This window comes from Pseudomonas sp. 51_B, from assembly GCF_017491595.1.
In the GTDB taxonomy this organism is placed as follows: Bacteria; Pseudomonadota; Gammaproteobacteria; order Pseudomonadales; family Pseudomonadaceae; genus Aquipseudomonas; species Aquipseudomonas promysalinigenes.
On the sequence record NZ_JAFGYW010000006.1, the window covers coordinates 1 to 57,154 of the forward strand.

At 61.9% G+C, this 57,154-nt stretch carries 50 protein-coding genes and 1 pseudogene; 23 read left to right on the forward strand and 28 right to left on the reverse strand.

The features are described from left to right. The first annotated feature begins 168 nt into the window (after positions 1-168). Positions 169-834, forward strand: a complete 666-nt coding sequence (gene elbB / locus J5M56_RS09380; protein WP_060477193.1) for an isoprenoid biosynthesis glyoxalase ElbB — start codon at positions 169-171, stop codon at positions 832-834. Here the strand turns inward: elbB and J5M56_RS09385 are convergent, their stop codons facing one another. Beyond that, positions 835-1,287 (reverse strand): YaiI/YqxD family protein, encoded by a 453-nt coding sequence (locus J5M56_RS09385; protein ID WP_060477194.1) that lies wholly within the window; start codon positions 1,285-1,287, stop codon positions 835-837. Between the two features lie 131 nt (positions 1,288-1,418). After that, positions 1,419-3,359, reverse strand: a complete 1,941-nt coding sequence (locus J5M56_RS09390; RefSeq protein ID WP_207936588.1) for a cytochrome c/FTR1 family iron permease — start codon at positions 3,357-3,359, stop codon at positions 1,419-1,421. Positions 3,360-3,574: 215 nt separating this feature from the next. On the opposite strand from J5M56_RS09390, the gene J5M56_RS09395 reads away from it, so the two are divergent. Continuing rightward, positions 3,575-4,486: a LysR substrate-binding domain-containing protein gene (locus tag J5M56_RS09395; RefSeq protein WP_060477196.1), complete on the forward strand. Its 912-nt coding sequence runs from the start codon at positions 3,575-3,577 to the stop codon at positions 4,484-4,486. 52 nt (positions 4,487-4,538) lie between these two features. Here the strand turns inward: J5M56_RS09395 and J5M56_RS09400 are convergent, their stop codons facing one another. The 4 genes from J5M56_RS09400 to ycaC form a co-directional block, all read right to left on the reverse strand. Beyond that, entirely contained in the window at positions 4,539-6,380 is a 1,842-nt protein-coding gene (locus J5M56_RS09400) for an amidohydrolase (RefSeq protein ID WP_186476191.1), read from the reverse strand. Between the two features lie 103 nt (positions 6,381-6,483). Next, positions 6,484-7,302 carry an alpha/beta hydrolase gene (locus J5M56_RS09405; protein ID WP_186476190.1) on the reverse strand — a complete coding sequence of 273 codons (819 nt, stop codon included), beginning with the start codon at positions 7,300-7,302 and terminating at the stop codon, positions 6,484-6,486. Between the two features lie 37 nt (positions 7,303-7,339). Next, a complete protein-coding gene (locus J5M56_RS09410; protein WP_060477199.1) occupies positions 7,340-7,906 on the reverse strand; it encodes an antibiotic biosynthesis monooxygenase in 567 nt (188 codons plus the stop codon). Positions 7,907-8,022: 116 nt separating this feature from the next. Beyond that, entirely contained in the window at positions 8,023-8,652 is a 630-nt protein-coding gene (gene ycaC / locus J5M56_RS09415) for an isochorismate family cysteine hydrolase YcaC (protein WP_060477200.1), read from the reverse strand. A 218-nt stretch (positions 8,653-8,870) separates the two neighbouring features. Between ycaC and J5M56_RS09420 the strand changes: the two genes are divergently transcribed. Further along, the gene (locus J5M56_RS09420; RefSeq protein WP_207936590.1) at positions 8,871-10,298 is read left to right on the forward strand and encodes a mechanosensitive ion channel family protein; all 1,428 of its coding nucleotides are present in this window, start codon (positions 8,871-8,873) and stop codon (positions 10,296-10,298) included. A 47-nt stretch (positions 10,299-10,345) separates the two neighbouring features. On the opposite strand, the gene J5M56_RS09425 is transcribed toward J5M56_RS09420, so the two are convergent. Together J5M56_RS09425 and J5M56_RS09430 are read right to left on the reverse strand one after the other, a co-directional pair. Beyond that, positions 10,346-11,632 (reverse strand): FAD-binding oxidoreductase, encoded by a 1,287-nt coding sequence (locus J5M56_RS09425; protein ID WP_186476186.1) that lies wholly within the window; start codon positions 11,630-11,632, stop codon positions 10,346-10,348. 151 nt (positions 11,633-11,783) lie between these two features. Further along, positions 11,784-13,274 carry an aldehyde dehydrogenase family protein gene (locus J5M56_RS09430; protein ID WP_207936592.1) on the reverse strand — a complete coding sequence of 497 codons (1,491 nt, stop codon included), beginning with the start codon at positions 13,272-13,274 and terminating at the stop codon, positions 11,784-11,786. 136 nt (positions 13,275-13,410) lie between these two features. On the opposite strand from J5M56_RS09430, the gene J5M56_RS09435 reads away from it, so the two are divergent. Beyond that, the gene (locus J5M56_RS09435) at positions 13,411-14,301 is read left to right on the forward strand and encodes a LysR family transcriptional regulator (protein ID WP_207936594.1); all 891 of its coding nucleotides are present in this window, start codon (positions 13,411-13,413) and stop codon (positions 14,299-14,301) included. A 103-nt stretch (positions 14,302-14,404) separates the two neighbouring features. Beyond that, positions 14,405-15,790, forward strand: a complete 1,386-nt coding sequence (locus J5M56_RS09440) for a VOC family protein (protein ID WP_207936596.1) — start codon at positions 14,405-14,407, stop codon at positions 15,788-15,790. A gap of 10 nt (positions 15,791-15,800) precedes the next feature. Here the strand turns inward: J5M56_RS09440 and J5M56_RS09445 are convergent, their stop codons facing one another. Then, on the reverse strand, positions 15,801-17,699 hold the full coding sequence (locus J5M56_RS09445) for a methyl-accepting chemotaxis protein (protein WP_186476183.1): 1,899 nt from the start codon (positions 17,697-17,699) through the stop codon (positions 15,801-15,803). Positions 17,700-17,910: 211 nt separating this feature from the next. Further along, positions 17,911-18,837: a LysR substrate-binding domain-containing protein gene (locus tag J5M56_RS09450; RefSeq protein WP_060477207.1), complete on the reverse strand. Its 927-nt coding sequence runs from the start codon at positions 18,835-18,837 to the stop codon at positions 17,911-17,913. Between the two features lie 157 nt (positions 18,838-18,994). Between J5M56_RS09450 and J5M56_RS09455 the strand changes: the two genes are divergently transcribed. Continuing rightward, entirely contained in the window at positions 18,995-20,377 is a 1,383-nt protein-coding gene (locus tag J5M56_RS09455) for a NorM family multidrug efflux MATE transporter (protein ID WP_207936598.1), read from the forward strand. Positions 20,378-20,455: 78 nt separating this feature from the next. On the opposite strand, the gene J5M56_RS09460 is transcribed toward J5M56_RS09455, so the two are convergent. Further along, positions 20,456-22,123: a bifunctional diguanylate cyclase/phosphodiesterase gene (locus J5M56_RS09460; protein WP_207936600.1), complete on the reverse strand. Its 1,668-nt coding sequence runs from the start codon at positions 22,121-22,123 to the stop codon at positions 20,456-20,458. A 298-nt stretch (positions 22,124-22,421) separates the two neighbouring features. On the opposite strand from J5M56_RS09460, the gene rep reads away from it, so the two are divergent. Beyond that, a complete protein-coding gene (gene rep / locus J5M56_RS09465; RefSeq protein ID WP_060477210.1) occupies positions 22,422-24,431 on the forward strand; it encodes a DNA helicase Rep in 2,010 nt (669 codons plus the stop codon). A gap of 65 nt (positions 24,432-24,496) precedes the next feature. Further along, complete coding sequence (locus J5M56_RS09470; RefSeq protein ID WP_060477211.1) at positions 24,497-25,069, forward strand: xanthine phosphoribosyltransferase; 573 nt, start codon at positions 24,497-24,499, stop codon at positions 25,067-25,069. A 113-nt stretch (positions 25,070-25,182) separates the two neighbouring features. Here J5M56_RS09470 and J5M56_RS09475 read toward each other — a convergent pair whose 3' ends face one another. From J5M56_RS09475 to dadA, 5 genes are all read right to left on the reverse strand, one after another. Continuing rightward, the gene (locus J5M56_RS09475; protein ID WP_207936603.1) at positions 25,183-27,042 is read right to left on the reverse strand and encodes an acetyl-CoA hydrolase/transferase family protein; all 1,860 of its coding nucleotides are present in this window, start codon (positions 27,040-27,042) and stop codon (positions 25,183-25,185) included. A gap of 194 nt (positions 27,043-27,236) precedes the next feature. Then, the gene (locus tag J5M56_RS09480; RefSeq protein WP_225915505.1) at positions 27,237-27,659 is read right to left on the reverse strand and encodes a c-type cytochrome; all 423 of its coding nucleotides are present in this window, start codon (positions 27,657-27,659) and stop codon (positions 27,237-27,239) included. Positions 27,660-27,795: 136 nt separating this feature from the next. Continuing rightward, on the reverse strand, positions 27,796-28,344 hold the full coding sequence (locus J5M56_RS09485) for a cupin domain-containing protein (RefSeq protein WP_060477278.1): 549 nt from the start codon (positions 28,342-28,344) through the stop codon (positions 27,796-27,798). A 111-nt stretch (positions 28,345-28,455) separates the two neighbouring features. Beyond that, entirely contained in the window at positions 28,456-29,529 is a 1,074-nt protein-coding gene (alr, locus tag J5M56_RS09490; RefSeq protein WP_207936605.1) for an alanine racemase, read from the reverse strand. A gap of 125 nt (positions 29,530-29,654) precedes the next feature. Further along, positions 29,655-30,959 carry a D-amino acid dehydrogenase gene (gene dadA, locus J5M56_RS09495; protein ID WP_207936607.1) on the reverse strand — a complete coding sequence of 435 codons (1,305 nt, stop codon included), beginning with the start codon at positions 30,957-30,959 and terminating at the stop codon, positions 29,655-29,657. Positions 30,960-31,112: 153 nt separating this feature from the next. Here dadA and J5M56_RS09500 point away from each other — a divergent pair, with 153 nt between their 5' ends. Then, positions 31,113-31,601, forward strand: coding sequence for an Lrp/AsnC ligand binding domain-containing protein (locus tag J5M56_RS09500; protein ID WP_060477215.1), 489 nt, complete (start codon positions 31,113-31,115; stop codon positions 31,599-31,601). Positions 31,602-31,603: 2 nt separating this feature from the next. Here J5M56_RS09500 and J5M56_RS09505 read toward each other — a convergent pair whose 3' ends face one another. After that, positions 31,604-31,957, reverse strand: a complete 354-nt coding sequence (locus tag J5M56_RS09505) for a YkgJ family cysteine cluster protein (protein WP_186476178.1) — start codon at positions 31,955-31,957, stop codon at positions 31,604-31,606. 103 nt (positions 31,958-32,060) lie between these two features. On the opposite strand from J5M56_RS09505, the gene J5M56_RS09510 reads away from it, so the two are divergent. After that, complete coding sequence (locus tag J5M56_RS09510) at positions 32,061-33,353, forward strand: FAD-binding oxidoreductase (RefSeq protein ID WP_186476177.1); 1,293 nt, start codon at positions 32,061-32,063, stop codon at positions 33,351-33,353. Between the two features lie 87 nt (positions 33,354-33,440). Here J5M56_RS09510 and J5M56_RS09515 read toward each other — a convergent pair whose 3' ends face one another. Next, complete coding sequence (locus J5M56_RS09515) at positions 33,441-33,671, reverse strand: DUF1127 domain-containing protein (protein ID WP_060477218.1); 231 nt, start codon at positions 33,669-33,671, stop codon at positions 33,441-33,443. A gap of 179 nt (positions 33,672-33,850) precedes the next feature. Here J5M56_RS09515 and J5M56_RS09520 point away from each other — a divergent pair, with 179 nt between their 5' ends. Beyond that, positions 33,851-35,281 carry a PLP-dependent aminotransferase family protein gene (locus J5M56_RS09520; RefSeq protein WP_207936610.1) on the forward strand — a complete coding sequence of 477 codons (1,431 nt, stop codon included), beginning with the start codon at positions 33,851-33,853 and terminating at the stop codon, positions 35,279-35,281. A gap of 61 nt (positions 35,282-35,342) precedes the next feature. Beyond that, positions 35,343-36,899 (forward strand): phospholipase D family protein, encoded by a 1,557-nt coding sequence (locus J5M56_RS09525; protein ID WP_207936611.1) that lies wholly within the window; start codon positions 35,343-35,345, stop codon positions 36,897-36,899. Between the two features lie 2 nt (positions 36,900-36,901). Here the strand turns inward: J5M56_RS09525 and J5M56_RS09530 are convergent, their stop codons facing one another. Then, complete coding sequence (locus tag J5M56_RS09530) at positions 36,902-38,041, reverse strand: MFS transporter (RefSeq protein ID WP_186476174.1); 1,140 nt, start codon at positions 38,039-38,041, stop codon at positions 36,902-36,904. 138 nt (positions 38,042-38,179) lie between these two features. Continuing rightward, positions 38,180-39,673, reverse strand: coding sequence for an aldehyde dehydrogenase (locus J5M56_RS09535; protein WP_186476173.1), 1,494 nt, complete (start codon positions 39,671-39,673; stop codon positions 38,180-38,182). A 196-nt stretch (positions 39,674-39,869) separates the two neighbouring features. Between J5M56_RS09535 and J5M56_RS09540 the strand changes: the two genes are divergently transcribed. Beyond that, positions 39,870-40,229, forward strand: coding sequence for a cupin domain-containing protein (locus J5M56_RS09540; RefSeq protein ID WP_060477222.1), 360 nt, complete (start codon positions 39,870-39,872; stop codon positions 40,227-40,229). Positions 40,230-40,326: 97 nt separating this feature from the next. Beyond that, positions 40,327-40,527, forward strand: a complete 201-nt coding sequence (locus J5M56_RS09545) for a hypothetical protein (protein WP_060477223.1) — start codon at positions 40,327-40,329, stop codon at positions 40,525-40,527. 72 nt (positions 40,528-40,599) lie between these two features. Here J5M56_RS09545 and rpmG read toward each other — a convergent pair whose 3' ends face one another. After that, positions 40,600-40,755 (reverse strand): 50S ribosomal protein L33, encoded by a 156-nt coding sequence (gene rpmG / locus J5M56_RS09550; protein WP_003253507.1) that lies wholly within the window; start codon positions 40,753-40,755, stop codon positions 40,600-40,602. A 10-nt stretch (positions 40,756-40,765) separates the two neighbouring features. Then, complete coding sequence (rpmB, locus tag J5M56_RS09555) at positions 40,766-41,002, reverse strand: 50S ribosomal protein L28 (RefSeq protein ID WP_003258972.1); 237 nt, start codon at positions 41,000-41,002, stop codon at positions 40,766-40,768. Between the two features lie 361 nt (positions 41,003-41,363). Between rpmB and J5M56_RS09560 the strand changes: the two genes are divergently transcribed. Next, positions 41,364-42,953 carry an ABC transporter substrate-binding protein gene (locus J5M56_RS09560; RefSeq protein WP_207936612.1) on the forward strand — a complete coding sequence of 530 codons (1,590 nt, stop codon included), beginning with the start codon at positions 41,364-41,366 and terminating at the stop codon, positions 42,951-42,953. 91 nt (positions 42,954-43,044) lie between these two features. On the opposite strand, the gene radC is transcribed toward J5M56_RS09560, so the two are convergent. After that, a complete protein-coding gene (gene radC, locus J5M56_RS09565; protein WP_060477224.1) occupies positions 43,045-43,725 on the reverse strand; it encodes a DNA repair protein RadC in 681 nt (226 codons plus the stop codon). A 128-nt stretch (positions 43,726-43,853) separates the two neighbouring features. Here radC and coaBC point away from each other — a divergent pair, with 128 nt between their 5' ends. From coaBC to argB, 4 genes and pseudogenes are all read left to right on the forward strand, one after another. Further along, positions 43,854-45,065, forward strand: a complete 1,212-nt coding sequence (coaBC, locus tag J5M56_RS09570; RefSeq protein ID WP_207936759.1) for a bifunctional phosphopantothenoylcysteine decarboxylase/phosphopantothenate--cysteine ligase CoaBC — start codon at positions 43,854-43,856, stop codon at positions 45,063-45,065. A gap of 5 nt (positions 45,066-45,070) precedes the next feature. Continuing rightward, positions 45,071-45,526 carry a dUTP diphosphatase gene (dut, locus tag J5M56_RS09575; RefSeq protein ID WP_060477225.1) on the forward strand — a complete coding sequence of 152 codons (456 nt, stop codon included), beginning with the start codon at positions 45,071-45,073 and terminating at the stop codon, positions 45,524-45,526. Positions 45,527-45,669: 143 nt separating this feature from the next. Beyond that, positions 45,670-47,037 (forward strand): annotated as a pseudogene (locus J5M56_RS09580) (phosphomannomutase/phosphoglucomutase); the annotation flags it as partial. A gap of 30 nt (positions 47,038-47,067) precedes the next feature. Then, on the forward strand, positions 47,068-47,976 hold the full coding sequence (gene argB, locus J5M56_RS09585) for an acetylglutamate kinase (RefSeq protein ID WP_186476170.1): 909 nt from the start codon (positions 47,068-47,070) through the stop codon (positions 47,974-47,976). 162 nt (positions 47,977-48,138) lie between these two features. On the opposite strand, the gene pyrE is transcribed toward argB, so the two are convergent. After that, the gene (gene pyrE, locus J5M56_RS09590; RefSeq protein WP_060477228.1) at positions 48,139-48,780 is read right to left on the reverse strand and encodes an orotate phosphoribosyltransferase; all 642 of its coding nucleotides are present in this window, start codon (positions 48,778-48,780) and stop codon (positions 48,139-48,141) included. 80 nt (positions 48,781-48,860) lie between these two features. On the opposite strand from pyrE, the gene J5M56_RS09595 reads away from it, so the two are divergent. Beyond that, on the forward strand, positions 48,861-49,640 hold the full coding sequence (locus J5M56_RS09595; RefSeq protein WP_008091582.1) for an exodeoxyribonuclease III: 780 nt from the start codon (positions 48,861-48,863) through the stop codon (positions 49,638-49,640). Between the two features lie 60 nt (positions 49,641-49,700). On the opposite strand, the gene rph is transcribed toward J5M56_RS09595, so the two are convergent. Then, complete coding sequence (rph, locus tag J5M56_RS09600) at positions 49,701-50,423, reverse strand: ribonuclease PH (RefSeq protein ID WP_060477229.1); 723 nt, start codon at positions 50,421-50,423, stop codon at positions 49,701-49,703. Between the two features lie 205 nt (positions 50,424-50,628). On the opposite strand from rph, the gene J5M56_RS09605 reads away from it, so the two are divergent. Together J5M56_RS09605 and gmk are read left to right on the forward strand one after the other, a co-directional pair. Beyond that, positions 50,629-51,492: a YicC/YloC family endoribonuclease gene (locus J5M56_RS09605; protein WP_186476169.1), complete on the forward strand. Its 864-nt coding sequence runs from the start codon at positions 50,629-50,631 to the stop codon at positions 51,490-51,492. 13 nt (positions 51,493-51,505) lie between these two features. Further along, positions 51,506-52,162 (forward strand): guanylate kinase, encoded by a 657-nt coding sequence (gmk, locus tag J5M56_RS09610; protein ID WP_186476168.1) that lies wholly within the window; start codon positions 51,506-51,508, stop codon positions 52,160-52,162. A 31-nt stretch (positions 52,163-52,193) separates the two neighbouring features. On the opposite strand, the gene J5M56_RS09615 is transcribed toward gmk, so the two are convergent. The 3 genes from J5M56_RS09615 to J5M56_RS09625 all read right to left on the reverse strand — a co-directional run bounded on the left by J5M56_RS09615 (position 52,194) and on the right by J5M56_RS09625 (position 55,993). Then, a complete protein-coding gene (locus tag J5M56_RS09615; RefSeq protein WP_186476167.1) occupies positions 52,194-53,732 on the reverse strand; it encodes an APC family permease in 1,539 nt (512 codons plus the stop codon). Positions 53,733-53,850: 118 nt separating this feature from the next. Further along, entirely contained in the window at positions 53,851-54,606 is a 756-nt protein-coding gene (locus J5M56_RS09620) for a gamma-glutamyl-gamma-aminobutyrate hydrolase family protein (protein ID WP_207936613.1), read from the reverse strand. A 4-nt stretch (positions 54,607-54,610) separates the two neighbouring features. Continuing rightward, a complete protein-coding gene (locus J5M56_RS09625; RefSeq protein ID WP_060477234.1) occupies positions 54,611-55,993 on the reverse strand; it encodes a glutamine synthetase family protein in 1,383 nt (460 codons plus the stop codon). 206 nt (positions 55,994-56,199) lie between these two features. Between J5M56_RS09625 and J5M56_RS09630 the strand changes: the two genes are divergently transcribed. After that, positions 56,200-57,072 carry a LysR family transcriptional regulator gene (locus tag J5M56_RS09630; RefSeq protein ID WP_207936614.1) on the forward strand — a complete coding sequence of 291 codons (873 nt, stop codon included), beginning with the start codon at positions 56,200-56,202 and terminating at the stop codon, positions 57,070-57,072. Positions 57,073-57,154 lie beyond the last annotated feature (82 nt).

The window sequence follows — 57,154 nt, forward strand, 5'->3', positions numbered from 1 at the left end:
GCTCCAGCGCAATCAACACGAAGAAGAACGGCACGGCCAGCAGAATCAGATCCATGGGCAACGCTCTCTTAGTTCATTCACACAGAGTAGGACGCGCCCCCAGTAATCCCTATGGCCACATCTGCCAAACTAAGGGACATTTAGCACCTCGAAAATGGAGTAATGAGCATGACCAAGAAAGTAGCGGTGATTCTTTCCGGCTGTGGGGTTTACGACGGTGCCGAAATCCACGAAAGCGTGATCACCCTGCTGCGCTTAGACCAGCGCGGTGCGCAGGTGCAGTGCTTTGCGCCCAACGTTGCGCAGATGCACGTGATCGACCACCTGACCGGTCAGGAAATGCCCGAGTCACGCAATGTGCTGACTGAATCTGCGCGCATCGCCCGTGGGGAGGTCAAAGATATTCGCCAAGCCAGGGCCGAGGACTTCGACGCGCTGATTGTGCCGGGCGGCTTTGGGGCTGCGAAGAATCTGTCCGACTTTGCCGTACAAGGCGCGGAATGTACCGTGAATCCGGAGGTGCTGGCGCTGGCCGAAGCCTTTGCCGAAGCGTGCAAACCAGTCGGTTTGATCTGTATCTCGCCCGCATTGGCGGCGAAGATCTATGGCCCAGGTGTGGTCTGCACCATCGGCAATGACGAAGGCACCGCAGCGGCTGTGGAAAAAATGGGCGCCAAGCACGAACAGTGCGATGTACACGACATCGTCGAAGACACCCAGCGCAAGCTGGTGACCACCCCTGCCTACATGGTCGCCACGTCGATCAGCGAAGCAGCCAGTGGTATCTACAAGCTGGTTGACCGAGTGCTGGAACTGACCCACGAAGGGGAGTGATCAGCCCCTACTCAGGCGGGTAAGAATTCGGTCCAAGGCATTGGCGAACGCCTGCTTTTCGCGTTCGCCATAGGGCGCCTGCCCGCCCCCGACCTGGCCCTGCTCACGCAATTCGGTGAACAGGTTACGCACCGCCAGGCGCTCGCCCATGTTGCGTTCATCGAACTCGCGGCCACGCGGGTCCAGGGCGGCCACCCCCTTCTTGATCAGGCGGTCAGCCAGCGGCACGTCGCTGCAGATCACCAGTTCACCAGGCACGGCGTGCTCGACCAGATAATCGTCGGCGGCGTCCATGCCGCTAGGGACCACGATCAGGCGCACGATCGCGAAGGCCGGCTTGGCTACGGCCTGGCCGGCCACCATCACTACCTCCAGCTGGCGCTTGAGGGCGAATTTGACGATCAGGTCCTTGGCTGCCTTTGGGCAGGCGTCGGCGTCGATCCAGATGCGCATTGTTTTAGATACCTTCATGACTGCGCCAGCCCCTTCGCGGGTGACCCGCCCAGCAGGACTGCGCATGCTTTTAGACCAGCGCCAACCTACAGAAGCGGCGTTAACCGCGAAGATGCCAGCAGTCTCAACCTTCAAACCACAGCCCGGCGCTTTTCGGCCAGGCGACTGCGGCCATACAACACCACAATGGCCAGCAATGCCACTGCCTGAGCACTGAGTGAATACACGTCAGGGTGAATACCCAGCCAGTCGAACTCGAAGAACGCCATCGGCCGCGTGCCCAGCACTCCCGCCTCTTGCAGCGCTTTCACGCCATGCCCGGCGAAAACCACCGACAAGGCACACAGCAGCCCTGCGTTGATGCTGAAGAACAACGACAATGGCAGCTTCGCCGAGCCGCGCAAAATAACCCAGGCAAGGCCTACCAGCAGCACCATCGCCGTGGCGCCGCCCGCCAGCACCGCTTGATGCCCAGCAGGGCCAGCCTGCAGCCACAGGGTTTCGTAGAACAGAATTACCTCGAACAGCTCACGGTACACAGAGAAGAACGCCAGCACGGCGAAGCCAAAGCGCCCCCCTCCACTGACCAGGCTGCTCTTGATGTAATCCTGCCAGGCAGCGGCATGCCGACGGTCGTGCATCCACACGCCCAGCCACAGCACCATCACGCTGGCGAACAAAGCGGTGCTACCTTCCAGCAGTTCGCGCTGAGCGCCACCAACGTCGATCACATAGGCAGCCACAGCCCAGGTGGCGAAGCCTGCAACCAAAGCCAAGGCCCAGCCGATGTTAACGCTGCGCATGGCCGAGTGCTGGCCGGTATTGCGCAGGAAGGCCAGAATTGCAGCCAGCACCAAAATGGCCTCAAGGCCTTCACGCAGCAGGATCAGCAGGCCGGAGACGAAGCTCAGGGACCAGCTCAGGCCATCGCTACCCAGCAGCTTGGCGGCTTGGTCGAGCTTGGCCTTGGCTGCAGCCAGACGCTGCTCGGCCTGGGCCACGGGCAACCCATCCTGCAGCGACTGGCGGTAGGCCATCAGGGCTCTTTCGGTACTTTTACGCGCGTCGGTGTCGATGTTGTCCAACGAGCTCTCGACCAGTTCGAAGCCTTCAAGGTAAGCCGCTACCGAGAGGTCGTAAGCCTGGTCATGGTCGCCCGCACGGTACGCCGCCAGGCTCTTGTCCAGGGTACTGGCGGTATATTCAAGCAACTGCGCCGGGCCGCGTTTGACCTGGGGCGGCTGAGCCCGCTGGGCGCGGAACGCTTCCAGGGCAGCAGCGCCCTCAGCGGCGGCGATTTCGGCAGGGGTCTGGCGGGCCAGGTCGGCGATGTTCCAGGTCTTAGCGCCCTCGGCCGCTTCTGGCTTGGCGCTGAAGCTGGCGATGTAGGCCGCCACGTCCCACCGCTGGCGTTCGTCGAGCTGGTCAGCGAACGATGGCATTTCGGTACCGTCGATCCCCAACGCCAACGTGTTGTAAAGGTCGAACAGGCTCAGTTGATCCATGCGTTCAGTGTTACGCAGATTCGCTGGCGCGGGCTCCAGGCCTACCCCAGCAGGGCCATCACCGGCGCCGCTGGTGCCATGGCAGATGGCGCAGTTCTGCGCATACAGCGCAGCGCCTCGGGCAGCGTCCGGGGTGATGACTGGAGCCTGGCTGACCTCGTAAGCCACCGCCAAGCGCGCGCCCAACAGGCGTGCTTGCTTGGCCACCGCCGGGCCGTCCTGGCGCTGATCGATAGCTTGGCGCAACGCTTGCACGCCTTGCTGCAAACCGGCGTGCTCAGGGTTGTTCGGCAGGCCTTCGATCAAGTCCGCCAGCACACTGCTGAATTCCTGCTGCTCACGGTATTCGCCGTCATCGACCACCTTGCCGTTGGCAACGGTTGGGGGGTAGTCAGCACCGATGTAATCCAGCAGATGCAGGGCCTTGGCGGCTTCGGCGGGGGCTTGGGCCTGCGCCTGGGCGCTGCATAACGCCAGCACCGGGCCAAGCAATACGGCCGGCAGCCAGGCGAGCAGACGGGAACGGGTTTTCATGGCCAGTCTCGGAGGGAATGCGAAAGAGAACATTGTTCACTTCCACTTTGCTTCTCTCAAGGGCCGAGATCGTATTTCATGAAAAATCTTGCGACAAATCAGATGAACTGAAAGGCGACAAAAGCGTGAACGGGTTGAAGCTGGTCTGTCCTCGCCATCACGCGAATAAAGCAAGGCTACTTAAATCACCCCCTTGACGGCGTTAGACTGCCCAAATTGCCTACAACGTTCCAATTGGAGAACGCTCATTGGAAGACCTCAACTCGCTCTACTACTTCACCCAAGTCGTCGAGCACGGTGGTTTTGCACCCGCCGGGCGGGCGCTGGACATGCCGAAGTCCAAGCTCAGCCGGCGCATCGCTGACCTTGAGGAGCGCCTGGGCGTGCGGCTGCTGCACCGCACCAGCCGCCATTGTTCATTGACCGAGATCGGCCAGGCCTACTACAACCGCTGCCTGGCCATGCGCGTGGAGGCCGAGGGCGCTGCCGAGATCATCGAACGCAACCGCAGCGAGCCGCGCGGGCTGGTGCGCATCAGTTGCCCAACCACCCTGCTCAATGCCTGGGTCGGGCCGATGCTGACCCGCTACATGCTCAAGTACCCGCAGGTGGAACTGTTCATCGAGAGCACCAACCGGCGCGTAGACCTGCTGCACGAGGGCTTCGACATTGCGCTGCGGGTGCGCTTTCCGCCGCTTGAAAATACCGACATGGTGATGAAAGTGCTAAGCAATAGCACCCAGTGCCTGGTCGGGCACCCGCGCTTGCTGGCTGAACTGCCCGAAGGCTTCGAGCCGCAGCAACTGGGCACGCTGCCTAGCGTTCACTGGGGCGGGGCGCAGCGGGAGTACCAGTGGGAATTGTTCCAGGGCGAGGCCAATAGCCGCAGCATTGTCATCGCGCACACCCCGCGCATGGTCACCGACGACCTGTTCGCCTTGCGTCACTTCGTGCTGGCCGGTGTGGGCATCGCCCACTTGCCAACGGTGGCCGTGCGCGAGGACCTGGCGGCGGGCCGCCTGGTGGAGCTGTTGCCAGGCTGGCACCCGCGCTGCGGCATCGTCCATGCGATCTTCCCATCGCGGCGGGGCTTGCTGCCTTCGGTGCGGGCACTGATCGATCACCTGGCCGAAGAATTCGCCCTCAGCGACATGGCTTGAAAAGGCTGGCAGAACGCAAAGGGGGCCGGTGAAGGCCCCCACTACTACTGGTTCAGAAGGCGAAACAGGAGCAACCCAACGCGCCCCAGAAGCCTTGGAAGTCGTTGATCGGTACGCTCGAATGCCGCGCCTTTTCATGGCTGTGGGCATGTACCCCACAAGGCCCGACACACTGGTGCGCCACCGCTGCCAGCGAAGGTGTGCCTACCCGCCAATGCCCTGGCACCTTGGTCACCGGGGACCATTCCGGCAGCACTGGCACCTGGGCCGGGCCGAGTTTGTCGAACTCGGCAGCGGCGTACACCACCTTGCCGTCGACGATGGTCAGCACCGACTCGATACCCTTGATCGCCTCTTCTTCGACACTGAAGAAGTCCAGCGACAATGCCGCGAGGTCCGCGAGCTGGCCAACCTTGATCTGCCCTTTCTTGCCCTGCTCGCTGGAGAACCAGGCACTGCCCTGGGTAAACAGCTGCAAAGCGGTGTCGCGGCTCAGGCCTTGCGGGTAAAGCTCCATGCCGCCGACTGTCTTGCCGCTGACCAGCCAGTACAACGAAGTCCAAGGGTTGTAGCTGGACACACGGGTCGCATCGGTACCTGCACCGACCGGCACGCCCATGTCGAGCATGCGCTGGATGGGTGGGGTCTGCTCGGCGGCCTTGGCACCGTAGCGGTCGACGAAGTACTCGCCCTGGAAGGCCATGCGGTCCTGAATGGCGATACCGCCGCCCAGTGCCCGCACGCGCTCGATGTTCTGCGGGGTGATGGTTTCGGCATGGTCGAAGAACCACGGCAGGCCATTGAACGGGATGTCGCGGTTGACCTTCTCGAACACGTCGAGCATGCGCGTGATCGATTCGTTATAGGTCGCGTGCAGGCGGAACGGCCAACGCTGCTCGACCAGGTGGCGCACCACCGGCTCCAGTTCTTCTTCCATGGTTTGCGGCAGGTCCGGGCGTGGTTCGAGGAAGTCCTCGAAGTCGGCGGCGGAGAACACCAGCATCTCGCCAGCGCCATTGTGACGCAGGAAGTCGGTGCCGCTGTGCAACTTGACGCTAGAGGTCCACTTCCTGAAGTCGTCCAATTCTTCCTTGGGCTTTTGAGTGAACAGGTTATAGGCAATGCGCACGGTCAGCTGGTCTTTGTCGGCCAGCTCCTGAATCACCGAGTAGTCGTCGGGGAAGTTCTGGTAGCCGCCGCCGGCGTCGATGGCGCTGGTAAGGCCCAGGCGGTTCAGTTCGCGCATGAACTGGCGGGTGGAGTTGACCTGGTACTCCAGGGGCAGCTTCGGCCCTTTGGCCAGGGTGGCGTAGAGGATCATCGCGTTGGGGCGCGCGATCAGCATGCCAGTGGGGTTGCCGAACTTGTCACGCTGGATTTCACCACCCGGCGGGTTGGGGGTGCTTTTGTCGTAGCCAACCGCCTTGAGCGCGGCGCGGTTGAGCAGTGCACGGTCATAGAGGTGCAGCAGGAACACCGGGGTGTCGGGCGCTGCCTGGTTGATCTCTTCGAGGGTCGGCATGCGTTTTTCGGCGAACTGGAATTCGTTCCAGCCACCGACCACCCGCACCCACTGCGGAGTCGGCGTGCGCGCTGCCTGGTCCTTGAGCATGCGCAGGGCATCGGCCACCGACGGCACGCCTTCCCAGCGCAGCTCCAGGTTGTAGTTCAGTCCGCCACGTATCAGGTGCAGGTGCGAGTCGTTAAGCCCCGGTATCACCCTACGCTGCTTGAGGTCGATGATCTGTGTGCCACTACCCTTGTGGGCCATGGCCTCAGCGTCGCTACCCACGGCGATGAAGCGGCCTTCCTTGATGGCGACGGCGGTAGCAGTGGGGTTTTCGCGGTCAACGGTGTGCAGTTTGCCGTTGAACAGAATCAGGTCGGCGGTCATGGAGCCTCCTCGGGTAGATGTGCAGTGGGTTGTAGCAGGCTAGCCCAGCTCAGGTGCGCTGCTGGCCGAACCGGTAAATGGGCCGCAATGCGGCCCGGTGCCCTCAGCGGCTGAGGAATGCCAGCAAGTCTTGATTCAGTTGCTGGGCATGGGTAACCGCGAACCCGTGCGGCGCCCCGGCATACACTTTCAGCTGCGCTCCTGGGATCATCTGTGCGGCCTGCTTGCCGGTGGTTTCGAACGGCACGATCTGGTCGTCATCGCCGTGGATCACCAGGGTTGGCACATCGATCTTGGCCATATCTGGACGGAAGTCGGTTTCCGAGAAGGCTGTCACGCAATCCAGCGTGCCCTTGATCGAGGCCATCAGGGCAATGTTCAAGGTCTGGGTCTGTACCCCTTGGGAAACCTGCTGGCCATGGTTGATGCCATAGAACGGCGTAGCGAAATCAGCGATGAACTGGGCACGGTCGGCCAGCAAACCCTCGCGAATGCCTGCAAATACCGAGGGGTCGACGCCCTCGGGATTGTCATCGCGCTTACCGAACACAGGAGTCACCGCACCGAGCAGCACCAACCCGGCCACCCGCTCGCTACCGTGGCGGGCGATGTAGCGGCTTACATCCCCACCGCCCATGGAAAAGCCCACCAGGGTTACATCGCGCAGGTCGAGGTGTTCGATCAGCTCGGCGATATCGTCGGCGAAAGTGTCGTAGTCATAACCGGTCCAAGGCTGGCTGGAACGGCCGAAGCCACGGCGGTCGAACGCGATGGTGCGGTAGCCCCGGCTGGCCAGGAACTCCATCTGCGAATCCCACATGTCAGCGTCCAGTGGCCAACCGTGGCTGAACAGCACCGGCTTGCCAGTGCCCCAGTCCTTGTAATAGAGGGAAGTGCCATCGCGGGTAACGAGAGTGGTCATGTCGATATCTCCTTGCAGGTTTGAGGGCTAAGGCGGCTTAGCCGCGCAGCCAGTTGGCACAGCGACGGGTGGCCCACGGCATGATGTAGAACACCACGGGCAGGATGACGAACAAGTTACCGATCAAATTGCCGAGAACCGGGCCGCCCAACAGCGGGAAGCGGGCGAACAACGGCGCCAGCAACTGCGGCACCACCAGGGTCATCGGGCAGATCACCAGGTAGGTCAGCAGCGCCTGCTTCCAGCGCGGCGGTTGGGCCGAATTGACGCTCGGCGGGGTGAACCAGAACTCCGGGTCTTCATGAACCTGGGTGTGATCGCCCCCATCGAGCAACGGCAGTACCTCATCGACCAGCGCCTGACGCTCTTGCGAGTTGACCCAAGCCTGCAGCTGGCTTGCATCGGCAAAGCGCACTACGGTGGTGAAGTGTAGGCCGCCTGCATCGGGTCGGATGACATTGACGTCCAGATGCCCGGGCTGGCGGCGAGCGGCGCTGACGGTGCGCTTGAGCCACGCCTCGTATTCACTCAGTGATTCGGCGCGCGCCTTGTGCTGGATGACCAGGGTCACCACGTTGCGATTGTCTTGGAATGCGGTGTTCATCGGCGTTCCTCGGGATGACTTGCCCGCATCCACTGGGCTACGGCGCACGGGCGGTAGATCTGCTGAGTGGGTGGCCGCTGTCGGGCACCGTATGGCGGTGCCCGCTGGCGGTCGGCTTACTTGCCGGCGTTGAAGGCGTTGTAGCTGGTCATCAGGTTGCGGTAGTCCGGGATGTGGTTGGAGCACAGCGCTGCCAGCCCCTCGACATCGTTGCGCCAGTCGCGGTGCAGCTCGCAGGCCACGCCGAACCAGGTCATCAGTTGCGCACCGGCCTGGCTCATGCGGTCGTGGGCGGCATCACGGGTCATGGCGTTGAAGGTGCCCGAGGCATCGGTGACCACAAACACATCGAACTCTTCCTCCAAGGCCGACAGCGCCGGGAAAGCCACGCACACTTCAGTCACCACGCCAGCGATGATCAGCTGCTTCTTGCCGGTGGCCTTCACTGCCTTGACGAAGTCTTCGTTGTCCCAGGCGTTGATCTGGCCAGGGCGGGCGATGTACGGGGCATCCGGGAACAGTGCTTTCAGTTCCGGTACCAGCGGGCCATTGGGGCCTTGCTCGAAGCTGGTGGTGAGGATGGTCGGCAGGTTGAAGAACTTGGCGAGGTCTGCCAGGGCCAGCACGTTGTTCTTGAACGCATCTGGCTCGATGTCGCGGACCAGCGACAGCAGACCAGCTTGGTGGTCGACCAGCAGTACGGCAGCGTCGTCTTTGTTCAGGCGGTTGTATTTGAAGTTGGTCATGGTGGTAGCTCCTAAGGATTTGCTTGTCGGTAAGTTGGGTGTTTCGCGTTGATGGGAGAAGATTAAAACCAACACCTTAGTAGCGGTAGATAGCTGTTTTTGCCCTTAGCGTTCTGTTTTAGGAACGATGAATTGGCAATGGATTTGCTGGTGTCATTGCCACTGTGAGCAACCTGCTCTATTACTACCCAAGCCCCCCTCACTCCCCCGAGACTTCCATGCTGGCGTTCATCCAGTCGTCCCCGTTGTTGCTCGGCACCGCCCTGCTCCTGCTCGACCTCGTGCTTTGGCAACTGATCCCGGCCCAGCGCAGGGCCTGGCGGATTGGCGCACGGCTGGTGCTCTTCCTGCTGTTCAGCGCGGCACTGTTAGCCGCTGGCATGAGCCCGCTGCAGCCAGCGCCATGGCCAGACGATGTGCCTCGCAATCTGGTCGCCACCGTGCTGGCCATCGGTTGGTGGCTGTTCGGCGCGCGCACGGTGACGGTAGTGTTCGGCTTAATGCTGGGCGCGCGCAGCAGCCATGGTGGCCGCTTGCTGCAGGATGTACTGGGGGCGTTGATCTTTCTGGCGGCCGTGGTGGCCGCCGCCGGCTATGTGCTGCAACTACCGGTCAAAGGCCTGCTGGCCACTTCGGGGGTGATGGCCATTGTCATCGGCCTGGCGCTGCAGAGCACACTGGCCGACGTGTTCAGCGGCATCGTGCTGAACACCACGCGGCCCTATCAGATTGGTGATTCGATCTCCATCGACGGCACCGAGGGCAAGGTGTTGGATATCGACTGGCGCGCCACGCGCCTGCTGACCGGCAGTGGCAGCCTGGCGGTGGTGCCAAACTCGGTGGCGGCCAAGGCAAGGTTGCTCAACCACAGTCGCCCGGCCGATGTGAATGGGGTGTCGATCAGCGTGGTAGTACCAGCCAAGGTACGGCCCAAACGGGTTTTCGATGCGTTGGAGAAAGCTTTGCAAGGCACCAGTGCGATTCTTGCCTCACCCAAACCCAAGGTCACGGTGAAAACCTCGACCTTGGACTCGGTGGAGTATGAAGCCAGCGGTTTCATTGCGGACATGGCTGGCAAGAACGACGCACGCAACCAGCTGTTCGACCTGGCGCATCGTCACCTGGAAGCCAGCGGGGTGATGTGGAACGTCGACTTGGCTACACCGCCACGCAGCCGCCAGCGCGAGGTGCTGGACGAGGTGCGGGTTTTCCGTTCGCTCAGCAGTGAAGAGCGCGATGCGTTGAGCCAGCGTATGACGGCCGTGGAATACCTAGCAGACCAGGTGATTCTGGAGGTCGGTGAGCAGTCAGATCATCTGCTGGTGATTGGCAGCGGTGTTGTGTCGGCGTCTGTACGCGATGGCGACAAGCTGCTGGAGGCAGGGCGAATGGGGCCAGGTGAGGTGCTGGGGATCGAGGGGATCATCGACGAAGACGACTCGATGGCCGAGTTCCGCACGCTGACCAGTTGCGTGCTGTACCGGATCGACAAGCAGCAGGTGAAAAGCTGTTTGCAGCAGCGTGGCGATGTTCAGACGGCGTTGAGCAAGTTGCAGCGGTTCCGCCAGCAGAGCCGAGAGTCGTTACTGCTGCAGAAGCCGGCTTTGGTCAAGAAAGGCGGCTTCCTCAGCTGGCTGCATAAATAATCCTGTAGCGGCCTCTTCGCGGCGACTCGTCACGAAGAGGCCATGACTTACAGCACAACCCTCAAGCATTGCCCAGCGTGATACAGCGAGAAGCCGGACTCGTAGAACGCAGTGCGCAACGAAGGCGCACTGACGCCGACCATCGGCGAGAACGGAATTGGCAGACTGTCGGCCTCACCCTTGAGCAGGAACTCGGCCAACGCCCGGCCAATCACTGTCCCGGTGGTGTTGCCACGGCCGTTATACCCGGTCACAGCCACCAACCCCGGCGCCGGCTCGAACAGCCGCATCAAATGGTCTGGGGTGAAGTCGATGCAGCCGGTCCAGTGCATCTCCCACTCGACCTTGCCCAATTGCGGGTAGTAGTGGCTTTGGATACGGTCGGCCCAGCTGCGCACGAACCAGGCCGGCTTGTTGTCGACCCGGCCAAGGCTGCCCAGCAACAGGCGGCCCTGATCGTCACGGCGGATGCTGCTGAGCACGGTACGGGTGTCCCACGAACCCTGGCCGTGCGGCAACACCTTGTCGGCGGCGGCGCCCTGCAGCGGCTTGGACGCCACCTGGTAGTAGTAACCACGGAAGAACTGCTTTTGCAGGTTGCTCCAGTCGCCTTCGGTGTAGGCGCCCGTGGAGATCACCACCTTGTCGGCGCGAACCGAACCCCGCGCGGTCTTCACCCGCCAGGCATCGCCTTCGCGCTCAAGGCCTTCGACCGAGGATTGCTGGAACAACCTGCCGCCCAGGCGCGCCACGGCGGCGGCCAGGCCCTGGGTGTAGCCCATAGGGTTGATGGTGCCGGCGCGGCGGTCCAGCAGCGCTGCAGAGATTTTGTCGGTGCCGCAGTATTCCTGGCACTGGCTGCCGGTCAGCAACTGCACGTCGGCACCGCGGCGGCGCCATTGCTCATGGCGGGCCTCGAGGTCGGCGATACCGGTGGCGTTGTGCGCCATGTGCAGCGTGCCTTTATGCTGGGCCTGGCAGTCGATGCCGAGGCGTTCGATCATGTCGAACACTTGCGCGGGGGCTTCGCCGAGCACCTTGTTCAGGCGGCTACCCTGCTTGTGACCCAAGGTGGCTTCGACATCATCAGGGCGGATCCAAGTGCCGGCGTTGACCAGCCCCACGTTGCGCCCGGAGCCGCCGTGGCCGATCTTCCAGGCCTCCAGCACAATCACCGACTTGCCCTGTTCGAGCAAGTGCACAGCCGCTGACAGGCCGGTGATGCCACCGCCGATCACGCAGACATCGGCCTTGTGTTCACCGGCCAGCGCCTGGCTGGCGACGCTCGGTTGGCTGACGTGTTCCCACAAGCATTGTTGACGCAGTTCGGACATGGCCCGGCTCCAGCGATTTGTTCTTGTTTGGGGCTGCTTTGCAGCCCATTCGCGGGTAAACCCGCTGCTATTAGGGATCTGCATCGCATGCACGATGCCCATAGAAGCGGGTTTACCCACGAAACGGGGGCAACGCCCCCGCCTGAGCCCATCAGTCGAACACGATACCCTGCGCCAGCGGCAGCTCACGCGAGTAGTTCACAGTGTTGGTCTGGCGACGCATGTAGCCTTTCCAGGCATCGGAACCCGACTCACGACCGCCGCCCGTTTCCTTCTCGCCACCGAACGCCCCGCCAATCTCTGCGCCGCTGGTACCAATGTTGACGTTGGCGATGCCACAGTCGCTGCCCGAAGCGCTCTGGAAGCGCTCGGCCTCGCGAATGTCGGTGGTGAAAATGCACGAGGACAGGCCCTGTGGCACTTCGTTATTCAGGCGCAGAGCCTCTTCGAAGTCGTCATATGCCAGCACGTAGAGGATCGGCGCAAAGGTTTCATGGCGCACTACGTCGCTCTGGGCCGGCATCTCGGCAATGGCAGGCGACACGTAGTAGGCATTGGGGTATTGCTCGGCCAACTGACGCTCGCCACCGAATACCTGACCGCCTTCGTCGCGGGCCTTGGCCAATGCACCTTGCATGGCGTCGAAGGACTGCTTGTCGATCAGCGGGCCGACCAGGTTGTCCTTGCGTGGGTCACCGATACGCACCTTGCCATAGGCTGCTTTGACACGGGCTACCACTTCGTCCTTGATCGAGCGATGCACGATCAGACGGCGCAGGGTGGTGCAGCGCTGGCCAGCGGTGCCTACGGCGGAGAACAGGATGCCGCGCACGGCCAGGTCCAGGTCGGCGCTTGGGGCGAGGATCATGGCGTTGTTGCCGCCCAGCTCGAGGATACTGCGGCCAAAACGTGCCGCCACGCGCGGCCCGACTTCACGGCCCATGCGGGTGCTACCGGTGGCGCTGACCAGCGGTACGCGTGGGTCGTCGACCATCGCTTCGCCAGCTTCGCGACCGCCAATGACCAGTTGCGCCAAGCCTGCCGGGGCGTCACCGAAGGCCTTGAGGGCTTTTTCGAACAGTGCCTGGCAAGCCAAGGCGGTCAGCGGCGTCTTCTCGGACGGTTTCCACACCACCGAGTTGCCAGCCACCAACGCCAACGCGGTGTTCCAAGCCCACACGGCCACTGGGAAGTTGAACGCGCTGATCACACCGACAACACCCAGCGGGTGCCAGGTTTCACGCATGTGGTGGCCAGGGCGCTCGGAGGCGATGGTCAGACCATACAGCTGACGCGACAGGCCAACGGCGAAATCACAAATGTCGATCATTTCCTGCACCTCACCCAGGCCTTCCTGGGTGATCTTGCCGGCCTCGATCGACACCAACTCGCCAAGGTCGGCCTTGTGCTCGCGCAGTACTTCACCGAACAGGCGCACCAGTTCGCCACGGCGCGGGGCCGGCACGCTGCGCCAGGCTTCGAAGGCTTGCTGGGCCTGATCGATGCGGGCGGTAGTCTCGACCTTGCCGAGCAGTTTCACCGAGGCGATCTGGCTGCCGTCGATCGGCGTGTGAACAGGGTAATCGCCCTGGGTGTAAGCCTCGGCGGCAACGCCCAGGCGCTCGAGCAATCCAGCAACCATTTGTGCTTCTCCTACATCGGGTGATGGGGTGGAAAAATGATGTGGATCAGTATTAATCCGATCACACCCATGCAACAAACGACCTTTATTCCGCATATCATTCCCCCAGGTAATGATTAGAGCTGGAAAGCCCCCTATGTCCAAACGCCTGGTGCCCTCCATGACCGCCCTGCAGTGCTTCGAAGCTGCGGCCCGTCACCTGAGTTTCACCCGCGCAGCCGAGGAGCTGCACCTGACCCAGAGCGCGGTCAGCAAGCAGGTCGCACAGCTTGAAGAGATGCTGCGCCACCACCTGTTCCTGCGCATCCGCAGGCGCCTGCAACTCACCCCTGCCGGCAGCCTGTATTTGGCAGAGGTGAACAAGATTCTCACCCAGGTCGATATGTCCAGCCGCTACGTGCTCACCTACGGCGAGCAAACCGAGATACTCAAGGTAGCCACTCAACCGAGTTTCGGCGTGCGCTGGCTAATCCCGCACCTCAAGGGTTTCGGCAAACGCCACGGCAATATCCACCTCGACATCCGCAACGAAATGGAGCCGTTCGCCCTGCTACAGGGTTCGGCGGATGTGGTGTTCTTCTATGGCCAGGGCACCTGGCCGGGCGCAACCTGCGTCGAGTTGTTCGGTGAGGAGGTAGTGCCCGTGTGCGCGCCGGAGCTGCTGGCGGGGCGTACGCTGGAGGATGCCGGTGAACTGGCGGATAAGGTGCTTCTGCAAAGCACTTCGCGCCCACAGGCCTGGCATGAATGGTTTCTGGAGTTGGGCTTGCACAGTGTCAGCGCCTACCACGGCCCGCGCTTCGATACCTTCTACATGGCGCTCAGTGCAGCGCAGGCTGGGTGTGGCGTAGCGCTGGTGCCTCGCTACCTGGTGGCCAGAGAGTTGGCCGAAGGCAGCCTGGTGGTTGCCTGGAACCATGCAATGCCAAGTGCCGGCAAGCATTACCTGGCCTATGCCGAGCATGCGGCCGAAGTGCCCAAAGTCAGGGCGCTGGTGGAATGGGTGGGCGAGCAGCTGAAGAACTGAAGGTCGATCAAAAATGGAATGACTGACACACTTTTTTTCGCTTGTGAGCCAAGTGCATTCCCAGCTTTCATGTAAGCGTCCGAACTCAACCAGGAAGCTAGCGATGCCCGCCCACGATTTCGTCAGCCCCGACAGCATCCGCGCGCAGTTCTCTGCCGCCATGTCGCTCATGTACAAACAGGAAGTGCCGCTGTACGGCACGCTGCTGGAGCTGGTGAGCGAAATTAACCAGCAGGTCCTGGCCGAGCAGCCCGAGGTTTACAACGCCCTGCGCTGGACTGGCGAGCTCGAGCGTCTGGACCAGGAGCGCCACGGTGCCATTCGGGTGGGTAGCGCCGAAGAGTTGGCAACCATCGCTCGTCTGTTCGCGGTGATGGGCATGACGCCGGTCGGTTACTACGACCTAAGCTCTGCCGGCGTACCGGTACACTCCACCGCGTTTCGCGCCGTGCATGAGCAGTCGCTGCATGCCAGCCCATTTCGGGTGTTCACCTCGTTGCTGCGCCTTGAGCTGATCGACGATGTCAAATTGCGCGAAATGGCCCAGGAAATTCTGGCCAAGCGCAAGATTTTCACCACCCGCACCTTGGAGCTGATTGCTCAGGCCGAACGCGATGGTGGCCTCACTGCTGCTGACGCCGACGAATTCGTGAGCGAAGCGCTGCATACCTTCCGCTGGCACCATGACGCAACTGTAACTGCCGAGCAGTACCAGCAATTGCACGACCAGCACCGCCTGATTGCCGACGTTGTGGCCTTCAAGGGCCCGCACATCAATCACCTGACCCCACGCACCCTGGACATCGACGCGATCCAGGCCGGGATGCCAGCCAAAGGCATACCGCCCAAGGCCGTGATCGAAGGGCCGCCTACCCGTCGTCATCCGATTCTGCTGCGCCAGACCAGCTTCAAGGCACTGCAGGAGCAGGTTGCCTTCAGTGATCACCAAGGCAGCCATACGGCTCGCTTTGGCGAAATCGAACAGCGTGGCGCGGCGCTGACGCCCAAGGGGCGCCAACTGTACGACCGGTTACTGGATGCCACCCGTGCAGCCCTGGGTGGCGCACCGGCCGAGGCCAATGCCGAGCGCTACATGGCGCTGCTGCAGGAGAGCTTTGCCGAGTTTCCGGATGACCTGGCGCAGATGCGCGAACAAGGGTTGGCGTACTTCCGCTACTTCGCCACCGAGCAGGGTCTGGCCGCACGCACGCGCATCGACCGGCCCACTACGTTGCAAGGGCTGATCGCTGCTGGCCATGTGCATTTTGAAGCATTGGTGTACGAGGACTTTCTGCCGGTGAGTGCGGCGGGGATCTTCCAGTCGAACCTCGGCGACGATGGCCAGGCGGACTACGGTAGCAATGCCAATCGTGAGGCGTTCGAAGCCGCGCTGGGGCTGCAGGTGCAGGATGAACTCGCGCTGTATGCGCAAAGTGAGCAGCGCTCGATTCAGGCCTGTGCCCAGGCCCTTGAACTGGGCTCGCTGTAACCCATCGGGCTCAACGGAAGCGATCCACTTCCTGACGCAACTGCGCCGCCAAGCCTTCCAGCTCCCGCGCTGTGAAGGCCAGCTCCTTGGCCACATCACGCTGCTCGCTGTTGGCCTGGGCAATGCTCTGCAAATTGCGGCTAAGCACGGTGGCGGTGCTGCTTTGCTCCTGGGTCGCCGTGCTGATCACCGCGAACTGCTCACCTGCCGTACGGCTTTGCTCATCGATTCGCGCCAGCGCCTGGGCAACTTTGTCGTTGCGCGCCAGGCCTTCCTGCATCAATTGGTTGCCCTGCTCCAGGGTATCGATGGCATGGCCAGTCTGCTGCTGGATGCTGGTGATCATCCCTGAAATCTCATCGGTCGCCTGGCGCGTGCGTGCTGCCAGCCCACGTACCTCGTCCGCCACCACGGCAAAGCCACGGCCCTGCTCCCCAGCCCGCGCAGCCTCGATCGCCGCGTTCAGCGCCAGCAGGTTGGTTTGCTCAGCAATCGCCGTGATCACGCTGATGATGCCGCCGATTTCTTGAGAGCGTGCGCCCAGGCTATCCATCACTGTGGCAGTGCCGCCCAACGCTTGGGCAATCTGCTTGAGCGAGCCAGAGGCTTCGTCCATGGCGCTGCGGCCGATACGCGTCTGCTGAGCATTGTCACGGGCCATACGTTCGGTACCCGCCATGTTGTCGGCGATGTTCATCGAGGTGGCGCTGAACTCCTCCACCGCGCCAGCCATGCTGGTGATCTCGCCTGATTGTTGATCCATGCCCTCGCAGGCTCCGGCAGAAAGCCCGGACAGCGAGCGCGCACGGCTGCTGACCTGCTCGGAAGCACTACGAATGTGCGCGACCATGTTCGCCAACGCCTCGCCCATCTGGTTGAAGCTGCGTGCCAGCTGGCCGATCTCGTCGTGGCTGGTCACACTCAAGCGCGCATTCAGGTCGCCAGCACCCAGTGCCTCGGCCTGGCGCACCAGATCATCCAGCGGGCGCAATTTGCGCCGCAGCAGCCACAACGTGGCGGCCACCGCCAGCAGCATGGCCAGCAGGCTGCCGATGGCCAGGCGCATGCCCACACTCCAGGTCACCTCGCGGATCTCTGCCTTGGGCATGCTGGCGACCACTGTCCAGGGGCCCTCGGCAAATGGCGCGCTGGCACTGAACAGGTCCTGATCAGCGTTGGCCGGTGGCACCAGCCATTGATCCTGAGCATCACGGATGGCCAACGAGCCGGTGGTACCGATGCGAAAACGCTTGAGGTTGGCGAATTGCGCGTTCTGCGCATCGGTGTAGTCGAAGCCGACGAACAAAACCGCGATCACTCGCCCGCTGCTGTCGCTGACCGGCACGTACCGGGTCATGTAGTTACGATCGAACAGCACGGCACGGCCCACGTACATTTGCCCGGCTAGCAGCTTGGAATAGGCCGGATGCTGGCGATCGAGCTGGGTGCCGATGGCACGTGTGCCGTCTTGTTTTTTGAGGTTGGTGCTGATGCGCACGAAATCATCGCCACTGCGCACGAACACCGTCGCAATGCCTGCGGTCATCTGCTGAAATTCGTCGACCACCTGGAAGTCGTTGTTCACTAGCCGATCACCCAGATAAAGAGCCGGTGTAGCCTGGCCTGCAACCTCCACGCTCTCACCTGGATGCAGCGTGAGGCCCGAAGCGAAGCGGCGTTCGAACAAGCCGCTCAGGCGCTGGGTATTGTCTTTCAGGGAGCCATGGAAGGTGTCGAGCTGATCGGCCAACAGCCGTGCTTCACTGGCCAGGTGGGCCTGGCGTGTTGCTAGGTTGGCATCGTCCAGCGCACGCAGGGCGAACAAAGTACTGCCGGAAATCACCAGCGCCAGCACGATGGCGAGGGCAACACCGAGTTGCGAGGCAATCCGGGCACGCGGTTGAGACATAAAGCAGCTCCTGGCAAGAGGCCGGGATCATCCTGATCGCACTGACCACCCGCTTGAATGACGACGGGGAAGCGCGTCCTCTTGCGGGACGCTGGTGCCAGTCAATCGGCGTCGCCGATGAATACTTGAGTGTCGGGCCGGGGTATTGGCAAACGTTTTCCTTAGTTGGCCATTGCATGGGTTGACCCCGCAGGAGCGCCACTGCAGGCAATCAAAGCGCCGGCAGGATCTCTACCGCTGGCAAGTCCACTGCCGCCGCCTCCTCCTGCAGAAACAGGCTCAAGCGCCGCAGCCGCTCGCCGCCTGGCCGGGTGCGCGGCCACACCAGGTAATAGTCCAGCCCGCTGGGCACCGCCGTCGGCCAAGGCAAGCTCAGGCGCCCCTGAGCCACGTCCTCGGCCACCATCAACAAGTCACCCATCGACACTCCATAGCCCCGAGCTGCAGCGATCATGCCCAGCTCCAGCGTATCGAACACCTGCCCGCCTTTGATCGACACCTGATCGCTCAGGCCCATGCGCTCGAGCCATTCGCGCCAGTCACGTTTGTCGGGGGTTGGGTGCAAAAGCTCGATGCCCGCCAGTCGCCGCTCGTCCCAAGGCCCGTGCTTGAGCAGATCCGGCGCCCCCACCGGAATCAGCAGCTCGGGAAACAAGCGCCGCACCTCCCAGTCTGCGGGAAATACCCCGTCACTGAGCAGCACCGCGCAATCGAACGGCTCCTGGTTGAAGTCCACATGGTCGACGTCCATCCAGGCGCTGGTCAGCTGCACCTCATTACCGGGCTGCAGGTGGCGGAAGTGGCTCAGCCGTGCCAGCAACCAACGCATGGTAAGGGTCGAGGGCGCCTTCATGCGCAGAATGTCATCCTCACCGCGCAAGGTGTCGCACGCCCGTTCCAGAGCGGCGAAACCTTCACGTACACCGGGCAGCAGCATGCGCGCCGCTTCGGTCAGTTGCAGATTACGGCCACTGCGCACGAACAGCTTGCAGCCGAAGTGATGTTCGAGGGTGTGGATATGCCGGCTGACTGCACTTTGGGTGATCGACAGTTCTTCACCTGCGCGGGTGAACGAGTTCAACCGCGCAGCCGCTTCGAATGCGCGCAGTGCATACAGCGCTGGTAGCTGGCGAGACATGGCACACCTGTAATCATTGGGTGGAAAACCATTGCCAAGCCATCATATATGGATGAGTTCAACTCATGCCAACCATCGCTTTTATCCTTTTGTGCAAAGTTGACCAAAGCCTCAGAATCGTCCCTCGCTCACAGGATCAAACACAAGGACCACACCCATGCACGTCGCGCCCACCCAAGAACTCAAGGCTCTACTGCGCCTGGCTGGGCCGTTGATCGCCTCGCAGTTGGCGCACATGCTGATGGTGCTGACCGACACCCTGATGATGGCCCGTATCAGCCCGCAAGCTTTGGCCGGAGGCGGCCTGGGCGCGGCCAGCTATTCGTTCGTGTCGATCTTCTGCCTGGGTGTGATTGCCGCGGTCGGCACCTTGGTAGCAATCCGCAAGGGCGCCAACGACATCGAGGGCGCAACCCGCTTGGCACAGAACGGCCTATGGCTGGCCTGGGGGCTGGCGCTGCTGGCAGCACTGGTGTTGTGGAACCTTAAACCTGTGCTGTTGCTGTTCGGTCAGCAGCCGGAAAACGTCGACTCGGCCGCCGAATTCCTCACCCTGCTGCCCTTGGCGCTGCCCGGCTACCTGACCTTCATGGCCCTGCGAGGTTTCACCAGTGCACTGGGCCACTCGACGCCAGTCATGGTCATCAGCCTGGTCGGTACAGTACTCAACTACCTGTTCAACGTTGCCCTCATCGAAGGCATGTTCGGCCTGCCGAAGCTGGGCCTGATGGGCATCGGCTTGGTCACCTCGGTGGTGTCGATGGGCATGGCTATCGCATTGGCGTTGTATATCCGCTGGCACCGCGCCTATACCGATTACCCACTGCGCAAAGGGCTATCGCGGCCTTCGCTGCCGGCCCTGCGTGAACTTTGGCGGCTGGGCCTGCCCATTGGCGGCACCTACATGGTGGAAGTTGGCTTGTTCGCCTTCGCCGCATTGTGCATGGGCGTGCTGGGCAGCACGCAGCTGGCAGCGCATCAGATCGCTTTGCAGATCGTCTCGACCGCTTTCATGGTGCCGACCGGCCTCTCGTATGCGGTGACCATGCGGGTGGGTTTGTACTACGGCGCCGGCAACCTGCTGGCGGCACGCAGTGCCGGGCGCGTGGGCATCGGCTTCGGGGCGATGATCATGTTCGGCTTCGCGGCGTTGTTCCTGCTGCTGCCGGACGCGCTGGTGGGATTGTTCATCGACCGTGATGATCCAGGCTTCACCGCGATCTACCAGCTGGCCGTGCAGCTGCTGATGGTGGCTGCGTGGTTTGAACTGTTCGATGGCATGCAGAGCATCGCCATGGGCTCGATCCGCGGCTTGAAGGATGCCAAGACCACATTCCTGATCGGTTTATGCTGCTATTGGCTGATAGGCGCGCCCAGCGCCTGGTTGTTCACCTTCACCCTGGGAGGTGGGGCTGTAGGAGTATGGTGGGGGCTGGCGTTGGGGCTGGCCTGCGCCGCGGTGGCGCTGACCTTGGGTTTCGAGTGGCGGATGAAACGCTTGCTGGGCAGGGCGGGGGTTGGGGCTGCCTCGCCGGTCTGACTGAAGGGCTCTTACCAGGTAAACCCGCTCCTGCAGCGCTCGCATGAGACTGCGGGGCGGGCTCACCCGCCAAGGGGCCTAAAGCGCGGCAGCCACAGGGCTATTGGGCGCCTGCAGCAGATAGTCGATCAATTCCTCTACCGGCAAAGGCCTACTGACCAGGAACCCTTGCACCTGGTCACAACCGAACTGGCGTAGCAAAGCCATCTGCTCCGGGCTTTCCACACCTTCGGCTACCACTTCCAGGTTCAGGTTGTGCGCCAGGTTGATCATGGCATGCACCAATTTTCGATTCTCTTCGCGCAACTCCATTTCGGCGACGAAGCTGCGGTCGACCTTGAGCAGGGTGATCGGCAAGCTGTTCAGGTGCACGAAGGACGAGAAGCCGGTGCCAAAGTCGTCCAGTGAAAAACGCACACCCAAACGCCCCAATGCGTCCATGGTCTGGCGCACCAGCTCGTTGCGGCGCATCACGGCTGTTTCGGTGAGTTCGAACTCGAGCCAGCGGGCATCGATCCCATGTTCGACGATCAGCCTGCTTAGCGTGGCCAGCAACTGGCTGTCCTGGAACTGGCGGAAACTCAGGTTCACCGCCATGTGCAACGGTTGCAGCCCGCGCTCTTGCAAGGCCTGCATATCGCGCAGGGCGCGAGAAATCACCCAATACCCCAGCGGCACGATCAGCCCACTCTGCTCGGCCAACGGTACGAATTCGCTGGGCGGCAGCAGGCCACGCTCGGCGTGGCGCCAGCGCACCAGTGCTTCGAGGCCGACGATGCGCCCATCGGCAAGGTTCAGCCGTGGCTGGTAGTGCAGTTCCAGTTCATCGCGGCGCAGTGCCCGGCGCAGCTCGCTTTCCAGGTCCGCCAGGCTGCGGGCATTGCGATTGATCCGTTCGTTGAACACATGGAACGTGCAGCCCTGGCTGCCTTTGGCCTGGCGCATGGCGATGTGCGCATGCCACATCAGCGGGTCTGCCCCGCCCTGGGCTCGGGCGTGGGCCAGGCCAAGGCTGCAGCCCAGCAGCAGGCTTTCACCGTCGATCCAGTAGGGCTCGGCCAACGCCTCGACGATGCGTTCGGCGATCCATTCGGCACGGTTCGGGTCACGGCGCGTGTCGATCAGCAAGGCGAATTCATCGCTGCCAAGGCGCGCCAACTGGTCACCTGCCTCCAGTTGCTGCTTGAGCCGCGACACCACCTGCAGGATCAGCCGATCACCGCATTGATGGCCGAGCGCATCGTTGACGTGGCGAAAGTTGTCCAGGTCCAGGTGGCCAAGGGCAACGCCACGGCCTTCGTTCTCTGCCAAGCGGGTGGTCAGCAATGCCTGGAAACCCTGGCGGTTGGCGATGCCTGTCAGTGGGTCCTGCTCGGCAAGGCGCTGCAAGGTTGCTACCAGCACGCCGCGCTCGCGCACGTGGCGCAAGGAGCGGCGCAGGGTATCGGCATTGAGTTGGTTTCGTACCAGCCAGTCACTGACGCCCGTAGGTGATGTGTCTGGCTCATGCTCGAGCAACACGATGGTCGGCAGCTCGCAGCGACCGGGTGCCGGCTGTAGGGCCGGCGTGGCCAGCACCACCGCATGGCGGTCATGGCTGAACAAGGTGTCGACCGCCGCCCAGTTCGGCGCGGTCAGCAACACAGCGCTGCCTTCGAGCGGCAGCAAGCATTCGCGTAGCAAGGCGGCCCATTCCGGCTCATCGGCCAGCAACAGCAAACGCAAAGGTTCGACAGGCGTGGACAAGCAGGCTCCTTAAAACTCTAAAGGCGTAGCGTTGAATACCGGATATGCTACTGCATAAATGAAAATGATTTTCACTTTTAGCATATCCTTTGCCGGCAGTGCCTCCCGTCGCATTTTGACGTGCATCCTGCGCCAAACGGGGCAAACCGGCAATTGCGATTTTTTCGGTGAATAGCATTAGTTTGACTAATGCTTATCCGCGTATAAAAGTCTGACCCAAACGTCAGACGGTCGCGCCATTAAGGCCCCATGCCTGTTAGAATGCGCGGCTATTTTCTGGCGACCCCCGGTTTCTAGCATGTCCCGACTCAATCCCCGGCAACAGGAAGCCCGTGACTATGTCGGCGGCCCTCTATTGGTGCTCGCCGGTGCAGGCTCGGGCAAAACCAGCGTGATCACACGCAAGATTGCCCACCTCATCCAGAACTGCGGCATCCGTGCCCAGTACATCGTGGCGATGACCTTCACCAACAAGGCCGCCCGCGAGATGAAGGAGCGGGTCGCCACCCTGCTGCGCCCAGGGGAAGGTCGAGGCCTGACGGTGTGTACCTTCCACAACCTGGGCCTGAACATCATCCGCAAGGAACACGAGCGCCTGGGCTACAAGCCTGGTTTCTCGATCTTCGACGAATCCGACATCAAGGCGCTGCTGTCGGACATCATGCAGAAGGAATATTCAGGCGACGACGGCATCGACGAGATCAAGAACATGATCGGTGCCTGGAAAAACGACCTGATCCTGCCCACCGAAGCCTTGGAAAAAGCGCGCAACCCCCGCGAGCAGACCGCCGCCATTGTCTACACCCACTACCAGCGCACGCTCAAGGCTTACAATGCGGTGGACTTCGACGATTTGATCCTGCTGCCGGTCAAGCTGTTCCAGGAGCACCCCGACGTGCTCGAGCGCTGGCAGAACCGTGTGCGTTACCTGTTGGTGGACGAGTACCAAGACACCAACGCCAGCCAGTACCTGCTGGTCAAGATGCTCATCGGCATGCGCAACCAGTTCACGGTGGTGGGCGATGACGACCAGTCCATCTACGCCTGGCGCGGCGCGCGGCCGGAAAACCTGATGCTGCTCAAGGAGGATTACCCCTCCCTGAAGATCGTCATGCTCGAACAGAACTACCGCTCCACCAGCCGCATTCTGCGCTGCGCCAACGTGCTGATCGCCAACAACCCGCACGCTTTCGAGAAGCAGCTGTGGAGCGAGATGGGCGTGGGCGACGAGATCCGTGTGATCCGCTGCAAGAACGAGGAAGCCGAGGCCGAACGCGTGGCCATGGAAATCCTCACACTGCACCTGCGCACCAACCGACCGTACAGCGACTTCGCCATCCTGTACCGCGGCAACTACCAAGCCAAATTGATCGAACTGAAGCTGCAGCATCATCAGGTGCCGTATCGCCTGTCGGGCGGCAACAGCTTCTTCGGCCGCCAGGAGGTCAAGGACCTCATGGCCTACCTGCGCTTGCTGGTGAACCCGGACGACGACAACGCCTACCTGCGCGTGATCAACGTACCGCGTCGGGAGATCGGCTCCACCACCCTGGAAAAGCTCGGCAACTATGCCACCGAGCGGGGCATCTCGATGTATGCCGCCAGCGAGGAGCTGGGCCTGGGCGAGCACCTTGACGCGCGTTACACCGAGCGCCTGCAGCGCTTCAAGCACTGGCTTGACGGGGTACGTCACAAGGTTGCCCTGGACGACCCGATTGCCGCCCTGCACGAGATGATCCGCGACATCGACTACGAGAACTGGATCCGTCAACAGACCGCCAGCGACAAGGCGGCGGAGTTTCGCATCAGCAACGTCTGGTTCCTGGTCGACGCGCTGAAGAACACCCTCGAGAAGGACGAAGAGGGTGACATGACCATCGAAGACGCCATTGGCAAGCTGGTGCTGCGCGACATGCTCGAACGCCAGCAGGAAGAAGAAGAGAACGCCGAGGGCGTGCAGATGATGACCCTGCACGCCTCCAAGGGCTTGGAATTTCCTTACGTATTCATCATGGGCATGGAGGAGGAAATCCTCCCCCACCGCTCCAGCATCGAGGCCGATACCATCGAAGAGGAGCGCCGCCTGGCCTACGTGGGTATTACCCGCGCCCGCCAGACCCTGGCCTTCACCTTCGCGGCCAAGCGCAAGCAGTACGGCGAGATCATCGACTGCACGCCTAGCCGCTTCCTCGATGAATTACCGCCCGACGACCTGGCCTGGGAAGGCCTGGACGACGCCCCGGTGGAGGTGAAAGCCGCGCGCGGCAATAACGCTCTGGCCGATATCCGGGCAATGCTCAAACGCTGATCAACCATTACTCTTTAACTCTGCCGCTTTCAGCGGCCACCTTTGTTACGTCGAGGAATACCACAGTGCAAGCACTGCATCAGAAGATTCGCGAAGAAGGCATCGTGCTTTCCGATCAGGTTCTCAAAGTCGACGCGTTTCTCAACCACCAGATCGACCCGGCGCTGATGCAGCTGATAGGTGACGAGTTCGCCCGCCTGTTCGCCGATGCCGGCGTCACCAAGATCGTCACCATCGAAGCCTCAGGCATCGCCCCGGCGGTGATGACCGGCCTCAAGCTGGGCGTACCGGTGATTTTCGCGCGCAAGCATCAGTCGCTGACCCTGACCGAAAACCTGCTGACGGCCTCGGTGTACTCCTTCACCAAGCAGACCGAGAACACCGTGGCTATTTCGCCACGCCACCTCAACAGCAGCGACCGCGTGCTGGTGATCGACGACTTCCTGGCCAATGGCAAGGCGTCCCAGGCGCTGATCTCGATCATCAAGCAAGCCGGTGCCACGGTGGCGGGCCTGGGGATCGTCATCGAGAAGTCGTTCCAGGGCGGTCGCGCCGAACTGGACAGCCAGGGCTACCGCGTCGAGTCGCTGGCTCGGGTGAAGTCGCTCGAAGGCGGTGTGGTCAGCTTCATCGAGTAAGCCCCCGACTTGGTGCTCGCTGTAGCAGCGGGTTCACCCGCGAAGGCGATGGCGTATGCCAAATCGCGTCCGCCAGTGAACCCTCTGCTCTACGCCAAGGTGTGCGCTCAAGCTCATTGAGTGGCTTGCAAGCCTGCCAGCAGCAAGCGCTGGTACAACTCATCCTTGAGACCCTGCGGGTGGTCCAGCTGCATTCGCGCCAAGTGCGCCTCATAACCCTCAGGCCCCGGCGCATCCAGTGTGGCCTTACCCAGCTCCAGCGCCTCACTGAGCTTGAACTTGCTCTTCAACCAATTCAGCGCGCGCAACAGATCGCGTTCCTCAGCCGTGAAGTCCGTGCCCAGGGGATACTCCGGAAACAGCCGGGCATGCTGCGCCTTGATGGCTTCCAGGCGCTGCGGCGTGTTGTCGGTAAAACGTGGATCGAGCTGAAAATCCTGGGCCAGCTTGCCTGCCTCCTTGGCCTGCGCGAGCAATCGATCCTGAAACCGCGAATCGCTGATCGCCAGTAAGCGCGCAATTACCTCGCTGTCGGTTTGCCCGCGCAGGTCGGCAATACCATATTCGGTCACCACGATATCGCGCAGGTGACGTGGAATCGTGCAGTGGCCGTAGCGCCAGAACAGGTTGGATGTCACCTCACCGCCGGCCTCGCGCCAACTGCGCAGCAACAGGATCGAGCGCCCGCCCTCCAAGGCATGGCCTTGCGCTACGAAGTTGTATTGCCCGCCTACGCCGCTGAGCACCCGGCCATCTTCGAGTTGGTCGGCCACACCGGCACCGAGCAGGGTCATGCCGAATACCGTGTTGACGAAGCGTGCATCCCGGCGCTGATGGCGCTTGAGGTCTTCCTCGCCGTATAGCTCGTTGATGAAGCTGATGCGGGTCATGGCGAAACGGGCACGTTGCTCCAGCGACATCTCCCGTAACCGCTGGTAGAAAGCCTGGGGCCCAAGGAAGAAGCCGCCGTGCACCAGCGTACCCCGCTCGTCCACTGGGCGACGCACCACACCGGCTTCGGCCAGCGCCAGCAGGCCGTTGACGAACATTTCGCTGCAGCCATACAAGCCTTGGGCAAAAGGGTCCAGCCCCCCTTCCCGCTCTATCAACCCTTGCCAACTGCCCAAGCCCAACGCCTCAAGCAACGCCCGGTAGCCTGGGTTGTCGCCCTGACGGGCGAGCAACGCAGCGGCCAGGGCATCACCCATGGCGCCAATACCGATCTGTAACGTGCCGCCATCGCGCACCAAGGTGCTGGCGTGCAGGCCGATGCAGTGATCCTGCGTCGTGACCGGCATGTTGGGGGTGGAAAACAGCCGGCGCTGCTCTGCTTCGTCGATCAGTAGGTCGAACGCATCGATCGGCAACTCGGCATCGCCGGGCATGTAAGGCAACTCACTGTGCACTTGCCCGAGCATGAGGATGGTTTCGCCCGCGGCACGCCGCTTGGCGATCATCGGTTGCAGATCGAGGGTGATATCAGGGTTGCAGGCCAGGCTCAGATGCACGGGTTTTTCTGGCGTGGCGGCAACCAGCTGGGCGATCAGGTTCAGACCCTTGGCATTGATGTCACGGGCTGCGTGGCTGTAATTGCTGCTGATGTAGTCCTGCTGTGCGGTTTCGCTGTGCAGCAAGCTGCCGGGCTGCATGAAGAACTGCTCGACGCGCACATTTGGCGGCAGGCTGTCGTTGCGCAGGTCGGCGAGGTAGCGGAGCTCTTCGTAATCAGCGAACACGCGCTCGACGAAGGGCTCGATGAAGCGCCTCTGCAGCCCATCGCCCACGGCAGGTCGACCAAGCGAGAGTGCGGTGTAGATCGTCAGGCGGCGCTCGGGTAGCTCGCTTATCCGGGCATAGAGCGCATTGACGAACGCGTTGGGTTTACCCAGGCCCAGCGGTAGCCCCATATGTATGTGGGTTGGCAGGCGGGAGAGAACGTGCTCGACGGCCTGGTCGATGGAGCAGAGGTGCATCGAGGCCTCCTGAATCATCCATGGGGTCAGGGGTTGGACATGGGCCAAGGCGGGTTGGTTGCCTGAGGCGGCCATTGTGCAGTTGAAGCTACCGCACAGCGAGGGTATTGCGCCTGGCGGCGAAGAAGCCGGCGCAGGCTCCAAAAATACGAAGCCCGCCAGATATAGCGGGCTTTGTGCAATGCATATGAATCTTACAGACCGGACATCTTCTTGATGGCCCCCATGAGCTCATCATCCGTGCAGTCGGCACAGGTGCCCTTTGGCGGCATGGCGTTGATGCCGGTAATGGCCTTGGCCAGGATACCGTCCAAGCCGCCCTGATGGTCAGCGCGCTCTTTCCACGCAGCGGTATCGCCAATTTTCGGAGCCCCCAGCAAGCCGCTGCCGTGGCAGGCGTTGCAGTGCTTGGCGATAACGTCATCCGGCGATTTGGCCCCGCCGGCACCGGCTGCGGTCGCTACTTCCATGCCCTGGCAGGGCTGCCCCTGCACGCACACCTGGCCAACCGGCTCGAGGCGTTTGGCAAGCTCATCGTTGGTTGCTGCGGTTGCGCTCAGTGCCCAAAGGGCGAGTACGGCTGCTGGTGCGGCCAGCATCTTCTTGATTTGGTTCACGCGAACACCCTCATGGTGGCTAATCATGCCCGCGGCCACGGTAACGCAGGCGTGGAAAAGTATAGCGGGAAGCCTGAAACCGTGGAACGACCCTACTCCATAAAGGGTTATTGACCCATCAATGCACTGCGCTGGATCAAAAGTTCGAGGGTGTCGCAGCGCTGATCAACCGCGCGGGGGTATCGAATGGATTGCGAAAACGGTGCGGACGGGTGCTTTCGAAGTAGTAGCTGTCGCCTGCTTCTAGAATGAAAATCTCATTGCCGACTACCAGCTCAAGCTTGCCTTCGAGCACGATGCCGGTTTCTTCGCCATCGTGGGTGAGCATCTCGGCGCCGGTATCGGCCCCTGGCGGATAGACCTCGGTGAGAAAGGCGATAGCCCGGTTGGGGTGTGATTTACCCACCAGTTTCATGGTGACGGCGCCGTCGGAAATGTCGATCAGCTCGTGGGCCTTGTAGACGATCTGCGCTGGGCTTTCAGGCTCCAGTTCGACCGAGAAGAACTCGACCATGGACATCGGTATGCCGCTGAGCACCTTGCGCAAAGAGCTGATCGAGGGGCTTACGCTATTCTTTTCGATCATGGAAATGGTGCTGTTGGTCACACCCGCGCGCTTGGCCAATTCCCGCTGGGAAAGGCCCTTGAGCTTGCGAATGGCTTGCAGTCGTTCGCCGACGTCCAAAGCTTGCGCCTCCTGAAACGGTGAGATGGGCGGGGTGAATGTGAACGATATCATGGCAATGCCGTTCAGTATTTACAACACACCGCCCCTCAACGTGTCCGCTTCGGCGCCTTATTCGCCGTAGTAGTCCAGCGGTACGCGCCTCAGGTTGCAGAAGATCTGGTAAGGAATGGTCGCGGCGTGCATCGCCACATCACTGGCCAGGACGTGCTTGCCCCACAGCTCGACAGGGCTGCCGACGTTGGCCTCAGGTACGTCGGTGAGGTCGATGCAAAGCATGTCCATCGACACGCGACCAATCAATTGGCTGCGTTTACCTGCGACCAGCACAGGGGTGCCGGTGGGCGCGTGGCGTGGGTAGCCGTCAGCGTAACCCATGGCAACCACGCCCACGCGGGTCGGCCGCGGGCTGATGAACTTGGCGCCGTAGCCTACCGGCGCACCGGCAGGCAATTCACGCACGCTGATGACCCTCGATTGCAGGGTCATCACCGGTTGCAGGCGAGCGGCCTGTGGCTGCTCGGCCTCGAAGGGGCTGGCGCCGTACAGCATGATGCCGGGGCGCACCCAGTCGCTAGGGGCTTGAGGCCACGCTAGCACACCGGGGGAATTGCGCAGACTGCATTCGGCGGCCAGGCCTTCACGGGCGGCGTTGAACACGGCGATCTGCTCAGCCGTGGTTTCGGCCTGGGGTTCGTCGGCGCGGGCGAAGTGGCTCATCAGCACGATGCGCGAAACCTTGCCGCTGGCCAGCAGGCGCTCATAAGCCTCGTGGTAGTCCTTAGGGTGCAGGCCGACGCGGTGCATGCCGCTATCGAGCTTGAGCCAGATGGTCAGTGGCTTGTGCACTTGGGTCTGCTCGATAGCTTCGAGTTGCCATAGCGAATGCACCACGCACCACAAGCTGTGCTTGGCAATCAACGCAAGCTCGCTGGCTTCGAAAAACCCTTCGAGCAGCAGCACTGGGGCCTTGATGCCCGCGGCGCGCAGCTCCAGCGCTTCCTCGATGCAGGCCACGGCAAAGCCGTCGGCTTCGGGCTCCAGGGCCAAGGCGCAACGTACCGCGCCATGGCCGTAGGCGTCGGCCTTGATCACGGCCAGAGCCTTGGCACCGGACAGTTCACGGGCCAGGCGATAGTTGTGACGTAGGGCTTGAAGGTCGATCAGGGCGCGGGCGGGACGCATGGCGGCTGCCTTATGGTGTTCGGGTTGAAATCAATGTGGGTGGCTTGGCGACTGAAATCGCTTCTACAGCAACCAAGTGAGCTGTTGGAGGCGCTTTAGCCGCGAAGGGCCCGGTACAGGCAACCTCACTGCTGATGAGCCGGCTCGGTGCGGCCGTGCTTAGCGGCTTCCGGGCGCTTGCCATAGCGGAAGATATCCAGGCCTTCGGCACTGATCTGCGGCTTCTTGCGCGCAATCAGGTCAGCCAGCAAACGGCCCGAACCGCAGGCCATGGTCCAGCCCAGCGTGCCGTGGCCGGTGTTCAGGAACAGGTTGCGGAACGCCGTGGCACCGACGATAGGTGTACCGTCCGGGGTCGCCGGGCGCAGGCCGGTCCAGAAACTGGCCTGGCTAAGGTCGCCGCCGCGAGGATAAAGGTCGTTGACGATCATCTCCAGCGTTTCGCGTCGACGTGGGTTCAGCGAAAGGTCGAAACCTGCGATTTCAGCCATGCCGCCAACCCGGATGCGGTTGTCGAAACGAGTGATCGCCACCTTGTAGGTCTCGTCGAGGATGGTCGAGGTTGGCGCCATGTCGGCATGGGTAATCGGCACGGTCAGCGAGTATCCCTTGAGCGGATACACCGGGGCCTTGATGCCCAGCGGCTTGAGCATCTGCGGGGAATAGCTGCCCAAGGCCAGCACGTAGCGGTCGGCTGTTTCCAGCTTACCGTCGATCCAGACGCCATTGATGCGGTCGCCAGCGAAGTCCAGGCGCTGGATGTCCTGGCCGAAACGGAACTCCACGCCCATTTGGACCGCCATCTCGGCAAGCTTGGTGGTGAACAACTGGCAGTCACCGGTCTGGTCGTTGGGCAGGCGCAGGGCACCGGCCAGGATGTCTTTGACTCCCGCCAGCGCCGGCTCGACACGGGCGATACCATCGCGGTCGAGCAGCTCGTAAGGCACACCGGACTGCTCCAGTACGGCGATGTCCTTGGCCGCGGCGTCGACCTGAGCCTGGGTGCGGAACAGCTGAGTAGTACCCAGGCTACGGTTTTCGTAGGCAATCCCGGTTTCGGCACGCAACTCATCGAGGCAGTCGCGGCTGTACTCGGACAGGCGCACCATGCGCTCCTTGTTCACCGCGTAGCGGCTGGCCGTGCAGTTACGCAGCATCTGAGCCATCCACAGGTACTGGTCGACATCCCCAGTCAACTTGATGGCAAGGGGAGCGTGGCGCTCGAGCAGCCACTTGATGGCTTTGAGCGGCACACCAGGGGCAGCCCAGGGCGAGGCATAGCCGGGCGAGATCTGGCCTGCGTTGGCAAAGCTGGTTTCCAGAGCCACTGCCGGCTGGCGGTCGACCACGGTTACCTCGAAGCCTTGCCGGGCCAGATAATAGGCACTGGCGGTACCGATCACACCGCTACCAAGTACCAATACTCGCATCGTTCATCCCTCGCACGCGGCGCACCGCAATTTTGTTGATATAGCGTCGATGCGCGCAGTATAAGAATCTCAGCCCAGTGCTATTCACTATATAAAAGCCTATTATTGGCGAGAATTCTCGGCAAAATCGCCTTCCACGGAGGGGCATCCCCTATGAGAACCCAGCACCAGAGCAAGCGTGAACTGGACAAGATCGACCGTAACATCCTGCGTATCCTGCAGAACGACGGGCGTATCTCCTTCACCGAACTGGGCGAGAAAGTTGGGCTTTCCACCACACCTTGCACCGAACGTGTACGTCGCCTGGAGCGCGAAGGCATCATCATGGGCTACAACGCCAGGTTGAACCCGCAACAGCTCAAGGGCAGCTTGCTGGTGTTCGTGGAAATCAGCCTGGACTATAAATCTGGCGACACCTTCGAAGAATTTCGCCGTGCAGTGCTCAAGCTGCCCCATGTGCTGGAGTGCCACCTGGTTTCCGGCGACTTCGACTACCTGGTCAAAGCGCGCATCTCGGAAATGGCCTCGTATCGCAAGCTGCTTGGCGACATCCTGCTGAAGCTGCCGCATGTGCGCGAATCCAAGAGCTACATCGTGATGGAAGAAGTCAAAGAGAGCCTCTGCCTGCCCATCCCTGACTGAAGCTAGACCAGTACTTGCCGGGTGCTGGCGATGAACCGGTGAACCAGCTGCTCGGCCTCGGGCTCGATCAGCGGGTTTGGCCCACGGCCACGGGGGCACGGCAGCCGTGGCGTGGTGCCGAACAAGCGGCAGATCATCGGCCGCTCGTCGTAAACGGTGCAGCCCTCGGGGCCCAGGTGCACGCAGTTCAGGTGCTCAAGCGCGATATCCTGCTCGGCGCGGGTCTTGCGCGGCAGGCGGGCCATTTCTTCAGCCGAGGTGGTGACCGGCCCGCAGCAATCGTGGCAGCCAGGTTCGCATTCGAAAGCAGGAATGAGCTCGCGCAGGAAATGGATCTTGTGGCGGTTGCAGGACATGGCTAGGTACGAAATTGACAGTGAAATCAGGCTTGAATTATAGGGCCAATCGAATGGCTACGGCTTATTCTCCAACATCCCAACCCGCTACAGGACCTTGCTCATGATCCACAGCGCGCAGCATGCCGCCTCCTACTACGCCGCCAGCAGCGCGCCACACCCGGGCCACTCCTTCCTGCAAGGCGAACACCGCGCCGACGTGTGTATCGTCGGTGGTGGCTACTCGGGCCTGAACACTGCCATCGAGCTGGCCGAACGTGGTTTCTCGGTAATCCTCCTGGAAGCACGCAAGCTTGGCTGGGGCGCCAGCGGACGCAATGGCGGCCAGTTGATTCGTGGGGTCGGCCATGGCCTGGAGCAGTTCGCGCCGGTGATCGGCGAGGAAGGTGTGCGCAGCATGCGGCTGATGGGATTGGAGGCTGTGGACATCGTGCGTGAACGGGTCGAGCGTCATGCCATCGCCTGCGACCTGACCTGGGGTTACTGCGACCTGGCCAACAAGCCCGACGAGCTCAAGGGTTTTGCCGAGGATGCCGAACAATTGCAAAGCCTCGGCTATCGCCATGAACTGCGCCTGGTGGGCAAGGACGACATGCACAGCGTGGTCGGCTCAGATCGCTATGTCGGCGGGCTGATCGACATGGGCTCGGGCCATTTGCACCCGCTCAACCTGGCTTTGGGTGAAGCCGCCGCCGCCAGCCGTCTGGGCGTGCAGCTTTACGAGCAGTCGCAGGTCACGCGCATCGACTATGGCCCTCAAGTGCAGGTGCACACGGCTCAAGGCCGGGTGCGTGCCAATACCTTGGTACTTTGCTGCAATGCCTACCTCAATGATCTGGATCGGGAGCTTGGCGGCAAGGTGCTACCTGCTGGCAGCTACATCATCGCCACCGAGCCGCTTGGCGAAGAACGTGCCCGGCAACTGTTGCCGCAGAACATGGCCGTGTGTGACCAGCGGGTGGCGCTGGACTACTATCGCCTTTCGGCCGACCGCCGCCTGCTGTTCGGTGGGGCCTGCCATTACTCAGGCCGCGATCCGAAAGACATCGCGGCCTATATGCGGCCGAAGATGCTCAAGGTATTCCCGCAGCTGGCAGATGTACGCATCGATTATCAGTGGGGCGGCATGATCGGCATCGGCGCCAACCGCCTGCCACAGATCGGTCGCCTGCCTCGCCAGGCCAACGTCTACTATGCCCAGGCTTATGCCGGCCACGGCGTCAACGCCACTCACCTGGCCGCGCGCCTGCTGGGCGAGGCGATCAGTGGCCAGCAGCAAGGGCGTTTCGACCTGTTCGCCAAGGTGCCCCATGTCACCTTCCCAGGCGGCAAGCTCCTTCGCTCGCCCATACTGGCCCTGGGGATGCTCTGGCACCGGCTCAAAGAGCTGGTGTAGCACCTTCGGTCAGCCCGATCCCAGTGGGCTCGGGCTTTAGCCGCGAAGAGGCCATAGCCAGGCTCAGTGAAGTCCATCGATGATTGGTTAGCCCTTCCAGAAGGGTTTGCAGCCCTCCTCCCGCGCCTGCTCCCAGCTCAACCCGATATCCCGCAGCTGCTCATCATCCAATTGCAGCAGCTCTCGACGGGTGCGCCAGCGGTGCACCATCAACCCCCAGCGGCCCAGACCTGCCGGCGCATCGAACACCTTGGTGCGCTGCTCAGCGCCCAGCTCCTTGGCCAAAAGTTGCAAGCGCACATCGCTCATGCCACCCATCGCTGCCCTCTCCTATCAAGTGTGTACCCGTGGAGAAAGCATGCCTTTGGGCAGCCCTTACAATACAGATCCAATGAAGGGTTATTATTTCCATACAGAACCGACAGCTTGACGGCTGAATGCTGTATTTTCGACACATCTGTACTGGTCGCATCCAACGATAGCCTTGGGAGTATGCCGTGACCCTCTACTTGAACCTTGCCGAACTGCTTGGCGCTCGCATCGAGCAAGGCCTGTATCGCCCCGGCCAGCGCCTGCCGTCGGTACGCGCCTTGAGCATGGAGCACGGTGTCAGCCTTAGTACCGTGCAGCAGGCCTACCGGATGCTCGAAGACAGCGGCATGGTTTCTCCACGGCCCAAGTCGGGATACTTCGTCAGCGACCACCGCCAACTTGCGGCGCTACCTGCGGTAAGCCGACCGGCGCAGCGCCCAGTGGACATTTCGCAATGGGAGCAGGTGCTGGAACTGGTGCGCAGCACCCCACGCCAGGACGTGATCCAGTTAGGCCGCGGCATGCCCGACATCGACAGCCCGACCCTCAAGCCGCTGCTGCGCAGCCTTGCCCAACTCAGCCGGCGCCAAGACATGCCGGGCCTGTACTACGACAACATTCACGGCAACCTGGCGCTACGCGAGCAAATCGCCCGGCTGATGCTCGACTCCGGCTGCCGCCTCGCCCCGGCCGACCTGGTGGTTACCACCGGCTGCCACGAGGCACTCTCATGCAGCATCCGTGCTGTGTGCCAGCCTGGCGACATCGTTGCGGTCGACTCACCAAGCTTTCATGGCGCCATGCAAACCCTCAAAGGGCTGGGCATGAAGGCCTTGGAAATCCCAACAGATCCGGTCACTGGCATTAGCCTTGAAGCGTTGGAGCTGGCACTGGAGCAATGGCCGATCAAGCTGATTCAGATCACCCCAAGCTGCAACAACCCGCTGGGCTATATCATGCCTGAGCCACGCAAAAAGGCCCTGCTGAGCCTGGCCCAGCGCTACGACGTGGCCATCCTCGAAGACGATGTGTATGGCGACCTGGCTTATACCTACCCGCGCCCACGTACTCTCAAATCGTTCGACGACGATGGTCGCGTGCTGCTGTGCAGCTCCTTCTCAAAGACCCTCGCCCCTGGGCTGCGCATTGGCTGGGTCGCGCCAGGGCGGTATCTTGAGCGGGTGCTGCACATGAAATACATCAGCACAGGCAGCACTGCCACCCAGCCGCAGCTAGCGATTGCCGATTTCATCGCTGCCGGCCATTACCAGCCCCATGTGCGGCGCATGCGCAGCCAATATCAGCGCGGGCGCGACCTGATGAGCGACTGGGTGACCCGTTATTTTCCGCCAGGCACCCGGGTCAGCCGCCCCCAAGGCGGCTTCATGCTCTGGGTGGAATTGCCCGAGCATTTCGACACGCTGCGGCTAAACCGCGCTTTACTGGAGCAAGGCGTGCAAGTTGCGGTGGGCAGCATCTTTTCGGCTTCAGGCAAGTTTCGCCATTGCCTGCGCATGAATTTCGCCGCGCGGGCAACCCCGCAGATCGAAGCGGCAGTGCGCAAGGTGGGTGAAACCGCTCATGGTCTACTGGATGAAGCCCTCATCCCGGCGTAACTTTGCGCGGCCTTTACCAGTCCAACCCTCAAGCGCTTTTGCCTACAGGACGGTCCACCCCTTGAGACTCCAGCGAGCCATGCCTCTGCTGCTGGTGCTACTGCTCGGCCTTAGCGGCTGCGCCAGCGTCGATAAGCCCCGCCAAACCAGCCAGGCACTGGCTGCCAGCGAATCAGCCTTCGGCCGCTCGGTGCTGCGCCAGGCTGCCCCTTATGAGGGGCGTTCGGGTTTTCGCTTGTTGCCCAACAGCAACGAGGCGTTTCGCGCCCGGGCCGAGCTGATCCGCAATGCCCAGGCGAGTATCGACCTGCAGTACTACATCGTCCACGACGGCTTGAGTACCCGCGCGCTGGTGCATGAACTGCTGCGTGCAGCTGACCGCGGCGTGCGCGTGCGCATTCTGCTCGACGACACCACCAGCGATGGCCTGGACACCATCATGGGCACCCTTGCTGCGCACTCGAACATACAGATTCGCGTGTTCAACCCCTTGCATCTTGGGCGCAGCACAGGGGTCACGCGTGCGGTTGGCCGCCTGTTCAACCTGTCTCGCCAGCACCGGCGCATGCACAACAAGTTGTTCCTAGTGGACAACAGCATGGCCATCGTCGGCGGACGCAACCTGGGGGACGAGTACTTCGATGCCGAACCCAACCTAAACTTCACCGACATCGACCTGCTGGGAGTCGGCCCGGTGGCCGAGCAGCTGGGGCATAGTTTCGACCAGTACTGGAACAGCGCGCTAAGCCGCCCGATCACTGATTTTCTCTGGCACACGCCGAATGCCGAGGACCTGCGCGACAGCCGCGAGCGCCTGGAGGTGTCGCTGGCCCAGGCGCGAGTGCAACGCAAAGCGCTTTATGACCGGCTGATGTCCTACCAGTCGCAACCGCGCCTGGATGTGTGGCGCAATGAGCTGATCTGGGCTCACGCCCAGGCCTTGTGGGATGCCCCGAGCAAAGTGCTGGCCGACAATGAGCCAGACCCGCAGCTGCTGTTGAGCCGGCAGCTGGCACCAGACTTGGCCAGCGTGCACCGCGAACTGATCCTGATGTCGGCCTATTTCGTGCCGGGTGAGCCAGGCTTGCTGTACCTCACGGGCCGGGCCGACGCCGGAGCATCGGTGAAATTGCTGACCAACGCACTGGAGGCTACCGATGTGCCAGCGGTGCATGGCGGTTATGCGCCCTATCGCCGCGCCCTGCTGGAGCATGGTGTAGAGCTGTTCGAACTACGTCGCCAGCCCGGCGACCCGGTGCCCTCACGCCTGAGCCTGCATGGCAGCAGCTCGGACTCCAGCCTGCACACCAAGGCCATCGTCTTCGACCGGCGCAAGACCTTCGTTGGCTCTTTCAACTTCGACCCGCGCTCGGTGCTGTGGAATACGGAAGTCGGCGTACTGGTCGACAGCCCGGAATTGGCCGAATACACCCGCGAACTGGCCGAGCAGGGTATGGCGCCGGCATTGAGTTACCACGTCAAGCTGCAGGGCCACAAACTGGTCTGGGAGACCGAGGACAATGGCCAGCTGCACACCCTGACCTCAGAGCCCGGGGGCCTCTGGCGACGCTTCAATGCCTGGATCAGCAAAGCGGTCGGGCTGGAGCGAATGCTTTAGGCTCAGAGCGGGGCTGGCTCGAACGCCCCGCGCCTGCGGGTCAGTACCACCAGGCCAGCCGCCCCCGCCGCCATCAGCCACAACAAAGCATGGCCGCTGACCCACTGACTGCCCGCACCTGCCAGTAATGGCCCAAGCAGGCAGCCGATACCCCACAGCTGCGCCACGTGGGCATTGGCCCGCACAAGGGCATCATCGCGGTAGCGTTCACCAATGAAGATCAGCGACAAGGTGAACAGGCCACCGGCACTGGCGCCGAACAGCACCCAAAGCGGCCAGATCAACGGTGTTTCCAGCAGTAGCGGAATCGCCAGGCTGGAAACCATCAGGGTCACGGCACAACCGGTGAACAGCGCCTGGCGAGACATATGGTCGGCCAATGCACCAATTGGCAACTGCAACACGGCATCCCCTACCACCACGGTGCTGACCATGAACAAGGCGATTTCAGTGCTGAAGCCCTGTTGTAGGCAATACACCGGCAGCAAGGTCAGAATCATTGCCTCGAAAGCGGCAAACAGCGCCACGGCCCACGCGATTATCGGCAAGCGGCGGCAGAAGGCGAAGAGGTCTGCGAAGCTCACGCTGCAGGCATCGGTGCTCGGTGCCCCACTGCGGCCAAGCAGAAGCAAGGGCGCCAGTAGCAATAGCGCGGTAGCGCTCCAGAAGCCAAAGTCACCCTCAGACCCGAGCAAGCCCAGCACCAATGGCCCGGCCAGCTGGCTCAATGCGTAGCTGCTGCCATACAACGCTACCAGGCGGCCGCGCCATTGCTCCACTACCAGCTGGTTGATCCAACTCTCGCCAAGGATGAACACCACTGTCAGGGACATGCCGATCAGAAGGCGCAGCGCCAGCCACAGGGGGTAGCTGGGCAGCAGTGCAACCAGGCCAATGGACAGCGCGCCACCCCACAGGCACACGCGCATGGCTGTAGGCACGCCTAACCAACCTGCCAGGCGGCTGGCCAGGCTGGCACCGAGCAGCACGCCCAGCGCCGGCATGGCCGCCATCACGCCGATGGCGAACCCACCGTAGCCCCAAGCCTCCAGGCGCAGGGACACCAGCGGCATGCTCACGCCCAGCGCTAGCCCAACACTGAGCACTGATGCCAGCACGGCAAAGTAGGTTCCCCAACGCATTGCAGCCTCCCAGCCCAAGAATTTTCCATGGCCCATTCGCGGGTAAACCCGCTCCTACAGGACCCACCGCCGGTCAGAGCAGTGCAGTACCAACAGGAGCGGGTCTACCCGCGAATGGGCAGCGTAGGCCCGCCGGAATTACAGCTTGATCCAGGTAGCCTTCAGCTCGGTGTACTTCTCCAGGGCATGCAGCGACTTGTCACGGCCGTTACCCGACTGTTTGAAGCCACCGAACGGTGCGGTCATGTCGCCGCCGTCGTACTGGTTGACCCAGACACTGCCAGCGCGCACGGCCCGGGCGGTCTTGTGAGCTTTGGAGATATCCGCGGTCCAGATACCAGCAGCCAGGCCGTACGGGGTATCGTTGGCGATGGCGATTGCTTGCTCGGCGGTATCGAAGGCGATCACCGAGAGCACTGGGCCGAAGATTTCTTCCTGGGCAATGCGCATGGCATTGGTAACGCCGTCGAAGATGGTCGGCTCGACATAGGTGCCGCCAGTCTCTTCCAGGGTACGCTTGCCACCGGCCAGCAGCTTGGCGCCATCTTTATGGCCTGCCTCGATGTAGGACAGCACGGTATTCATCTGCTGGGTGTCCACCAGAGCCCCTACAGTGGTCTGTGGGTCCAGCGGGTTACCTGGCTTCCAGCTTTTGAGGGCTTCGATAACCATCGGCAGGAACTTGTCCTTGATCGAGCGCTCGACCAGCAGGCGCGAGCCGGCGGTGCAGACTTCGCCCTGGTTAAAGGCGATAGCACTGGCGGCAGCTTCAGCGGCGGCTTGCAGGTCCGGGGCGTCGGCGAAGACGATGTTCGGGCTTTTGCCGCCGGCTTCCAGCCAGATGCGTTTCATGTTCGACTCGCCAGCGTAAACCATCAGCTGCTTGGCGATTTTGGTGGAACCGGTGAACACCAGGGTATCGACGTCCATGTGCAGGGCCAGGGCCTTGCCCACGGTGTGGCCATAGCCTGGCAGCACGTTGAGCACGCCCGCCGGGATGCCAGCCTCAATGGCCAGCTGAGCGATGCGGATGGCGGTCAATGGAGACTTTTCGGACGGTTTGAGCACCACCGAGTTACCGGTAGCCAAAGCCGGGCCGAGCTTCCAGCAGGCCATCAGCAGTGGGAAGTTCCAAGGCACGATGGCACCGACCACGCCAACCGGCTCACGGGTAACCAGGCCAAGCTGGTCGTGTGGCGTCGGCGCAACTTCGTCGTAGACTTTGTCGATGGCTTCGGCTGTCCAATGAATGGCTTGCGCGGCGCCTGGGATGTCGATGCTGGAGGAATCGCTGATCGGCTTGCCCATGTCCAGAGTTTCCAGCAGGGCTAGCTCTTCGACGTTCTTGCGCAGCAGGTCGGCGAAGCGGATCAGCGTGGCCTTGCGCTTGGCCGGCGCCAGCTGCGACCAAACGCCGGAGTCGAAGGTGGCGCGGGCATTCTCTACGGCGCGGTTGGCGTCGGCCAGGTCGCAGCTGGAAACCTTGGCCAGGAAGCGTCCGTCGACCGGGCTCAGGCAGTCGAATGTTTCACCGGATGCGGCGTCGGTGTATTCGCCGTTGATGAAGGCGCGGCCTTCGATCTTCAGTTGTTGGGCACGTTGTTCCCAATCTGCACGGGTCAGGGTGGTCATACGAAACTCCTCCTCTTGTTTAGGTGCAACGCCGCACTGAGGACTCACAGGCGTTGTCAGAATTCTGGCCGGGCGACGAGCGCACACAGGCAAGCGATACCCTAAACCAGCGCGGGTAAACTATCAATATATTTGACACGAACGGCCCAAAAGCCTACTGATGTGCATTTTATTAAACAACAACAGGAGCCTTACCATGAGTATCGCCAGCATCGTCGACTTCGCCCAGGTTCTCACCGAAGCCGAACGCTACCGCCCGGCGGCGGAAAAAATCCTCAAAGGTGAGCCGGACCAGGCTGTGTACAACCACTATTCCAGCCCATGTGGGCAGTTTGCCGCGGGCGTTTGGGAAGGCGAGGTGGGGCAATGGACGGTGAACTACACCGAACATGAGTATTGCGAGATCGTGCAGGGTGTTTCGGTACTGCGTGACCAGGATGGCGGTGCCAAGACCCTGCGTGCCGGCGACCGGTTCGTCATCCCTGCGGGCTTCAAAGGGAGCTGGGAGGTGCTGGAAGCTTGCCGGAAGATCTATGTGATGTTCGAAGCGAAATGATCGCGGCATGCGTGGCATCTATCTAACGCAAAAAGGCTGACAGCAAGGGGAATCATGATGGGGCCCGATCCTGGGCATCACATTGGAAGGACGCATCATGACCACTGATATTCTTGCCCCTGCTCGTCACGTGATCGGTACACCCTACACCGATAGCGTTAAGCCCTACATCCTGGCTCTTACCGGGCTGCACATCGCAGTCGGCCCCAAGGATTTCTCGACCCGAGACCTTCGTTCCGACCGAATCTTCATCAGCGTTGATGAGTCCAACTTCATCACCGATTTGAACATCGCCTGAACCCGCAGCCTGTCGTTGGCAAAAAAAAACCCGCGTCCTTACGGATGCGGGTTTTTTTAGGTCGCCGATCAATTACTTGATCTTGGCTTCCTTGTACACCACGTGCTTGCGAACAACCGGATCGTATTTCTTGATCTCGATTTTGTCCGGAGTGGTGCGCTTGTTCTTGTCGGTGGTGTAGAAGTGGCCAGTGCCAGCACTCGAAACCAGACGGATCAATTCACGCATGACGTTCTCCTTAGAACTTTTCGCCGCGAGCGCGCAGCTCGGCCAGCACTACGTCGATACCACGCTTGTCAATCACGCGCATGCCTTTGGCAGATACGCGCAGACGCACGAAACGCTTCTCGGATTCAACCCAGAAACGGTGGTGCTGCAGGTTCGGCAGGAAACGACGACGGGTTTTGTTGTTTGCGTGGGAAATGTTGTTCCCGGTTACTGGACCCTTACCAGTAACTTGACAGACTCTCGACATGACTCAGCCCTCTAAAACCACATGCCCAACCCGGCATGGGTTGGCCGCTTAATCTCTCAGTCTTTGGCGCTAGGCGCCGTGATTCTGGAGGTCTTATCGACCGGATTCGCTGATGCGACAGGCCGAGCCCCTAGAAAAGAGCGCTGCTTTATACCAGAAAGACTACGCCGCAACAACAGAAGATGAGCTTCAGTGTGCTGCAAATTGCGCGCGAGCAGCATAACGACTCGCCCAGCACACTGTCGACCGCTCGTCGCCAAGCACCTGAAAAAGAAGGTGGTCATTTGCGAAAACCCGCACTAGGGTAGGACTTTTCCAGACTGCACCGGCAGATGGGCCACTGACCAGCCAAGGAGCCACGATGCGTGCTGCTGCCCTTTCCTTATTGTTCACCTCTCTGATCGCCGCAGGCGCTGCCCAGGCTGCACCGCTGAGCGTGTGCAGTGAGGCCAGCCCTGAAGGCTTCGACGTGGTCCAGTACAACTCGCTGACCACCACCAACGCCTCGGCTGACATGCTGATGAACCGCCTGGTCGAATTCGACGCGGCCAAAGGCAAGGTGGTGCCGAGCCTGGCACAAAGCTGGAGCGTCTCGGCCGACGGCCTGGTGTATGACTTCAAGCTACGCGAGGGTGTGAAGTTTCACACAACGCCGTACTTCAAGCCGACCCGCGAGCTCAACGCCGACGACGTGCTGTTCAGCTTCCAGCGCATGCTTTACCCCGCCCATGCCTGGCACAAGACCGCCCCCGGTGGCTACCCGCACGCCCAGTCGCTGCAACTGGGCAGCCTGATCAAGGGCATTGAGGCCCCAGCGCCGAACACTGTGCGCTTCACCCTGGCCCACGCCGACGCCACCTTTCTGGCAACCCTGAGCATGGGCTTTGCCTCGATCTACTCGGCCGAATACGCCGATAAGCTGCTCAAGGAAGGCAGCCCGGAGATGCTCAACAGCCAACCGATCGGAACCGGCCCGTTCGTGTTCCAGCGCTTCCAGAAAGACGCTGTGGTGCGCTACCGCGCCAACCCCGACTACTTCGACGGCAAGCCTGCGGTCGACCCGCTGATTTTCGCCATCACCACCGATGCCAACGTGCGCTTGCAAAAGCTCAAGCGCAACGAGTGCCAGGTGGCGCTGTCGCCCAAGCCATTGGATATCGCCGAAGCCAGCAATGACTCAAGCCTCAAGGTCGCCACCACCCCGGCGTTCATGACCGCTTTCGTCGCCATCAACAGCCAGCACCCGCCGCTGGACAAGCCTGAAGTACGCCAGGCGATAAACCTGGCTTTCGACAAGCAGGCCTATCTGAAGGCCGTGTTCGAAGGTACCGCAACCGCAGCCAACGGCCCCTACCCGCCCAATACCTGGAGCTATGCCAAGGACTTGCCAGGCTACCCCCTGGATCAGGCCAAGGCCAAGGCATTGCTGACCAAGGCCGGCTTGGCCGAAGGCTTCAGCACGACGATCTGGACCCGCCCTTCGGGCAGCCTGCTCAACCCCAACCCGAGCCTTGGAGCGCAAATGCTGCAGGCGGACCTTGCCAAGATCGGCATCAAGGCCGAAATCCGCGTGATCGAGTGGGGTGAGCTGATCCGCCGGGCCAAGGCCGGTGAGCATGATTTGCTGTTCATGGGCTGGGCTGGCGACAACGGCGACCCGGACAATTTCCTTAGCCCTCAGTTTTCCTGCGCGGCGGTGCAGTCGGGAACCAATTTCGCACGGTTCTGCGACAACCGCCTGGATCAGCTGATCAGCGCCGGGCGTACGACCAACGACCAGAGCGTGCGCAGCCGGTTGTACCAGCAGGCCCAGACGCTGATTCAGCAGCAGGCGCTGTGGGTGCCGCTGGCGCATCCGACGGCAGCCACGCTGTTGCGTCAGGGGGTTGAGGGTTATCAGGTGAGCCCTTTCGGGCGGCTGGATTTCAGTAAGGTTTCGGTTAATCGCTGAGTCCGCCTTGAGAGGGGCGGCGCCTGGCAGATCGAGCGCCGCCCGCGCGGCGCTCGATCTGCCAGGCGCCAAATACCTCAAGGCCTGCACCTCAGCCCCCAATCCACCCCTGCTCGACCATCGACAGCGGCTCCCTGTCGCCAATGATGATGTGGTCAAGCACCCGCACATCGATCAACCCCAAGCCCCGCTTCAATGACAGCGTCAGCTGCACGTCGTCCTGGCTGGGTTCGCAGCTGCCCGAAGGGTGGTTGTGGCACAGGATCAGCGCTGCCGCGTTGTGCTGCAGCGCCCGGCGCACCACTTCACGCGGGTAGACGCTCGCCCGGTCTATGGTGCCCCTGAAGAGGATCTCGAACGCCAGCGGCCGATGCTTGGAGTCGAGAAACAGACACCCGAACACTTCGCTGCTCTCATGCCGCAGCATGGCCTTGAGGTAGCGGCGCACCGCAACTGGGCTCTCCAAGGCTGGCGAGCGCTCGATGCCCGCGTCCAGGTAGCGCCGGCCAATCTCCAGCAGCGCCTGCAGCTGCGCATACTTCACCGGCCCCATGCCAGGCTCCCGCAACACGGTTTCACGGTCGGCCTCCAGAAACTGCCTGAGGCCACCAAAACGCGCCAGCAGCCCCCGCGCCAGGTCGACTACGTTGCGCCCGGAAACGCCCGAGCCCAACAGCACTGCGACCAGCTCGGCATCCGACAACAACCCGGCGCCGCGTTGCAACAATTTCTCCCTCGGCCGCTCCTTCAGCGGCCACTCCCTGATATTCATCGCTGCTCCCTGCCCTTGCTGCGGCCTATTTAGGCCCTGTGTTAATCTATTTCGCCTCGTACATGCGACGTTCTGCCGCAGGCATCTTCAAACGTCGTCGCCCGCTCTCACTGGAAAAAGGCAAGCCTATGCAGCGGCTGTATCGCAAGCGAATCGTTCTTGGCGTCGGAGGCGGCATCGCCGCCTACAAAAGCGCCGAGCTGATTCGCCGACTCCTGGAGCACGGCGCGCAGGTGCGCGTCGTCATGACCCGTGGGGGTGCCGAATTCATCACCCCGCTGACTCTGCAGGCGCTGTCCGGCCACCCGGTGCACATGGATCTGCTCGACCCTGCCGCCGAAGCGGCCATGGGCCACATCGAACTGGCCAAGTGGGCCGACCTGGTACTGATCGCCCCGGCCACCGCCGACCTGATGGCGCGGCTGGCCCAAGGCATGGCCGATGACCTGCTGACCACCCTGGTGCTGGCCACTGACGCCACCGTGGCCGTGGCCCCGGCAATGAACCAGGCGATGTGGCGCGACCCGGCCACCCAGGCCAACCTGGAACTGCTCAAGAGCCGAGGCATCCAGGTGTTCGGCCCGGCCTCGGGCAGCCAGGCCTGTGGCGACGTGGGCCTGGGGCGCATGCTCGAAGCCACCGACCTGGCCTGGTGCGCTGCAGAAAGCTTCAAGCGCCAGACACTGACCGGCAAGCATGTGCTGATCACCGCCGGACCTACCCAGGAAAACATCGACCCGGTGCGCTACATCACCAATCATAGCTCCGGGAAGATGGGTTTCGCTTTGGCCGAAGCGGCTGCCGAGGCCGGTGCTCGGGTCACCCTGGTGACCGGGCCGGTGCACCTGCCCACACCTGATCGCGTGCAGCGGATCGACGTGGTCAGTGCGCGGGACATGCTCGCGGCCTGTGAAGCCGCCATGCCATGCGACTTGTTCATCGCTTCAGCTGCGGTTGCGGACTACCGTCCCGAGGTCGTCGCCCCGCAAAAACTCAAGAAGGATCCTACGACTGGCGACGGCATGCTGCTGCAGATGGTGCGCAATCCCGATATCCTTGCCACCCTCGCTGGCCGTGCCGACCGGCCATTCAGTGTTGGCTTCGCCGCCGAAACCGAACATTTGCTCGATTACGCTACGCGCAAGCTCAAGGACAAGAACCTCGACCTGATTGTCGCCAATGATGTGGCTAACCCCAGCATCGGCTTCAACAGCGAGGAAAATGCCCTGACCGTGATCGACCGCCAGCAGCATCAAACCCTCTTCGCGCAAACCAGCAAGGGCAAGATCGCCCGCCAACTGGTCGCCTTCATCGCCGAACGGCTCAATCAGGTTCAATAAGTTACATGCACGCTCTTCAAGCCAAGATCCTCGACCCACGCCTGGGCAGTGAATTTCCACTGCCGCAATACGCCACCCCAGGCTCCGCCGGGCTCGACCTGCGCGCCCTGCTCAAGGAAGACACGGTTCTGGAGCCGGGCCAGACCTTGCTCATCCCCACCGGCCTGTCCATCTACATCGGTGACCCGGGCCTTGCGGCGATGATCCTGCCGCGCTCGGGTCTGGGCCACAAGCACGGTATCGTGCTTGGCAACCTGGTCGGGCTGATCGACTCGGACTACCAAGGTGAGCTGATGGTGTCGTGCTGGAACCGGGGCAATGCGCCGTTCACCATCGCCGTTGGCGAGCGGATTGCACAGCTTGTCCTGGTACCTGTGGTACAAGCGCATTTCGACATCGTCGAGCACTTCGACGAAAGCCAGCGTGGCACAGGCGGTTTCGGCCATTCTGGTAGCCACTGAGCCCATCCACGACCGTTCAGGCCAGGGATGGCGAACTCTGTGGTGATTTCACCGTCCAAGCGTGCTGTTTTTGCCTGCCAGAAAAAAGCCTTTGACTAACGGAGCTACCCACGATGAACGACATGGCCAACCTGGTTCCGGCGCTGCCGGATAGCATCTTCCGCGCTTATGACATCCGCGGCGTGGTCGGCAAGACCCTGCATGGCGAAACTGCCTACTGGATCGGCCGCGCCATCGGCGCCCAGACCATCGCCCAGGGCGAACCGCAAATTTCGGTAGGCCGCGATGGCCGCCTGTCCGGCCCGATGCTGGTCGAGCAACTGATCAAAGGGTTGGCCGATGCCGGCTGCCAGGTCAGCGACGTTGGCCTGGTGCCCACTCCGGCATTGTATTTCGCTGCCAATGTGCTGGCTGGCAAGTCCGGCGTGATGCTCACTGGCAGCCATAACCCGTCCGACTACAACGGCTTCAAGATCGTCATCGCTGGCGACACCCTGGCCAACGAGCAGATTCAGGCCCTGCTGACGCGCCTGAAGACCAACGACGTGCCGCGCGGCGAAGGCAGTGTGCAAAAGGTCGAGATCCTGGATCGCTATTTCCACCAGATCGTCGACGACGTGAAGCTGGCGAAGAAGCTCAAAGTGGTGGTCGATTGTGGTAACGGCGCCGCTGGCGTGATCGCGCCGCAGCTGATCGAAGCCTTGGGGTGTGAGGTCATCCCACTGTTCTGTGAGGTTGACGGCAACTTCCCCAACCACCACCCAGACCCAGGCAAACCGGAAAACCTCGAAGACCTGATCGCCAAGGTCAAGGAAACCGGCGCCGACATCGGCCTGGCCTTCGACGGCGATGGCGACCGTGTGGGCGTGGTGACCAATACTGGCAGCATCGTCTACCCCGACCGCCTGCTGATGCTGTTTGCCCTGGACGTGCTGGAGCGCAATCCAGGTGCTCAGATCATCTTCGACGTCAAATGCACCCGCCGCCTGACCCCGCTGATCGAACAGCACGGTGGCCGTGCGCTGATGTGGAAGACCGGCCACTCGTTGATCAAGAAGAAGATGAAGCAGACCGGCTCGCTGCTGGCGGGTGAAATGAGCGGGCACATCTTCATCAAGGAACGCTGGTACGGTTTCGACGATGGGATCTACAGCGCAGCGCGGCTGCTGGAGATCCTCAGCAAGGCCTCGCAGAGCGCCGAAGACCTGTTCGCCGCCTTCCCGAACGATATTTCCACGCCGGAAATCAATATTGATGTGACCGACGAGGGTAAATTCAGCATCATTGATGCATTGCAACGCGACGCCGATTGGGGCCAAGCCAGCCTGACAACCATCGACGGTGTACGGGTCGACTACCCCAATGGCTGGGGCCTGGTTCGCGCCTCCAACACCACACCGGTGCTGGTATTGCGCTTCGAGGCCGACAGCGCCGCCGAGTTGCAACGTATCAAGGATGTTTTCCGCGCCCAGTTGCTGCGGGTTGCCCCTGAGCTGCAACTGCCGTTCTGACCGATTATCTGTTCCTCACAGGAGCCCTGCATGACCCTCGATCGCGAAGCCGCTTCCCATGTAGCCGAGGTTTTGTCCGAAGCACTGCCTTACATTCGCCGCTTTGTCGGCAAGACTCTGGTGATCAAGTACGGCGGCAACGCGATGGAGAGCGAAGAGCTCAAAACCGGGTTCGCCCGTGACATCGTGCTGATGAAGGCCGTGGGTATCAACCCGGTGGTGGTACACGGTGGCGGCCCGCAGATCGGCGACCTGCTCAAGCGCCTGTCGATCGAAAGCCACTTCATCGATGGGATGCGTGTCACCGACGCCGCGACCATGGACGTGGTCGAGATGGTCCTGGGCGGTCAGGTCAACAAGGACATCGTCAACCTGATCAACCGTCATGGCGGCAGCGCCATCGGCCTGACTGGCAAGGACGCTGAGCTTATTCGCGCGAAAAAGCTCACCGTGTCGCGTCAGACGCCGGAGATGACCCAGCCAGAAATCATCGACATCGGTCACGTGGGTGAAGTGGTCAGCGTCAACACCGACCTGCTGAACATGTTGGTCAAAGGCGACTTCATCCCGGTGATCGCGCCTATTGGCGTGGGCGTCGACGGCGAGTCGTACAACATTAACGCCGACCTGGTGGCCGGCAAGGTGGCTGAAGCGCTGAAGGCAGAAAAGCTGATGCTGCTGACCAACATCGCTGGCCTGATGGACAAGCAAGGCGAAGTCCTCACTGGCCTGACCACCGAACAGGTCAACGAGCTGATCGCCGATGGCACCATCTACGGCGGCATGCTGCCGAAGATCAAATGCGCGCTGGAAGCCGTCCAGGGTGGGGTAAACAGCTCGCACATCATCGACGGCCGTGTGCCGAATGCCGTGCTGCTGGAAATCTTCACCGACAGCGGTGTCGGCACCCTGATCACCAACCGCAAGCGCCACGCTTAACCTGTACTAACCGCTTCGCGGGCAAACCCGCCCCACCGGAAAGTCACTGCGCTCCAGTGGCAGTCCCGTACCGGTGGGGTTCACCTGCGAAAAAGCGCCGCTACAGGCAACAAAAAAGGCGACCCTCTCACGAAGGTCGCCTTTTGCATTACCAAGCCAGGATCAGATCCCGTACTGCGCCCGATAAGCCTCGACAGCCGGCAGGTGCTGCTTGAGCTGCGGGTCGTCTGCCAGGAATTCCAGCACCTGGGTCAGCGAAACGATGCTGACCACCGGAATGCCGAAGTCACGTTCCACTTCCTGGATCGCCGACAGCTCGCCATTGCCGCGCTCTTCGCGGTTAAGCGCGATCAGCACGCCAGCGGCCTTGGCCTGCTGTGCACTGATGATCTGCATGACTTCGCGAATCGCCGTACCGGCAGTGATCACGTCGTCGATGATCAGGACATCACCAGCCAAGGGGGCGCCTACCAGGCTGCCGCCTTCGCCGTGATCCTTGGCTTCCTTGCGGTTGAAGCACCAAGGCACGTCGAGCTGATGCTGCTCGGCCAAAGCCACGGCAGTGGCTGCCGCCAGGGGAATACCCTTGTAGGCTGGGCCGAACAGCACGTCGAAGGGGATCTTGCTATCAACGATGGCTGCCGCGTAGCAGCGGCCCAGTTGGGCCAGGGCGGAACCTGTGTTGAACAGGCCGGCATTGAAGAAATACGGGCTGGTACGCCCCGATTTCAGGGTGAATTCACCGAAGCGCAGCACGCCGCGATCGATGGCAAAACGGATGAAGTCGCGCTGATACGGCTGCATGTAAAGTCCCGGACACCACGGATTTAGCTAAATGGGTTGAGCTCGGGTATCATACACGCACGAGATTTTTGGGGCCATTTATGCGGATCATCAGTGTGAACGTGAATGGCATTCAGGCTGCGGCCGAGCGTGGTTTGCTCAGCTGGTTGCAAGCCCAGAATGCCGACGTCATCTGCCTTCAGGATACCCGCGCCTCGGCCTTTGAACTCGACGACCCAGCTTTCCAGCTCGATGGCTATTTCCTTTATGCCTGCGACGCGGAGGTACCCGCCCAAGGTGGTGTGGCACTTTATTCGCGCATGCAGCCCAAGGCAGTCATCACCGGCCTGGGTTTCGAGACAGCCGACCGCTACGGGCGTTACCTGCAAGCAGATTTCGACAAAGTCAGTATTGCCAGCCTGCTGCTGCCTTCGGGCATGAACGGCGACGAAGACTTGAACCAGAAATTCAAGTTGATGGACGATTTCGCCAAGTACCTGGACAAGCAGCGTCGCAAACGTCGCGAGTACATCTACTGCGGCTCGTTCTACGTGGCACAGCAGAAGCTGGACATCAAGAACTGGCGTGACAGCCAGCAATCGCCGGGCTTCCTGCCGCCGGAACGGGCATGGATGGATGCGATTACAGGCGACATGGGTTATGTCGATGCCCTGCGCGAAGTCAGCCGTGAAGGCGACCAGTACAGCTGGTGGCCGGACAACGAGCAGGCCGAGATGCTCAACCTGGGCTACCGGTTCGACTACCAGATCCTCACGCCGGGCCTGCGCCGCTTCGTGCGCAATGCTCGGCTGCCGCGTCAGCCGCGCTTCTCGCAACATGCGCCGCTGATCGTCGACTACGACTGGACGTTGACCATCTGAAGCATCCTGAAGCACAAAAAAAGCCGACTTCACGTCGGCTTTTTTTACCTGTAAGAGCTGTCAGTCAGCCAGGGCGGCCTGCTGCAGTTCGAAGATTTCGGTCATGCCCTTTTGCGCCAGCGCCAGCATGGCGTTGAAGTCTTCAGGCTGGAATGGCGCACCTTCGGCGGTACCCTGGACTTCGATGAAACCGCCGGCACTGGTCATGACCACATTCAAGTCGGTTTCGGCAGCGGAGTCTTCCAGGTAGTCCAGGTCCAATACGGCCTCGCCTTGGTACATACCTACCGACACAGCAGCGATCATGTGCTTGAGCGGATTGCCGCCTTTAAGGCCACCGCGCTTCTTGATCACGGCCAGCGCGTCGCAAAGGGCGACCATGGCGCCAGTGATGGACGCGGTGCGGGTACCGCCGTCGGCCTGGATCACGTCACAGTCGATGTACAGCGTGATGTCACCGAGCTTGCTCATGTCCAGCGCGGCGCGCAGCGAACGGCCGATCAGGCGCTGGATCTCTAGGGTACGGCCACCTTGCTTGCCACGGCTGGCCTCGCGCTGGTTCCGCTCGCCGGTAGAGCGCGGCAGCATGCCGTATTCGGCGGTCAGCCAGCCTTGGCCCTGGCCTTTGAGGAAGCGCGGTACGCCGTTTTCGACGCTGACCGTGCAGATGACCTTGGTGTCACCGAACTCGACCAGTACCGACCCTTCGGCGTGCTTGGTGTAGTTGCGGGTGATGCGGATCGAGCGGAGCTGATCGGCGGCGCGACCACTTGGACGTTTCATCTGGGATACCTGTACTGGGACTTTGAATCTGCCGGCCATTATAGAGCCCGTGGCCCGCAGAGGACATGCCTATTGTCGCGCGCCTGGCAGCCTGTCGCCTTTTCCCATTTGTGCGCACCTGCTCTGTAACATGGCCGGATTGGGCGCCAAGGGCGCACTGCGCTACAATCGCGCGCCTTCAATTCATTTACGCGAGGTAGTTCCCATGGTGCACAGCATGACCGCTTTTGCTCGTGTCGAGCGCGCAGGCAGCCAAGGCACCCTGGTCTGGGAATTGCGCTCGGTCAACCACCGCTATCTTGAGCCTCACCTGCGCCTGCCGGACGCCCTGCGCGACCTTGAAGGCGCGGTGCGCGAGGGCCTGCGCCAGGGCCTTTCACGCGGCAAGGTCGAATGCACCCTGCGCCTGCATGAGGACAGCAACGGCAAGCCGCTCAAGGTTGATCGCGAGCGGGCCGCGCAACTGGTCGCAGCTGCCGAAGAGGTCGCCGGCCTGATCAAGCAACCGGCAGCGCTCAATCCACTGGAGGTGCTTTCCTGGCCGGGCGTGCTGGTAGCCGATGCCACTGACCCGCAGGCCTTGAACGCCGAAGCCGTGGCGCTGTTCGATGAAGCTTTGGCCGAGCTCAAGGCCGGGCGTCAGCGCGAGGGCCAGGAGCTGGCTAAGCTCATCAACGAGCGCCTGGACAGCATGACCCAAGAGGTCAGCACCTTGCGCACCCTCGTACCGCAAATGCTCGCCGCCCAGCGGCAGAAGATCATCGATCGTTTCGGCGACCTCAAGGCCGAGCTCGACCCGCAGCGCCTGGAGCAGGAGATGGTGCTGCTGGCACAGAAAAGCGACGTTGCCGAAGAGCTGGACCGCCTCAGCACTCACGTCAACGAAGTGCGCCGGGTGCTCAAGTCCGGCGGCGCCGCCGGTCGACGCCTGGATTTTCTGATGCAGGAACTCAACCGCGAAGCCAACACCCTGGGCTCCAAGGCCTTCGACCCACGCAGCACGCAAGCGGCGGTCAACCTGAAGGTGTTGATCGAACAAATGCGTGAACAAGTACAGAACATCGAGTAAGGCCACCCCTACCATGAATCCAACCAGCGGCACCCTCTATATCGTTTCGGCACCCTCTGGCGCCGGCAAGACCAGCCTGGTCACTGCCCTCATCGAAGCCGACCCGCGGGTCAGTGTCTCGGTCTCGCACACCACCCGTGCCATGCGCCCGGGCGAGCAGCACGGTGTGAACTACCACTTCGTCAGCCACGACGACTTCAAGGGGCTGATCGCCAAGGGTGACTTCCTTGAGCACGCCGAAGTGTTCGGTAACTTCTACGGTACTTCGCGTAGTGCCCTGCAGCAGGTGCTCGACCAGGGCAACGACCTGATCCTGGAGATCGACTGGCAAGGCGCTCAGCAGGTACGCAAGCTGATGCCCGAGGCACGTTCGGTGTTCATCCTGCCGCCCAGCCAGCAAGCGCTACGCCAGCGCCTGGACGGTCGCGGCCAGGACAGCGAAGCGATCATCGCCGGGCGTATGAAGGAAGCGGTCAGCGAGATGGTGCATTACGATGAGTACGAATACGTCATCGTCAATGACGACTTCAACGAAGCGCTGGAAGATTTGAAAGCTGTGTTCGCGGCCAACCGCGAGGGTGATGCTGCCGCGCTCGCCCGCGCCGAAGAACTCAAGCTTGAGAAACAACAGCAGCGCCATCAAGCGCTGCTCAAGCAGTTGATAGGCTGAAACGGAAGGGGCCGCATAGCGGCCCCTTCGTTCATTCCGGCAATGGCAACGTGGCCTGCTGACGCAAGGTCGCGCCCAGGAAGTAAGCCGGTGCGCGCATCCGCGAGATCATCATCAGCACGATCCCCAGCGCCGAGATGATCGCCGCGATCACGAACACCAGGCCCACCCCCGCCACATGCGAGCCGCTGCCGAATTCCGGTGAGGCGCTGTCGATGACTGTCCGCACGAAAATCACCGAAAGGATCACCCCGCCCACCAGGGGGCACAGGCCGCGCATGAAGAAGTGGCGCAAGCTGCCGAACAGGCTGCTGCGGAAGTACCAGACACAGGCAAAGGCCGTGAGTGAGTAATAGAAGCAGATCATCATGCCCAGGGCTGTGATGGTATCGGCCAGCACGTTCTCGCTCAGGGTGCGCATGGTGACGTAGAACAGCCCCGCCGCAACGCCAGCACAGATGGTCGCATAACGCGGGGTCTGCGAACGCGGGCAGACGCTGGCGAACTTCTGCGGCACCGCGCCGTAGTACCCCATGGCTAGCAACGTGCGGGCCGGCGACACGAAGGTCGACTGCAACGACGCTGCAGTGCTGGCCAGCACGGCGATCGACATCAGAATCGCAAGCGGCCCCATCACCGGGCCTGCCAGGTGGGCAAACACGTTTTCCTGGATGCGCGGGTTATTCAGGCCCAGACCCTGCTCGCTGATGCCGGCGAACTGCAACGTGGCGATGGCGGTGATCAGGTATAGGCCAAGGATCAGCAGCACTGTCCAGGTTGCTGCTTTGCCTGGCACTTCTTCGCTGCCGACCGACTCTTCGCTGACCGTCAGGCAAACGTCCCAACCCCAGAAAATAAAGATCGACAATGACAGCCCGGCAGCGAACGCCGAGAACGACTCGACGCCAAACGGGTTGAACCAGGCGAAATCGAAGGCCAGCGGTGGCGGTGCGGTAGCGCCGCCGAAGGCCGCGAAGGCGAAGCCAAGCAATACCAACAGTTGTAGCGCCACCAAACCGTACTGCACGGTCATGGTGGTGGCCATGCCGCGGCAGCAAATCCACACTGCCAGTGCGATGAACACACAACAGGTGGCGATGTTGACCAACAGGTTGTCGGCCAAGGCTGCCAGGCCGTGGTGGCCAGTGATCTGGCTAAGGAACAGGTAGAAAAAGTCGACGGCAACCCCCGCCAGGTTGGACAACACGATGGTAGTGGCAACCACCAGCCCCCAGCCACCGATCCAGCCGATCATCGGGCCGAACGCCCGGGCCGACCAGGTAAACGAAGTGCCGCTGTCCGGCTCGGCGGAATTGAGCTCCCGGTAGCCCAAGGCAACCAGCAACATCGGCAGGAAACCGACGATGAACACGGCAGGAAGATGAGCACCGACCTCACGTACGGTTGGGCCAAGGGCGCCGGTGAGGGTGTAGACCGGCGCAATGGTGGAAATGCCAAGTACCACGCTGGCCAGCAGGCCAAGGCGGCCTTTGGCTAGCCCTTTGCTGCGTTGAATGGTGCCCGAGTCGGCCACATCGGGTGGGCGGCCGGCTTCTGTGTAATTGCTCATGAGTTTATGCCGTAACTATTGGAATTGTTTTCACAGGCCCCGTTCCCAAGGCCTGCTTCCACTCATTGAAAGCGCGCTGCCGGTTGAGCGTCATCCCGGACTTTTACCTGACTGATGGTCAGGCCCCTCGTGCAGCATGGGCAATGCAGGCCTCGCGGAACGCCTGGAAAAGACGCCGGGAGACCGGGTTGTCGGCGAAACGCCATTCAGGGTGCCATTGCACGCCAAGCACAAAGCCTGGCGCATCGGGCATGGACACCGCTTCGATCAGGCCATCCGGTGCCCGTGCCTCGATCCGCAGGCCTGGGGCCAAGCGGTCGATGCCCTGGCTGTGCAGCGAGTTGACCTCAAACTGTGCAGCCAGGCCCAGGCGCTCGAACAACCCGCCAGGTTCGACGCTGACAGGGTGGCGAGGCCCGTATTGCACCTGCAGGGGCGCATCCTCAGGTTCGCGATGGTCCAGGTAGCCGGGCAGTTCCTGCACGCGTTGGTGCAGGCTGCCGCCCAGGGCCACGTTCAATTCCTGGAAGCCACGGCAGATGCAAAACACCGGCACGCCTGCTGCAATTGCTGCCTGCAGCAACGGCAAGGTCAGGCGGTCACGGGCAACGTCGTGACGTGTGCCATCGGCGCTGGCGGCGCCATTGTAATGATGCGGCTCGATATTAGAAGGCGAGCCGGTGAAAACAATGCCATCGAGCCGGGCCAGCAAGGCCTGGCTGTCGCTGCCACCATCACGGGCCGGCAGAATCAGCGGCAACCCGGCGAAGCCCGCTGCCTCGACATACTTGTCACCTACCGTATGCGACGAGTTCTTCCCCACCTGCTGGCGGCAGGCGCTGATACCGATCAAAGGGACCGCAATTGCGCTCATGGGCTTACACCGTGTGCAGGTACCAGTTGTACTCGAGGTCGGAAATCGAAACTTCGAACTCGGCCAGCTCACTTTCCTTGCAGGCCACGAAGATATCAATGTAGTCCGGGCTGATGTATTGGTTGAGCACTTCACTGTCATCCAGCGCGCGCAAGGCATCGCGCAGGTTGTTCGGCAGGCTCTGCTCCAGTTGCTCGTAGGAGTTGCCTTCAATGGGGGGGCCGGGCTCGACCTTGCTGGTCAAACCGTGATGGATACCGGCTAGGATGGCCGCCAGCATCAGATAGGGGTTGGCATCAGCGCCTGCGACACGGTGCTCGATGCGAACGTTCTCGCTGCTATCGGTGGGAACGCGAACGGCTACGGTGCGGTTGTCCAGGCCCCAGCTTGGCGCGTTCGGCACGTAGAACTGCGCGCCGAAGCGGCGGTAGGAGTTGATGTTCGGGCATAGAAAGGCCATCGACGCTGGCATGGTCTCGAGCACCCCGCCGATGGCATGGCGCAGGGCATCGCTTTGCAGCGGGTCTTCATGGGCGAAGATGTTCTTGCCGGTTTTCTTGTCCAGCAGCGAGATGTGCACGTGCAAGCCGTTGCCCGCCTGGCCCGGATAGGGCTTGGCCATGAATGTGGTGTCCATTTCATGATCGTAGGCGACGTTCTTGATCAGCCGCTTGAGCAGGATCGCGTAATCGCAGGCTTTCAATGGGTCGGCGACGTGATGCAGGTTGACCTCAAATTGCGCCGGGGCACTTTCCTTGACGATGGCGTCAGCCGGCAGCCCTTGCTCCTTGGCGGCTTCGAGCATGTCCTGAAGGCAGTCGGCGTATTCGTCGAGGTCGTCGATCAGGTACACCTGAGTCGACTGCGGGCGCTTGCCCGAGATGGGCGAGCGCGGCGGTTGCGGGCGGCCGTTGAGGTTGTCCTGATCGATCAGGTAGAACTCCAGTTCGAACGCGGCGCAGATATCCAGGCCCATGGCGTCGAACTTGCTCACCACCTGGCGCAGCACTTCGCGTGGGTCGGCGAAGAACGGCGCACCGTCGAGTTCGTGCATGGTCATCAGCAACTGGGCGGTGGGGCGCTTTTGCCACGGCTCGTCCGACAGCGTGCCGGCAATTGGGTAACAGATGCGGTCGGCATCGCCGATGTCCAGGCCCAGGCCTGTGCTTTCGACAGTCGAGCCGTTGATGTCGAGGGCGAACAACGAGGCCGGCAGGTTGATGCCTTTTTCGTACACCTTGTGCAGGCTGGCGCGCTCGATGCGCTTGCCGCGTACCACGCCGTTCATGTCGGAAATCAGCAGGTCGACGTACTGCGTATCCGGATGGGCCTGAAGAAAGTCATTCATCTCGCTGGAAGTACTGGCGCACGGGGTGACCGACGTCATGGCTTACATCCTATGATTTGCTGCGGCGATGTGGGGGTACGGCTGGCGCCTCACGGGCGACGATGGTTGCAGCTGTTGTTGTTTTTCACTTTCCCATCGTGGGGATTGATGACCCGACCGGGCGCATTGATTCCCGGGGGCCGTTTCACTATAAAATGGCCCTAGCGCAACAGACATTGGCATTTCGGCAAGCAGAGCGTGCACCCATGCAATATCAAATTACCCACGCCGACCTCTCCCTGGTACTGGCACTGGAACGCGGGCGCTCATTGGCAAAGGCCGCCGAACTGCTCAAGGTCGACGTTTCCACGGTGTTCCGCTCGATCCGTCGGCTGGAGTCGGCACTGGGCACCGCGCTGTTCGTGAAAAGCCGCAAGGGCTACCTGCCGACCGACACGGCCCAGGCCCTGGCCGAACAGGCCGAACGCGCCGAGCAGGCGCTTGAGGCTGCGCGCATCGCCATGACCAGCGGTGAGCAAGTGGTCAGCGGCACCGTGCGCTTGACCTGCACCGAGGCGGTGATGCACAGCCTGCTACTGCCCGCGCTGGCTGTGTTCATGCCGAACTACCCGGCGTTGTCGCTGGAGATGGGCACCTCCAACACCTTCGCCAACCTCAGCCGGCGTGACGCGGACATCGCCCTGCGCCTGACCAACACTCCGCCAGAACATTTGGTCGGGCGCTGCCTGGGTTCGACCTCCTATGTGATTTGCGGTCAGCCGCAATGGCGCGAGCGCTTGAATGAATCGCCCAGCAGCGTGCCGTGGATCGCCCCCGACGATTCGATGCAGGACCACCCCACCGTGGTCTGGCGCAACCAGCAGTATCCTGGGTTAAGCCCGCGATACCAGTGCAGTGGCATGTCGACCATCGCCCAGTTGGTCAGCGCCGGGTTAGGCGTGGCAGCGCTGCCTGACTATATGGTCGATGCGTTGCCGGGAGTGGATGCGTTGAACGGGGCGCTACCAGGGTGCGATACCCAGTTGTGGCTGCTGACCCGCCCGGACTGCCGGGCACTACGGTCGGTGCAGACGTTGTTCGAAGAACTGACGCCGCTGTTGCGGGATGCAATGCTCTGAGGTTATCGTCAGAACAGGCATCGAAGAGCTCTGCTGCGGCCCTTTCGCGGTTGAACCTGCGCCCAACGGGTACGATGACATC

Coding starts and splice junctions, on each gene's coding strand:
- elbB (WP_060477193.1), top strand. CDS start 169: ATGACCAAGAAAGTAGCGGTGATTCTTTCCGGCTGTGGGGTTTACGAC.
- J5M56_RS09420 (WP_207936590.1), top strand. CDS start 8,871: ATGCTGGCGTTCATCCAGTCGTCCCCGTTGTTGCTCGGCACCGCCCTG.
- J5M56_RS09410 (WP_060477199.1), bottom strand. CDS start 7,906: ATGAACACCGCATTCCAAGACAATCGCAACGTGGTGACCCTGGTCATC.
- rep (WP_060477210.1), top strand. CDS start 22,422: ATGTCCCGACTCAATCCCCGGCAACAGGAAGCCCGTGACTATGTCGGC.
- J5M56_RS09535 (WP_186476173.1), bottom strand. CDS start 39,673: ATGACCACCCTGACCCGTGCAGATTGGGAACAACGTGCCCAACAACTG.
- alr (WP_207936605.1), bottom strand. CDS start 29,529: ATGCGTCCCGCCCGCGCCCTGATCGACCTTCAAGCCCTACGTCACAAC.
- J5M56_RS09500 (WP_060477215.1), top strand. CDS start 31,113: ATGAGAACCCAGCACCAGAGCAAGCGTGAACTGGACAAGATCGACCGT.
- J5M56_RS09505 (WP_186476178.1), bottom strand. CDS start 31,957: ATGTCCTGCAACCGCCACAAGATCCATTTCCTGCGCGAGCTCATTCCT.
- J5M56_RS09625 (WP_060477234.1), bottom strand. CDS start 55,993: ATGACGTCGGTCACCCCGTGCGCCAGTACTTCCAGCGAGATGAATGAC.
- pyrE (WP_060477228.1), bottom strand. CDS start 48,780: ATGCAGCCGTATCAGCGCGACTTCATCCGTTTTGCCATCGATCGCGGC.
- J5M56_RS09445 (WP_186476183.1), bottom strand. CDS start 17,699: ATGTCTCAACCGCGTGCCCGGATTGCCTCGCAACTCGGTGTTGCCCTC.
- J5M56_RS09595 (WP_008091582.1), top strand. CDS start 48,861: ATGCGGATCATCAGTGTGAACGTGAATGGCATTCAGGCTGCGGCCGAG.
- J5M56_RS09430 (WP_207936592.1), bottom strand. CDS start 13,274: ATGGTTGCTGGATTGCTCGAGCGCCTGGGCGTTGCCGCCGAGGCTTAC.
- J5M56_RS09385 (WP_060477194.1), bottom strand. CDS start 1,287: ATGCGCATCTGGATCGACGCCGACGCCTGCCCAAAGGCAGCCAAGGAC.
- radC (WP_060477224.1), bottom strand. CDS start 43,725: ATGAATATCAGGGAGTGGCCGCTGAAGGAGCGGCCGAGGGAGAAATTG.
- J5M56_RS09515 (WP_060477218.1), bottom strand. CDS start 33,671: ATGGGTGGCATGAGCGATGTGCGCTTGCAACTTTTGGCCAAGGAGCTG.
- J5M56_RS09405 (WP_186476190.1), bottom strand. CDS start 7,302: ATGACCACTCTCGTTACCCGCGATGGCACTTCCCTCTATTACAAGGAC.
- J5M56_RS09560 (WP_207936612.1), top strand. CDS start 41,364: ATGCGTGCTGCTGCCCTTTCCTTATTGTTCACCTCTCTGATCGCCGCA.
- J5M56_RS09510 (WP_186476177.1), top strand. CDS start 32,061: ATGATCCACAGCGCGCAGCATGCCGCCTCCTACTACGCCGCCAGCAGC.
- J5M56_RS09400 (WP_186476191.1), bottom strand. CDS start 6,380: ATGACCGCCGACCTGATTCTGTTCAACGGCAAACTGCACACCGTTGAC.
- J5M56_RS09440 (WP_207936596.1), top strand. CDS start 14,405: ATGCCCGCCCACGATTTCGTCAGCCCCGACAGCATCCGCGCGCAGTTC.
- rpmB (WP_003258972.1), bottom strand. CDS start 41,002: ATGTCGAGAGTCTGTCAAGTTACTGGTAAGGGTCCAGTAACCGGGAAC.
- J5M56_RS09630 (WP_207936614.1), top strand. CDS start 56,200: ATGCAATATCAAATTACCCACGCCGACCTCTCCCTGGTACTGGCACTG.
- argB (WP_186476170.1), top strand. CDS start 47,068: ATGACCCTCGATCGCGAAGCCGCTTCCCATGTAGCCGAGGTTTTGTCC.
- J5M56_RS09475 (WP_207936603.1), bottom strand. CDS start 27,042: ATGCACCTCTGCTCCATCGACCAGGCCGTCGAGCACGTTCTCTCCCGC.
- J5M56_RS09530 (WP_186476174.1), bottom strand. CDS start 38,041: ATGCGTTGGGGAACCTACTTTGCCGTGCTGGCATCAGTGCTCAGTGTT.
- J5M56_RS09545 (WP_060477223.1), top strand. CDS start 40,327: ATGACCACTGATATTCTTGCCCCTGCTCGTCACGTGATCGGTACACCC.
- J5M56_RS09615 (WP_186476167.1), bottom strand. CDS start 53,732: ATGAGCAATTACACAGAAGCCGGCCGCCCACCCGATGTGGCCGACTCG.
- J5M56_RS09620 (WP_207936613.1), bottom strand. CDS start 54,606: ATGAGCGCAATTGCGGTCCCTTTGATCGGTATCAGCGCCTGCCGCCAG.
- gmk (WP_186476168.1), top strand. CDS start 51,506: ATGAATCCAACCAGCGGCACCCTCTATATCGTTTCGGCACCCTCTGGC.
- J5M56_RS09605 (WP_186476169.1), top strand. CDS start 50,629: ATGGTGCACAGCATGACCGCTTTTGCTCGTGTCGAGCGCGCAGGCAGC.
- J5M56_RS09390 (WP_207936588.1), bottom strand. CDS start 3,359: ATGTTCTCTTTCGCATTCCCTCCGAGACTGGCCATGAAAACCCGTTCC.
- J5M56_RS09450 (WP_060477207.1), bottom strand. CDS start 18,837: ATGTCTCGCCAGCTACCAGCGCTGTATGCACTGCGCGCATTCGAAGCG.
- J5M56_RS09425 (WP_186476186.1), bottom strand. CDS start 11,632: ATGTCCGAACTGCGTCAACAATGCTTGTGGGAACACGTCAGCCAACCG.
- dut (WP_060477225.1), top strand. CDS start 45,071: ATGCACGCTCTTCAAGCCAAGATCCTCGACCCACGCCTGGGCAGTGAA.
- coaBC (WP_207936759.1), top strand. CDS start 43,854: ATGCAGCGGCTGTATCGCAAGCGAATCGTTCTTGGCGTCGGAGGCGGC.
- dadA (WP_207936607.1), bottom strand. CDS start 30,959: ATGCGAGTATTGGTACTTGGTAGCGGTGTGATCGGTACCGCCAGTGCC.
- ycaC (WP_060477200.1), bottom strand. CDS start 8,652: ATGACCAACTTCAAATACAACCGCCTGAACAAAGACGACGCTGCCGTA.
- J5M56_RS09540 (WP_060477222.1), top strand. CDS start 39,870: ATGAGTATCGCCAGCATCGTCGACTTCGCCCAGGTTCTCACCGAAGCC.
- J5M56_RS09435 (WP_207936594.1), top strand. CDS start 13,411: ATGTCCAAACGCCTGGTGCCCTCCATGACCGCCCTGCAGTGCTTCGAA.
- rph (WP_060477229.1), bottom strand. CDS start 50,423: ATGAAACGTCCAAGTGGTCGCGCCGCCGATCAGCTCCGCTCGATCCGC.
- J5M56_RS09455 (WP_207936598.1), top strand. CDS start 18,995: ATGCACGTCGCGCCCACCCAAGAACTCAAGGCTCTACTGCGCCTGGCT.
- rpmG (WP_003253507.1), bottom strand. CDS start 40,755: ATGCGTGAATTGATCCGTCTGGTTTCGAGTGCTGGCACTGGCCACTTC.